A 46525-nucleotide genomic window follows, 5' to 3' on the forward strand; every position below is an offset into this window, starting at 1 on the left:
GGCCTCGGCCAGCACCTCGGCGCTGAGCTGGGTGCGCGAACGGATGCCGACGATATGCGCCTCGGCGATGCGCGCCTTCAGTTCGTCCTCGGGCAGCGCCTTGGTGTGCGCCTCGATCTGGCTGTAGCCGGCGGCGCTGAATACCTCCACGGCGGTCTGGCTGACCCCCTCCAGCAACAGCACGCGGATATCCTGCTTCGGGAACGAGGTCTTCTTCGGCGACATGGGGCAACACGGCCAGTGGGACAGGGGCTGACCACTATGCCAGATCGGACCGCCCATGGTGCAGTGCGCAATTGGTTGCATCCGTAGCTATCTGTGCGGCACTGCGGGGCTGGACGCTGGCGCGTGCCACTGGCACGCTTGCCCGTTCGTCACGCACCGCGCTGGACCGACATGACCGATTCCCGCATTGCCTCGCTGCTGCAGGCCTGTCCCGGCCTGAAGCTGAAGACCGACCCATCCGACCTGGAGCATTACGGTCGCGACTGGACCCGGCGCTGGACGCCGGCGCCGCTGGCGATCGCGCTGCCGGCCACGGTCGAGGAGGTGCAGGCGGTGATGCGCTGGAGCGCGGCCGAAGCGGTTGCGGTCGTGCCCTCCGGCGGCCGTACCGGGCTGTCCGGCGGCGCGGTAGCCGCCCACGGCGAACTGGTGCTGAGCCTGGAACGGATGAACAAGGCCCTGGCCTACGACGCGGTCGACCGGACCCTGGTGGTACAGGCCGGCATGCCGCTCGAAGCGCTGCACAACGCCGCGCTGGAGCATGGATTGATCTATCCGGTCGACTTCGCCGCGCGCGGATCGTGTTCGATCGGCGGCAACATCGCCACCAATGCCGGCGGCATCCGCGTGATCCGGTACGGCAACACCCGTGAATGGATCGCCGGATTGAAGGTGGTCACTGCCAGCGGCGAACTGCTGGAATTGAACAAGGGCCTGATCAAGAACTCCAGCGGCTACGACTTCCGCCAGCTGCTGATCGGTTCAGAAGGCACGCTGGGCGTGATCGTCGAGGCGACGGTGAAGCTGACCGATCCCCCGCCGGCCAGCAACGTGATGCTGCTGGCGTTGCCCAGCTTCGAGGTGCTGATGCAGGTATTCGCCGCCTTCCGTGCGCGCCTGCAGCTGCAGGCGTTCGAGTTCTTCACCGACCGGGCGCTGGAACACGTGCTGGCACATGGTGCGCAGGCGCCGTTCGACGAAGTGCATCCGTACTATGTCGTGACCGAGTTCGCTGCCAATGATGAGGCACAGGAAGCCGCGGCCATGGCGGCCTTCGAGGACTGCATGGGCAACGGCTGGGTCAGCGACGGTGTGATCAGCGCCAGCGACGCCCAGGCGGCCCAGCTGTGGCGCCTGCGGGAGGGCATCACCGAATCACTGGCGCGCTACAAGCCCTACAAGAATGACGTCTCGGTGCGTATCTCGGCGATGCCGGCATTCCTGGCCGAGACCCAGGCGCTGATCGGCCAAGCTTATCCACACTTCGATGTGGTCTGGTTCGGCCATATCGGCGACGGCAACCTGCACATCAACGTGCTGAAGCCGGACGACACCAGCGACGCCGAGTTCCTTGCCCAGTGCGAGCAGGTGACCAAGCTGCTGGCGCAGGTGCTGGCGCGTTTCGATGGCAGCATTTCGGCCGAACACGGGATCGGCCTGGTCAAGAAGGGTTACCTGGACAGCACGCGCGGGTCGGCGGAAATCGCGTTGATGAAGGCGGTCAAGCGCGCGTTCGATCCCGAAGGGCGGCTGAACCCGGGCAAGCTGTTCGACGCCTGATCTGGGCAAACCCTTCACGCACCCGTTACGCTCCTCCCATTCCTTCAACCGGCCTTCGACCGATGATCCGACCGTTCCTGCTGATTGCCCTGCTGTCCCTGCCGCTGGCCGGCTTCGCTTCCAGCTTCGCCGGCACCTCGGCCGGTTCGGCAACCGGTGCATCGTCCGGCTCGTCGGGCAGCAGCTCGGGTGACGACAAGGTCGTGCGCGCAGCGCGCGATGATGCCGCGGCCTTTGTCGCCAGCGACGGCCAGATCCGTGGCGCGTGCCTGCAGGCCGCGCTGGTCCATCTGCGCGAGCAGGACGCTGCCGCGCAGCAGCAGAGCGATCTGGAACTGGCGCGCGCCCTGCTGGCGCGTTGATCCGGGCCGCATGCCGCCCGCGGTTTCGCTTGCCGTGGCGCCGGCCGATGCACGGCTGAACGTCTTGCGTACGCGGGCAGCAGCAGATGCCGGCCGCGACCCGGCGCTGTCCAAGCGTGCCCTGCATGCAGGATGGGGTATCGCATTGGCGTGGCTGGCGATACCGGTGGCGCATGCGACCGACCGCCTGCAGCTGGACCCCGCAGGCCTGGACCCAACACAACAACGGCTGGCCCGGCAGACCCTGGCCGACGTGCAGTCGCTGCTGCCCGAGGGGCTGCTGCGCGCGTTGCCGCCGCAGGTGCAGGTGCGCTGGAGTGAGGCCCTGCCGGCCGATGTGCACGGTCGGGCCTTTGGCGGACGCGTGTCGCTGCGTCGCGACCTGCTGGATGAGGAGGTGCCCGGCGCCCGCCGCGCGCGACGCAGCGCGCTGGTGCACGAACTGGCCCACGTTGCCGACCGCAACGGTGCAGGCTGGTCGCGCAGCGCGCGCTGGCGCGATCTGTCCGGCTGGCAGCGCAGGCCGTGGCATCTGGGCCGCGGTGACAATGATTTCCGTGACCGCAGCCCGGATCCCTACGAGCTGACGGATGCGGCCGAGTACCTGGCAGTGAATGCCGAGCATTTCGTGCTCGATGGTGCGTTCGCCTGCCGCCGTCCAGCCCTGGCGCAGTGGTACCGGGCGCATTTCGGCACGCCGCCATCGCTGCCACGCCCGCACTGTGAGGCAACCCTCCCATTGCTGCAGGCCGAAGCGGAGGAGGGGGCAGCCTCGTTGCTGCAGCTGGATCCCGCGCGCGTCTATGCGGTGGACTACCTGTTCGCCGAAGGCAGCCGGCAGCCGATGAGCCGCTGGGGCCACAGCATGCTGCGGCTTGTCATCTGCCGGCCGGGCCGGACGCCGGGACCGGCGTGCCGGCTGGATCTCGAACATCACCGCGTGCTGTCCTTCCGCGCGTTCGTGGGCGATGTGCAGATTTCCAACTGGCGTGGCCTGACCGGCGACTATCCTTCGCGCCTGTTCGTGCTGCCGCTGCAACAGGTGGTGGATGAATACACCAAGGTCGAGCTGCGTGGCCTGCAGTCGCTGCCCCTGCGCCTGCAGCGCGAAGAAATCGCCAGCCTGCTGGAACGCACCGCGCAGGTGCATTGGACCTATGACGGACGCTACTACTTCGTCAGCAACAACTGCGCGGTGGAGACTGCGAAACTGCTGCAGGCCGGCGTGCCCCGGCTCGGCCAGGCCGGGCTCGCCCAGCTCACCCCGCGGGGACTGCGGCGTCGGCTGGCACGGCTGCATGTTCTGGACGACCAGGTCCTGGCGGATCGGGCGGGTGCGCAGGCCCAGGGGTATTACTTCGCCTCCGCGCGTGATCATTACCAGCAGCTTTTTTCCGTGGCTGCCACCCAGCTCGCCTTGCCGGCGCGCGACGTGCGCGCATGGCTGAATCTGCCCGCGCGCGAGCGCGGCCCCTGGCTGCTGCAGGGTGATCTGCGCGCAAGTGCTGGCCTGCTGCTGCTGGAACAGGCCGCGCAGCGACGCGCGGAGCTGCGCGCGCGTGACGTGCTGAAGCGTAGTCTGCTGGCGGCGCCGGAGAGCGCTGAGGCACGCAGTCTGCGTGAACTGCTGGACCTGAGCGGGCAGTGGCTGCGTCCTGGGGAGCTGCTGGCGGACGGTGGCTACGGCTTGCCGCTGCCCGAGGAACAGGTACTGCTGGCCGACCGCGTTGCGCTGGCCAGCGCCCAGGCGGTGCCGGCATGGCGGACCCTGCGCATGCAGCTGCGACAGCAGCTGCCGGCGTCGCAGCGGGGGGAACTCGATGACATCGACGCGAACCTGGCGGCGCTGGGTGAGCGTCTGCGACGGCAGGCGACGCCTACTGACGCGGCAGTTCGATGACGAAGCGGCTGCCGCCGCTGCCACCGGGCGCGCAGTAGACCTTTCCGCCATGTGCATCGGCGATGGCCTTGACCACGGCCAGGCCCAGGCCGCTGCCACCACCCTGGCGCGAACGTGAACCGTCGGCGCGCATGAAGGGGCTGAAGATGTCCGCGTGCAGTGCCGGATCGATGCCGGGGCCCTCATCCTCGATGGCAACCTGCACGTGCCCCGGGGTGTCATGCACGGCGATCCGCACCCGGCCCGGGCTGGCGTAGCGGCGTGCGTTCTCCAGCAACGCAAGAAGCGCCTGCCGCAGGCGGGTCGGATCGCAGTGGGCGTTGTGCTCCTCGCGGCTGGTCTCCAGTTCCAGCACGAAGCCGGCCGCGCGGAACTGGGGATCGACCAGGGTCATCACCGAGTGCACCTGGGCCACCACATCGGTGCGGGCGCGGCGCACGTCCAGCCGGGCGTTGTCCGCCAGGCTCAGCACGCGCAGATCCTCGATCAGCCGCGACAGCCCTTCCACCTGCGCCAGCAGGCTGCGGAACTGCGATTCGTCGGGGTGGAACACGCCTTCGGCCAGGCCCTGCAGGCGACCGCGCAGGATGGTGACCGGCGTGCGCAGTTCGTGGGCGATGGCGGCGTGCCACATCATCCGTTCGCTTTCCATGTGCTGCAGGCGGCGCGCCATCGCGTTGAAGTCGTCGACCAGCGCGGCGACCTCGCCGGGAGAGTTGCCGTCGGCGCTGGCGCGTGCGCCCAGGTCGCCGCTGGCCAGCGCGCGCACGCTGTCGACCAGCGAATTCAACGGGGACAGGATACGGTGGGCGAGGCGGAACGATGCGGCGATCGCAAGGGCCAGCCCGGTCAGGATGACACCGACCATCCAGGCCAGTTCGGGACCGGTGGGCAGCCAGCTCTCCGGCTCGACCGTACTGGCCGGCGAAAACTCGACCAGCACCGCATACAGCAGCCAGGACGAGAGGATCATCATCACGATGACGCCGATCACCATCAGCGACATCGAGACGACGATGTGCCGGCTGAGCCCGGACCGGCGCATCAGCGGTCGGCCATCAGGCGGTAACCGACGCCGCGCACGCTGGCCGGGATGTTGACCATGCCCACGTCGTCCAGCTTGCGGCGCAGCTTGCTGACATGGCTGTCGACCGTGCGCTCCAGCGCTTCACTCTCAGGCAGGCATTCATGCATCAGTTCGCTGCGGCTGAAGATGCGGGTCGGTGCCAGGGCCATGCAGTGCAGCAGCTTGAACTCGGTCAGCGTCAGCAGGACTTCATGGCTGTAGCCATCGCCTTCCACATGCACGGCATGGGTTGCCGGATCGATCAGCAGCTGCCCGATGCGCAGTGCCGCCGGTGCATCCACGCGTGAGGATCTGAGCGTCCGCCGCAGCACCGCGCGCACGCGCGCAGCCACCTCGGCCGGGTTGAACGGCTTGACCACGTAGTCGTCGGCGCCCATGCGCAGCGCGGTCAGCTTGTCCAGGTCCTGGTCGAGCGCGGTCAGCATGATCACCGGCGTTTCCCCGCGCTGGCGCAGCTGGCTCAGCACGCTCCATCCGTCCAGCCGCGGCAGTTGTACATCCAGCAGGACCAGGTCCGGACGCATGTTGCGGTGCAGGTCCAGTGCACTGTGGCCGTCGCCGGCGCGCAGGGTGCGCAGGCCCTCACGTTCAAGATAGGCAGTGAGGATGTCGGCGATCTCGGCCTCGTCCTCCACGATCAGGACCAGGGCGGCGAGGGCAGTGGAGGCGTGCATGCGTGGATCAGGCCATAAGGTGCTTGCCTCCATCGTATCTCCACACTTCCTCCATCGAAACCCCATCATCGCCGCGCAGACTGCGCGCTTCATGACCTATCCGCCGCGCCTGCGGCATTGTGCACAGCAATGAGAACCTTCAGGACCCCGGCCGCGTTGATCGCGGTCCTCGCCTTGGCCATGACGGCCTGTTCCTCGCCCGAAGCCAGCCCCGAACCCGCACCGCGCGTGAGTGTGGTCACCGTCGGCCCACAGGTCGTGCAGCGCGACGATGAGCTGCCGGGCCGCGTGACGGCCGTGCGTACCGCACAGATCCGTGCGCAGGTCGGCGGCATCGTGCAGCGTCGCCTGTTCGAGCAGGGGGCCGAAGTCACCGCCGGGCAGGCGTTGTTCCAGATCGATCCGGCGGCCTTCCGTGCGGACGTCGATTCGGCGCTGGCGGCCCTGCAGCGCAGCGAGGCGGCGCTTGCCCGCAGCCGTGTGCAGTCGCAGCGGCTGCACGCCCTGGCGGCGGCGCAGGCCGTCAGCCAGCAGCATCGCGACGACGCCAGCGCCGAGTACGAGCAGGCGCGCGCCGCGGTGAATGAAGCCCGGGCGATTCTTGCCCGCCGCCAGCTGGACCTGCGCTATGCGACGGTCAGCGCGCCGATCAGCGGACGCATCGATCAGGCATGGGTGACCGAGGGAGCGCTTGTCGGCGTGGCCGATGCCGAGCCGATGGCGGTGGTGCAGCAGATCGACCAGGTCTACGTGGATGTTCGCCAGCCTGCGTCCCAGCTGGAGTCGCTGCAGCGCAGCGCCGCGAGCGGTGGACAGTCGTCGGTGGCGATCATCGGCCCGGCGGGCCGGCCGTTGTCGGAACGTGGCGAGCTGCTGTTCTCCGGCATCAGCGTCGATGCGCGTACGGGCGACGTGATGCTGCGCATCCTGGTGAACAACCCGCAGCGCCAGCTGCTGCCCGGAATGTACGTACGGGCAAGAGTGCCGCGCGGTGCTCCGTCCAGTGCGCTGGTTCTGCCGCAGCAGGCCGTACTGCGCAGTGCCGGTGGTCAGGCCTACGCCTGGGTGGTCGGCAGTGACGGCAAGGCGGTGATCCGCACGCTGGAGATCGATGGCAGCGTGGATCGGCAGTGGCTGGTCCGGCATGGCCTGAAGGCGGGCGAGAAGGTGGTCGTCGAAGGCCAGGAGCGCCTGCAGGAGGGCGTGGTGGTCCAGATGCACGACTGGTCACGGCCCGTCGCCATTGCCGGGGCTGCACCGTCAGGTCGTCAGGGCTGAGTCCGCCAGGACCCGGCCGATCCAGGAAAATCCAACATGGCACGTTTCTTCATCGATCGCCCGGTGTTCGCCTGGGTGCTGGCGATCTTCATCATCCTTGCCGGTGTCCTGGCGATTCCGCGGTTGGCCGTGGAGCGTTACCCGGCAGTCGCTCCGCCCAGTGTCAGCATCTATGCGAGCTATCCAGGCGCAAGCCCGCAGACATTGAACGATGCGGTAGTCGCGCTGATCGAGCGCGAACTGTCCAGCGTCAAGCACCTGCTGTACTTCGAATCGTCGGTGGATACCTCCGGGGAGGCGTCGATCACGGCGACCTTCCAGCCGGGAACCAACCCCGAACTGGCCCAGGTCGATGTGCAGAACCGGATCAAGGCGATCGAGCCGCGGTTGCCGCGCAGCGTGCGCCAGAACGGGCTGTACGTGGAGGCGGCCGATTCCGGTTTCCTGATGCTGGTCGGCCTGCGTTCGCCGGATGCCAGCGTCAGCGAGGCCGCGCTGGGTGACTTCATGGCGCGCAACATCATCGAGGAACTGCGCCGCATCGACGGTGTCGGTCGCGTGCAGCTGTTCGGCGCGGAGCAGGCGATGCGCGTCTGGCTCGATCCCACGCGGCTGACCGGGTACGGCCTGACCATCGGTGACGTTGCCAGCGCCATCGAGCAGCAGAACCTGGAGATCGCACCGGGTCGCATCGGCGACTCCCCCGGTCTGCCCGGCCAGCGCCTGACCGTGCCGCTGACCGCCGATGGCCAGCTGTCCACGCCCGCGCAGTTCGCTTCGATCGTGCTGCGTGCGCGGGCGGATGGCTCGCGGGTACTGCTGGGTGACGTCGCCCGGGTCGAACTGGGGGCGCAGAGCTACGCCTGGGGTACCCGAGAGGATGGTCAGCCTGCGACGGCGGCGGGCGTCCAGCTGCGGCCCGGAGCGAACGCCGTACGCACTGCGGCAGCGGTGCGCGAAAGGATGGCCGAGCTGGCGCCGCTGCTGCCGCGTGGTGTCGAGGCGAGCATTCCGTTTGATACCGCACCCTTCGTCAGCATCTCGATCCGCAAAGTAGTGCAGACACTGCTGGAGGCCATGCTGCTGGTGTTCGCGGTGATGTACCTGTTCCTGCAGAACTGGCGCTATACGCTGATACCTGCCGTGGTCGCGCCGATTGCGCTGCTGGGTACGTTCGCGGCGATGCTGGCGCTGGGGTTCTCGATCAACGTCCTCACCATGTTCGGCATGGTGCTGGCGATCGGCATCATCGTCGATGATGCGATCGTGGTGGTCGAAGGCGTGGAACGGATCATGGCCGAGGAGGGGTTGCCACCCCGCGAGGCGACGATCAAGGCAATGCGCGAACTGACCGGCGCGGTAATCGGCATCACCCTGGTACTGACCGCGGTGTTCATTCCGATGGCGTTCGCCAGTGGTTCGGTAGGCGCGATCTACCGTCAGTTCACCGTCGCGATGTCGGTATCGATCCTGTTCTCCGCACTGCTGGCGCTCAGCCTCACGCCTGCACTGTGCGCCACGCTGCTGCGCGGAAGTACACGCGGGCATCATGGTCGCAGTGGCCTGTTCGGCGCCTTCAACCGCGGCTTCGAGCGGATGACCGGCCGCTACCAGCGTGGCGTGGCCGCTGTGCTGCAGCGAAGCGGGCGCATGATGGGGGTGTTCGTCGCACTGGTGGCAGCGCTTCTGCTGGGCCTGAACGGGTTGCCCGGGGCATTCCTGCCGGAGGAGGACCAGGGGTACTTCATGACCTCGATCCAGCTGCCGGCCGAGGCGACCACCGAGCGCACGCTTGCCGTCGTTGAAGCGTACGAACGTCACGTGGCCTCGCGCCCCGGCGTTGCATCCAACCAGTCGATCCTCGGGTACAGCTTCTCCGGCTCGGGGCCGAGTGCTGCACTGGCCTACACGATGCTGAAGGATTGGGGGGAGCGTGCCGGTGCGACGGCTGCCGGCGAGGTGGAGGCGGTACGGAAGGCGATGTCGACGCTGGTCGAGGGCGAAGTCATGAGCGTGATGCCGCCGGCCATCGACAGCCTCGGCCGCTCGTCAGGCTTCTCGCTGGCGCTGCAGGCGCGGACCGGGCAGACCCAGGCCGAGCTGCGCGCTGCCCTCCAGCAGCTGCTGCAGCTGGCCCAGGCCAGCACACTGCTGTCCGATGTGCATGCCGATGGAATGCCCGCAGGTACCAGCGTCCGGCTTGACATCGATCGCGCCAAGGCCGAGGCGATGGGCGTGGCGTTCAGCGAGATCAGCGGAACGCTGTCGGCGGCAATGGGCTCGCAATACGTCAACGACTTTCCGAACAAGGGACGGCTGCAGCAGGTCATCGTCCAGGCCGATGCGCCGTACCGGATGGAGCTGGGCGACGTGCTCAAGCTGTATGTCCGCAACAGCGAAGGGGGCATGGTGGCGCTGTCGGAGCTGGTCGATCCGCAGTGGACGGAAGCGCCCCTGCAGCTGCAGCGCTATCTCGGCTTCCCGGCATTGAATCTGTCCGGCGCGCCCGCGTCGGGCGTTTCCACCGGGCAGGCGATGGACGAGATGGAGCGCCTGGCCCGGCAGCTGCCGGCGGGCTTCGCACTGCAGTGGACCAGTCAGTCGCTGCAGGAGCGCGAGTCCGGCGCGCAGGCCCCGTGGTTGCTGCTGCTGTCGATGCTGGTGGTGTTCCTGGTCCTGGCGGCGCTGTACGAGAGCTGGTCCATACCAATGGCGGTGATGCTGGTGGTGCCGCTGGGCCTGCTGGGAGCCGTAGCGGCGGTGCTGCTGCGGGGCATGCCCAACGACGTTTTCTTCAAGGTCGGCATGATCACGGTGATCGGCCTGTCGGCGAAGAACGCGATCCTGATCGTCGAGTTCGCGCGACAGCTGCAGCAGCAGGGACGCGGGCTGGTGGAAGCGGCCGTGGAGGCAGCGCGCCTGCGCCTGCGGCCCATCGTGATGACGTCGCTGGCGTTCGCGCTCGGCGTGGTGCCTTTGATGGTGGCGCAGGGTGCCTCGAAGGAAACACAGCAGGCAATCGGTACCGGTGTGTTCGGTGGCATGGTCAGCGCGACCGTGCTCGCGGTGTTCTTCGTGCCGGTGTTCTATGTGGTGGTGCAGGGGGTGCGGCAACGGATCGCGCGGCGCCTGCGCAGGCGCCGGCCACTGCCGGAAGGATCTGTGGATGGGAACGGATAACGGTCAAACGCTGCACGACGTACAGCTGAAGGCGCTGGAACGGCGCCTGTGCCAGGCCCTGATCGAGGGTGATCGGCAGGCACTGTCGCTGCTGTTGTCGCCGGCGATGTTCATGATGGATGGCGATGGCGGGCGTCTGTTTGATCTGCCCTGGCTGGATGACTGGTTGGGCGGGCACCTGCAGGTGCGGGCGCTGCATCTGCAGGCGGTGGACACCCTGCTGTGCGGTCGGCTGGCGCTGCTGTCCAGCCCGGTGCAGATGGTGGTCGTCCGGCACGGGCAGGAGCAGGCATTGCGGCTGCGTCTGTTGCGGGTCTGGGCCTGTAGTTCCGGCGGGGAGGGCGCGCAGTTGCTGTCGATGACGGTGCTCGCGGCGTGAACGCGATCACATCGGTTTCAGCGTCGGCTCATCGCCGGATGATAGGGTGGTTTTTTCTGTACGGTCGACAAGGAGTCGAGTCATGCGTGTAGTTTCCAGTCTGTCGACGGCTTCGCTGGCCCTGGTGCTGGCGGCCTGCCAGCCCTCGACGCCGCCTGCCGCAGCAGGGGGCACGGCTGACCCGGCGCCGCCGGAGCCGCAGCCGCTGTCCACGAACTCGACCGCCAGCCAGACGGCCTATCAGTGTGGCGATCTGGCCGTGCGGGCGACGTTCAACGGCGAGGACGCAGCCACCGTGGTGATCGGGGATCGCACGTTCGCCATGACCTCCGAGCGTGCTGCTTCGGGGGCGAAGTACGGCGACGGGCAGGGCAACAGTTTCTGGACGAAGGGCCACGATGACGGGCTGCTCAGCCTGAAGGGTGAAGTGGACCGCGAGTGCCGCGCGGTGGAGGCTACGGAAGGCGACGGCCGTGCCGGTGCTGCCGCGTTCAGGGCGACCGGCAACGAACCGGGGTGGCTGGCGGTGGTCGACGGTGACACGCCGGGCCTGCAGGTGCAGGTCGATTATGGCCAGCGGCACTTCGACGTGGGCGCGCCCAACCAGGGGGCGGACGGGTGGAGTGGCAAGGCTGCGGACGGTACCGACATCAAGCTCACCTTCCAGCGCACGACGTGCACGGACGACATGAGCGGCGAGCCGTTCGAGGCGAAGGCGATGCTGACCGTCGGCACGCGCCAGTACCATGGGTGTGGCAATTTCGGCGCCAGGCAGCCGTAAGTTGGTCGGCAGAGCCGAGCGGGGCTCGGCTCTGCCAGGCGCGTGCGGTCAGCTCAGTCCGCGCGGCCTGCGAACTCGCCGGTGGCAGTGTTCACCAGCACGCGTTCGCCATTGACGATGTACTCCGGGACCATGATCTCGATACCGGTATTGAGCTTGGCCGGCTTGGGACGCTTGGTGGCGGTGCCGCCCTTCAGTTCCGGCGGGGTCTCGATCACTTCCAGCACCACCGAGGCCGGCAACTGGATGGCCACCGGCTGCTCGTCGATCACCTGCACGTAGATGCCGGTCAGGCCATCGGTGATGTAGCCGGCGTCGTCGCCGATGACGTCCGCATCCAGGGTGTAGGGGGTGTAGTCCTCGTCATCGAGGAAGACGAACGCATCGCCATCCTTGTACGAATAGGTGGACTGGCGGCGCAGCAGTTCGACCTCGACCAGATTGTCGTCGGCATCGAAGCTGGCATCGAGCTTGTTGCCGCCCGGCACGCTGTACATGATGAAGCGGAAGCGGACGTTGCCACCCCGGCCCTGCGGGGAGCTGCGCTCGATGTCGCGGATCTGGTAGACGCCGTTGTTGTACTCGACGACGTTGCCCTTCTTGATGTCGTTGGCTTTCATGGTGATCTGGGTCGTTGGGGGTGGACGCCGTCCCGGCGCCCGGGGGAATCACTTCGGAGCGAGGCGGGTAGCGCCGTCCAGGCGGATGGTCTCGCCATTGAGGTAGGTGTTGCCGAGGATGAAGCCGACCAGGCTGGCGAAATCCTCCGGCTTGCCGAGTCGCGACGGGAACGGGATCGAGGCGGCAAGCGACTGCTGTACGGCTTCGGGCATGCCATCGACCATCGGTGTCCAGAACACGCCCGGGGCGATGGTGTTGACGCGGATGCCGAAGCGCGAGAGCTCGCGGGCCATCGGCAGCGTCATCGACACCACACCGCCCTTGCTGGCGGCGTACGCGGCCTGGCCGATCTGACCCTCATAGGCGGCGATGCTGGCGGTGTTGATGATGACACCGCGTTCGCCATCGGCGCCGGCCTCGTTGTGCTGCATGCGGTTGGCGGCGGCCTTGGCCACGTTGAAGCTGCCGATCAGGTTGACCATCACCGTGCCCTGGAAGCCGGCCAGCGGCATCGGGCCTTCCTTGCCGAGCACACGGCCCGCGCCGAGGATGCCGGCGCAGTTCATCGCCACGTTGAGCCCGCCGAGGAAATCGTGGGCCTGGTCGATGGCCGCCGCCACGGCAGCTTCATCACTGACGTTGACGTTGAAATAGCGGGCGTTGTCGGCACCCAGCGCGGCGACGGCGGCGCTGCCTTTGTCGTCGTTGAGGTCGAACAGGGCCACCTTGCCGCCTTGGGCGACGAGGTGCTCGGCCACGGCCAGGCCAAGGCCGGAAACGCCGCCGGTGATCACGGCACGTACGGAAGACAGCTGCATTGCACGGTCCTGCAGGTTCGAGAACCGCCGATTCTAACGGAAGCCACGACCGCTGCCGTTGTGCACCGCGCCGCCCGGAGCCCGGGCGACGCGCCCTGATGGATCAGACGGCCGCGAGCGCCTGGCCGGTGCGGCTGGCGGTCGCACGCCCGAGCAGGCCGGCCAGCCAACGACCGGTTTCCGCCAGCGCCGGCAGGTCCACCCCGCTGTCCAGGCCAAGGCCCTGCAGCAGATAGACCACGTCCTCGCTGGCGACGTTGCCGCTGGCTCCTTTCGCGTAAGGGCAGCCGCCCGCGCCGGAGACGGCGCTGTCGACCACGCGCACGCCTTCTTCCAGGCAGGTAGCGATGTTGGCAATGGCCTGCCCGTAGGTGTCATGGAAGTGCACGGCCAGCGCGCTCATCGGGATCTCCGCGGCGACTGCCTGCAGCATCGCCCGTGCCTTGCGCGGCGTGCCGACGCCGATCGTGTCGCCCAGCGAGATCTCATAGCAGCCCATCTGGTGCAGGGCGCGCGCCACCCGCACCACATCGGCCAGGGGGACCTCGCCCTGGTAGGGACACCCCAGCACGGTGGAGACATAGCCGCGCACCCGTACGCCATCGGCGGCGGCGCGGCGCAGGATCGGCTCGAAGCGGGCCAGCGACTCGTCGATGCCGGCGTTGGTGTTGGTGCGGTTGAACGCCTCGGAGGCGGCCGTGAACACCGCCACTTCCTCCACGCCGACCGCGAGCGCCCGCTCGTAGCCCTGTTCATTCGGTACCAGCACTGGATAGTGGATGCCGGGCCGGCGCTGGATGCCGGCATAGACCTCAGCGGCATCCGCCAGCTGCGGCACCCACTTCGGGCTGACGAAACTGGTCGCTTCGATGCTGCGCAGGCCGGTGGCCGACAGGCGGTTGATCAGCTCGATCTTGTCGGCCGTAGAGACCGGTTGCTTTTCGTTCTGCAGGCCGTCCCGCGGGCCGACCTCGACGATGCGCACGTAGTCGCTCATGCCTCCGTCTCCGCAGCGCGGCGCTGGCAGACCGCCTCGATGTTGTTGCCGTCCGGGTCGAGCACGAAGGCGGCGTAGTAGTTCGGGTGATACCAGGGACGCACGCCGGGAGCGCCATTGTCGCGTCCTCCGGCGGCCAGGGCGGCGGCATGGAACGCGTCCACCTGCGCGCGGCCGGTACAGGCGAAGGCGACGTGCACGCCATGGCTGACGCTGCCGCCATTGCCGATCCAGAAGAACGGCTTGCCATCGCGGCCGAAGCCGACCTGGTCATGGGTGCCGGTCTGCTCCGCGGTGACTTCCATCACCACGCCGATCTGCAGTGGGGCCAGTGCCTGGCTGAAGAACGCCCTGCTGCGCGCCAGGTCGGCGCTGGTCAAACCAAGATGATCGAGCATGTTCAGGCCTCCGTGACCCAATGGGGGGCGCGCTTGTCGAGGAAGGCGCCCAGGCCTTCCTGACCCTCGGCCGAGACCCGCAGGCGCGCGATCAGGGCGGCATTGTCGCGGTCGAGCGCATCGCGGTCATGGCTGTCACGGACCTGCCGGACCAGGCGCTTGGCCGACGCTGAGGCGATCGGGCCGGCCTTGTCGAGCAGGGCCAGCTGGCGCTGCACCGCCTCGTCCAGCCGCTCCGGTTCCACCAGCTGGTGCACCAGGCCGATGCGCAGGGCGGTGTCGGCGTCGAAGTGCTCGCCGGTCGCGAACCAGCGGCGGGCCTGACGCGGCCCGATCGCCTCGATCACGTACGGCGAGATCACGGCCGGCAGCAGGCCAAGGCGGCTTTCGGTCAGGCCGAACCGGGCGCTGGTGCTGGCGATGGCGATGTCGCAGCAGGCGACCAGGCCGACACCCCCGCCGAAGGCGGCACCGTGGACCCGGGCCAGGGTCGGCTTGGGCAGTTCGTCCAGGGTGCGCATCAGGCGCGCCAGGGCCAGCGAATCCTCGCGGTTGTCAGCCTCGCTGGCGGCGGCCATGCCCCGCATCCACTGCAGATCGGCACCGGCCGAGAAGGATGCGCCGTGGCCGGCCACCACCACCGCGCGCACCGCGTCTTCCCGCCCGGCCGCCTCCAGCGCGGCGGTCAGCCGGGCGATCAGGCCGGCATCGAAGGCGTTGTGCAGCTCCGGCCGGTTCAGCCAGAGGGTGAGGACGGCGCCACTGCGCTCGATCTGCAAAGCATCGTTCATGGGATTCCAGGGTCACTCCATACCTGTATGGATCATAGCGGGCCATTGGTCATGGGCCATGACGCGACGCGGGAATGTTAGAATCGAGAACCATTTACATCCAGCAGAGAACAGGCTAGATGACGCTGTCCGAACTGCCCCTGCATACCTCGGCCGTGGTCGACTCCGTGCAGGACCTGCATGCCAACGATGCCATTGCCCGCCGCCTGCGCGAGCTGGGCTTCGTCAAGGGCGAGGAGGTCCGCCTGGTGGCCAAGGGCCCACTGGGGGGAGAGCCGTTGCTGGTGCAGGTCGGGTTCACCCGTTTCGCACTGCGTATCAGTGAAGCCAAGCGCGTCGTGATCGACGCTGCCAGCCAGGAAAGACGTGCATGACCGCATCCGCCACTGCCGCCCCCCTGCGCATCGCGCTGGTCGGTAACCCGAACAGCGGCAAGACCGCCCTGTTCAACCAGCTGACCGGCAGCCGGCAGAAGGTCGCCAATTACACCGGCGTGACCGTCGAGCGCAAGGAAGGACGCCTGCGCGCACCCTCCGGCCGCGAGTTCGCCGTGCTTGACCTGCCGGGTGCGTACAGCCTGCACCCGGCAAGCCTGGACGAGGCGATCACCCGCGACCTGTGCCGCGGCTTCTATCCGGGCGAGGCCGCGCCGGACGTGCTGCTTTGCGTGATCGATGCCACCAACCTGCGCCTGCACCTGCGCTTCGCACTGGAACTGCGCGAGTTGGGCAAACCGATGGTGGTGGCGCTGAACATGGTGGATGCGGCCGAGCGCCGTGGCATCCAGCTGGACGTGGCAGCGCTGGAGCGCGAGCTGGGCGTGCCGGTGGTCGAGACCGTGGCGGTACGCAAGCAGGGCGCGCGTGCGCTGGTCGAGCGCCTGGACCGCATGGTGCCGCACCTGGATGCGCCGGTGCCGCCGGCCGAGGACGGCATCGACTACCACGCCCGGGTACGCGACATCCTGGCGGTGGCCGTGCGCATGCCGGCACGCACCGCGAAGATCGACGACACGCTTGACCGCTGGCTGCTGCACCCGGTGTTCGGACTGGTGACGCTGGTCGTGGTGATGTTCCTGATCTTCCAGGCGGTGTTCGCCTGGGCGACCCCCCTGATGGATGGCATCGAGGCCGGCTTCGGCTGGCTGGGCGAGGTGGTCGGTGGCGCGCTGCCGGAGGGGCCGCTGACCAGCCTGCTGACCGACGGCATCATCGCCGGCCTGGGAGGCGTGGTGGTGTTCCTGCCGCAGATCCTGATCCTGTTCGCGTTCATCCTCGCGCTGGAAGAGTCCGGCTACCTGCCACGTGCAGCGTTCCTGCTCGATCGGCTGATGGCCGCGGCCGGCCTGTCGGGGCGTTCGTTCATCCCGCTGCTGTCCAGCTTCGCCTGCGCGGTGCCGGGCATCATGGCCACCCGCAGCATCCAGGATCCACGCGACCGGCTGGCGACGATCCTGGTGGCGCCGCTGATGACCTGTTCGGCCCGCCTGCCGGTGTATGCCCTGCTGATCGCCGCCTTCATTCCCGATGGCAAGGTCGGCATCTTCAACCAGCAGGGCCTGGTGCTGTTCGGACTGTACGTGGCCGGCATCCTCAGCGCGCTGGCGATGTCGTGGGTCATGAAGAAGTGGCGCCGCGACAAGAGCGAGCATCCGCTGATGCTGGAGCTGCCCTCGTACCGGATTCCGCATCCGCGTGATCTGGCAGTCGGCCTGTATGAGCGTGGCATGATCTTCCTGCGGCGCGTGGGCGGCATCATCCTGGCGTTGACCGTGCTGCTGTGGTTCCTGCTGTCGTTCCCCGGTGCGCCCGCCGACGCTACGCTGCCGGCCATCGATTACAGCTACGCCGGCCGCATCGGCCATGCGATGACCGCGGTTTTCGCCCCGCTGGGTTTCAACTGGCAGATCTGCATCGCACTGATTCCGGGCCTGGCCGCGCGTGAAGTGGCGGTTTCCTCGCTGGCGACGGTGTACGCGCTGTCCGCGGCCGACGACGATGCGGCGATCTCGGCGCTCACGCCGGTGGTGGCCGATGGCTGGTCGCTGGCCACGGGCCTGTCGCTGCTGGTGTGGTTCATCTATGCGCCGATGTGCATCTCCACACTGGCCACCATCAAGCGTGAGACCAACTCGTGGAAGAAGATGGGTTTCGCGGCGTTCTACCTGTTCGCAGCGGCCTACGTTGCAGCGCTGATCACCTACCAGGTGACCGCGGCGCTGGGAGGCGGCTGATGGACGCAGGACTGCTGCTCCAGTACCTGCTCGTTGCGCTGGCCGTGCTGGTCAGCGCGTGGGTCGTACTGAAAAAGCAGTTCCCCGGCACCGTGCGCAGAATGCGCGGTGCCTTGGCACTGGCGCTGCTCAAGCCCGGCCGCGCCGGCTGGCTGCAGGCGCTGGGCCGCAGGATCGCGCCCCCTGTCAGTGGCGGCGGCGGTGCCTGTGGTGGCTGCGACAGCTGCGGGCCGACGCCGCCGAAGCAGCACTGACGATGGCGGGAGAGAGCGGGGGCTGCTGCGCTCGCCGAAGCCTCAATCCCGCACCAGCCCACCGTCCACCACCAGATTCTGGCCGGTGACCGCGCGCGCCCAGGGGCTGGCGAAGAACAGCGCGGCGTCGGCGAACTCGGCCGGCGTGGTCACGCTGCGCAGTGGCGTGTTGGCGGCGATGTAATCGAACACCGACTGCGGTGTCGCGGCGCTGGCATCGGTGCTGCGCAGCAGGCCGCCGGACAGCATGTTGACGGTGATGCCCTGCGGCCCCAGGTCGCCGGCCAGGGTGCGGGTCAGCGAAAGCAGGGCGGCTTTGGCGGCCGTGTAGTCGTGATAGGGCACCACCGGGTTCTGGAACAGATTGGTGCCGATGTTGATGATGCGGCCGAAACCGCGCGCCTGCATGCCGGGCAGGGCGGCCTGCACGGTGTTGAGCGCGCCGCGCACGCTGCCTTCGAACTGCGCCTGGAACGCCGGCCAGCCAATGTCGGCGGCGCCGTCGCGCGCATCACCATTGAAGGAGAAATCGGCCAATGCGTTGTTGACCACGGTGGTCACGCCCTGGCCGAAATGCGCCAGCGCCTGCTGCAGGAGTGCCTCGATCTGGCCCCGGTCGGTGACGTCGGCGCGGAGCGCGAGTGCCTGCCCGCCCAGCTCCACCGCCAATGCACGTGCGGCCGCCTCGCTGCGGTGGTAGTTGATGATGACCCGGGCACCCTGCGCGGCGAATGCGCGGGCGATATGCTGGCCAAGGCCGCGGCCAGCGCCGGTGACCAGTACCAGCTGTTCGCTGATCTGCATGGGAAATGCGGTCCATTGCATGAAGAGTCCTGCAGCGTAGCAGCGATGATGCTTGCCGGACCGGGCATGCTGCCGCTAGCCTGCGGGGCATGAACCAGACTCCCCTGCGATTGCTCATTCACGGCGCTTCCGGGCGCATGGGCCAGGCCCTGCTGCGGCTGGCCGCCGATCATCCCGAAACCCTGCAGATCGTGGCGGCGGTGACCGGCCGCGCGCCGGCCCAGCGGGTGGTCGACGGAGTGCCGTTCTTTGCCGCCAGCGAGCTGGCAGGGGCGCCGGCATTCGATGTGGCCATCGACTTCAGCCTGCCGGAAGGCTTCGATGCGATGCTGGCCCTGTGCGTTGAACGCGGCGCAGGCCTGGTCTCGGGTACCACCGGCATCTCCAGTGCGCAGCGCCAGGCGCTGGACGCCGCCGCGGCGCGCATTCCGCTGGTGTGGGCTTCGAACTTCAGCCTCGGTGTCGCGGTGCTGGACGAGCTGGTCGAGCGCGCTGCGCAGGCCCTGTCGGGCTGGGACTGCGACATTGTGGAATCGCACCATACGCAGAAGAAGGATGCGCCCTCGGGAACGGCACTGACCCTGGGCGCAGCCGCGCAGCGGGGTGGGGCGGATCCGCAGTACGCCAGCCTGCGGGCCGGCGATATCGTGGGTGAGCATCTGGTGCAGTTCACCGGCCTGGGCGAGCGCATCGAACTGGTCCACCGGGCGACCAACCGCGACATCTTCGCCCGCGGTGCGCTGTTCGCCGCACGCCAGCTGCAGGGGCGGGCGCCCGGGAGCTACCGGGTGCGCGACCTGCTGGACACCCCGGCGGACTGATTCACGGGGTCGGATCCCTTTCCCACGGAAAGGGATCTGACCCCTCGCCGCGGTTGGGGTCAGAGCCCTTTTCCCGCATGAGAAGGGATCCGACCCCGGCCATCGCGCTTTGCACACGCGGGCGTATTGAAATGAATACGCAGTCGCCTGTTCATGAAACGATTCAACCGCTGGCGCGAGCGCTCCGGCAGCGCTACAATTCGCACTCGCCGAATCACCAAAGCCGGACCGGTCCTGAACCGCACGTCCGCGCTTTTTTGCAACCGGATTTCCGTGAAGCACAGGCGTGACTTCGGCACCCCCTCGGTAGCCAAAGTGAGATTTCCGTGACCCAAGCCGCAATCCTCGTCCTCGAAGACGGCACCGTATTCGAGGGCGAATCCGTAGGCGCGCCCGGCCTGTCCGTCGGTGAAGTGGTGTTCAACACCGCCATGACCGGTTACCAGGAAGTGCTGACCGATCCGTCCTACGCCCGGCAGATGGTCACGCTGACCTATCCGCATATTGGCAACACCGGCATGACCGACCAGGACGACGAAGCCTCCAAGGTGTGGTCGGCCGGCCTGATCGTGCGCGATGTGCCGCGCCGCCCCAGCAACTGGCGCAGCCAGGTGTCGCTGCAGGACTGGCTGATCCAGCGTGGCGTGGTGGCCATCGCTGGCATCGATACCCGCAAGCTCACCCGCATCCTGCGCGAGAACGGCGCCCAGAACGGTGCGCTGATGGCAGGTGACATCGATGTTGAGAAGGCGCTGGAAGCCGCCCGCAAGTTCCCGGGTCTGAAGGGCATGGATCTGGCCAAGGTCGTCACTACCGAGAAGACCTATGTCTGGACCGAGGGCCAGCTGGACCTGGATGCCAACGCCTTCGTCAGCGTGCCGGCCCGCTTCAAGGTCGTGGCCTACGATTTCGGCGTGAAGACCAACATCCTGCGCATGCTGGCCGAACGCGGCTGCGAAGTGACCGTGGTGCCGGCGCAGACCCCGGCGGCTGAAGTGCTGGCGCTGAAGCCCGACGGTGTCTTCCTGTCCAATGGCCCGGGTGACCCGGAGCCGTGCGATTACGCGATCGCCGCGATCAAGACCTTCATCGACGTGAAGATTCCGACCTTCGGCATCTGCCTGGGCCACCAGCTGCTGGGCCTGGCCTCGGGCGCGCAGACCGTCAAGATGGGCCATGGCCACCATGGTGCGAACCATCCGGTGCAGGACCTGGACAGTGGCCGGGTGATGATCACCTCGCAGAACCATGGTTTCGCGGTCGATGAAGCCACCCTGCCGGCGACGTTGCGCGTGACCCACCGGTCGCTGTTCGATGGCACCAACCAGGGCATCGCACGCACCGATGTGCCGGCGTTCTCCTTCCAGGGCCATCCGGAAGCGTCGCCGGGCCCGCACGACGTCGGTCCGCTGTTCGACCGTTTCGTGACCCTGATGGAACAGGCCAAGGCGTGATCCGCAGGCCACCGGCGACCGGTGGCACCGCGATGGACCGTAAGCCCCCGCATTGCTGCTGCCTCCCGGCGCGGCGCTGCGGATCGAGATTCCTGATCGACAGCGTGCGATCACTCCCCCTTGTCACGCTGTACTGACTTAGAGAAGAAAATGCCCAAGCGCACTGACCTAAAGACCATCCTCATCATCGGTGCCGGCCCGATCGTCATCGGCCAGGCCTGCGAGTTCGACTACTCCGGCGCCCAGGCCTGCAAGGCCCTGCGCGACGAGGGTTACCGCGTGGTGCTGGTCAACAGCAACCCGGCCACGATCATGACCGACCCGGAGATGGCCGACGCCGTCTACATCGAGCCGATCAACTGGCAGACGGTCGAGAAGATCATCGCCAAGGAGAAGCCCGACGCGCTGCTGCCGACCATGGGGGGACAGACCGCGCTGAACTGCGCGCTGGACCTGGCCGACAACGGCGTGCTGGAGAAGTACAACGTCGAGCTGATCGGTGCCAAGCGCGAAGCGATCCGCATGGCCGAAGACCGCGAGCTGTTCCGCGTGGCGATGGGCGAGATCGGCCTGGAGTGCCCGACCGCCGCCGTCGCCCACACGCTGGACGAAGCGCTGGAGATCCAGACCCGCGTCGGCTACCCGACCATCATCCGTCCGAGCTTCACCCTGGGCGGCAGTGGCGGTGGTATCGCCTACAACCGCGAAGAGCTGGTGGAAATCGTCAGCCGCGGCCTGGAACTGTCGCCGACCACCGAAGTGCTGGTGGAAGAGTCGGTGCTGGGCTGGAAGGAATTCGAGATGGAGGTGGTGCGTGACACCGCCGACAACTGCATCATCGTGTGCTCGATCGAGAATCTCGATCCGATGGGCGTGCACACCGGCGACTCGATCACCGTGGCCCCGGCGCAGACCCTGACCGACAAGGAATACCAGCGCCTGCGCGATGCCTCCATCGCCGTGCTGCGCAAGATCGGCGTCGATACCGGCGGCTCCAACGTGCAGTTCGGCATCAACCCGAAGACCGGCCGCGTGGTCGTCATCGAGATGAATCCGCGCGTGTCGCGCTCCTCGGCGCTGGCCTCCAAGGCCACCGGCTTCCCGATCGCGAAGGTGGCCGCCAAGCTGGCCGTGGGCTACACCCTGGACGAACTGAAGAACGAGATCACCGGTGGCCTGACCCCGGCGTCGTTCGAGCCGTCCATCGACTACGTGGTCACCAAGATCCCGCGCTTCGCCTTCGAGAAGTTCCCGGCCGCCGATGCACGCCTGACCACCCAGATGAAGTCGGTGGGCGAAGTGATGGCGATGGGCCGCACCTTCCAGGAATCGGTACAGAAGGCGCTGCGCGGCCTGGAAACCGGCAAGGTCGGCTTCGACCCGACCGGCCTGGACCTGGCCAACGAGGAAGACCTGCAGACCCTGCGCCGCGAGCTGAAGGCACCGGGTCCGGAGCGCCTGTTCTACGTGGCCGACGCGTTCCGCGCCGGCATGAGCGTGGAAGAGATCCATGCGCTGTCGTTCATCGACCACTGGTTCCTGGACCAGATCGAGGAAATCATCGCTGCCGAAGGTGAAGTCGCTGCCGACGGCATCGACGCGCTCGACGCTGCGCGTCTGCGCAAGCTCAAGCGTGCCGGTTTCTCCGACGCCCGCCTGGCCCAGCTGACCGGCACCAACGAAGCGGCCATCCGCGCACTGCGTCGTGCCCACAAGGTGCGCCCGGTCTACAAGCGCGTGGACTCCTGTGCTGCCGAGTTCGCCACCGGCACCGCCTACCTGTACTCGACCTACGAGGACGAGTGCGAGGCCGCGCCGAGCAACCGCGACAAGATCATGATCCTGGGCGGCGGTCCGAACCGCATCGGCCAGGGCATCGAGTTCGACTACTGCTGCGTGCATGCGGCGCTGGCGCTGCGCGAGGATGGCTATGAAACCATCATGGTCAACTGCAACCCGGAAACCGTTTCGACCGACTACGACACCTCCGACCGCCTGTACTTCGAGCCGCTGACGCTGGAAGACGTGCTGGAGATCGTCGAGCTGGAACAGCCGAAGGGCGTGATCGTGCAGTACGGCGGGCAGACGCCGCTGAAGCTGGCGCGCGCGCTGGAAGCCAATGGCGTGCCGGTGATCGGTACCAGCCCGGACTCCATCGACCTGGCCGAGGACCGCGAGCGTTTCCAGCAGCTGGTGGACAAGCTGGGCCTGAAGCAGCCGCCGAACCGTATCGCCCGCAACGACCAGGAAGCCCTGCTGCTGGCCCGCGAGATCGGCTACCCGCTGGTGGTGCGTCCGAGCTACGTGCTCGGTGGCCGTGCGATGGAGATCGTGTACGGCGAAGCCGATCTGGCTCGCTACGTGCGTGATGCGGTGAAGGTGTCCAACGATTCGCCGGTGCTGCTGGACCGCTTCCTCGACAACGCTGTCGAGTGCGATGTCGACATCATCGCCGACAAGGATGGCAACGTGCTTATCGGTGGCGTGATGGAGCACATCGAAGAAGCCGGCGTGCATTCGGGCGATTCCTCGTGCTCGCTGCCGCCGTACTCGCTGTCGGCCGAGACCCAGGCCGAGCTGCGTCGCCAGGTGGTGGAACTGGCCAAGGCGCTGAACGTGGTCGGCCTGATGAACACCCAGTTCGCGATCCAGACCAGCGACGAGGGCGACGACACCGTCTACCTGCTTGAAGTGAACCCGCGTGCCTCGCGCACGGTGCCGTTCGTGTCCAAGGCCACCGGCATGCCGCTGGCCAAGATCGCCGCACGCTGCATGGCCGGCAGGACCCTGGCCGAGCAGGGCGCGACCGAAGAGATCGTGCCGGACTACTACTCGGTGAAGGAAGCGATCTTCCCGTTCGCCAAGTTCCAGGGCGTCGATCCGATCCTCGGGCCGGAAATGCGGTCCACCGGCGAGGTGATGGGCGTCGGTCGCAGCTTCAACGCCGCCTTCGCACGCGCGCAGGAAGCCGGCGGCATCAAGGCCCCGCCGATCGGCAAGGCCTTCGTGTCGGTGCGCGACCCGGACAAGAAGCGCGTGCTGCCGGTCGCCAAGGCGCTGCTGGCGCGCGGCTACAGCCTGGTGGCCACCCGTGGCACCGCCGCCTGGCTGCAGCAGCATGGCATGCAGTGCGAGATCATCAACAAGGTGGTCGAGGGTCGTCCGCACATCGTCGATTCGATCAAGAACGGCGAGATCGTCTACATCGTCAACACGACCGAAGGTCGCTCGGCGATCAACGACTCGTTCTCGATCCGTCGCGAGGCGCTGCAGCACCGCGTCACCTACTCGACCACCATTGCCGGCGCCAAGGCGCTGGTGGATTCACTGGAATTCCGCGGCACCGGCCCCGTCTGGTCGCTGCAGGAGCTGCACAAGGAGTTGAATGCATGAGAGCCCCCATCACGATGAAGGGCGCGCAGAAGCTGCGCGACGAGCTGGATCACCTGAAGTCGGTCAAGCGGCCGAAGGTGATCGCCGCGATCGCCGAAGCGCGTGAGCATGGCGACCTGAAGGAGAATGCCGAGTACCACGCCGCGCGCGAGGAACAGGGCTTCATCGAAGGCCGCATCAAGCAGCTGGAAGGCGAGCTGTCGCACGCCGAGATCATCGACGTGAGCAAGCTCAATGCCGGCTCCAAGGTGGTGTTCGGCGCCAGCGTGACCCTGGCCGACGTGGAAACCGACGAAGAGAAGAAGTACCAGATCGTGGGTGACCTCGAAGCGGACATCAAGCTGGGGTTGATCGCGATTTCCTCGCCGGTGGCGCGCGCGATGATCGGCAAGCTGGAAGGCGATTCGATCGTGATCGACGCCCCGGCTGGGCAGCGCGAGTACGAGATCGTCAGCGTCAGCTACGTGGACTGAGCACGTGGCGACGGCGACCCTGCTGTTGCCCGCACGCAGCCGCTTTGCCGCGGCTGCGCTGCCGGACGATGTGGCACGTGCGCTCGGCCGTGCCACAGCGGTGCAGGTCGAGCCGGGTGAACGGGCGCAGCTGACGCGCCATTTCACGGTTGCCGCGCCGCACTGGCCGGTGGCCGCGCTGACCCGCCAGCGTGACGTGGGCGATGCGGCCGGTGCCAGCTGGCTGCGCGCCGATCCGGCCTGCATGGTGCCGGACATGCATGGCGCGCGGATGATGGCCTACGGCGAAACCCTGCGACCAACCCTGGCAGACAGCCTCGCCCTGCTGCCGGTGCTGCAGCCGTTGTTCGCCGAGGCCGGCTTCGTGCTCGACGCGCCTGATCCGTCGCGCTGGTATCTGCGGCTGCCGATCGATACCGCACTGCCGGCGTTCGACGGTCCCGACGAGGTGCTCGGCGATGACCTGTTCTCGCACCTGCCGGAAGGCGAGGGCGGCCGCCGCTGGCGGGCGCTGATGACCGAGGCGCAGGTGCTGCTGCACAACCACTCCTGGAACCAGCAGCGCGCCGCGCAGGGCCAGCAGCCGATCAATTCGCTGTGGTTCTGGGGCGGTGGCGTGATGCCGGTGTCGGTCAGCACGGTGCATGCGCAGGTGCGCAGCCGCGATGCGCTGCTGCAGAGCCTGGCGCAGGCCGCTGGCGTGGCGGTGGATGGTGAGCAGGCTGTCGATGCGCTGGTTGACCTGCGCCAGCTGCGTTCGCTGCAGCAGTTGGGCAACGAGGCGATCCGCCCGCTGCTGGCCGCGTTGAAGCGTGGCGAACTGCAGCGGCTGGTGCTCGATTTCGAGGACGGCCTGCAGTTCCAGCTGGATCGCGGACAGCGCTGGCAGTTCTGGAAGAAGCCGCGCCAGCTGCACGACTGACCGGGGACTCGGTCGAGCGGGGGTCGGATCCGTTTTCCATCGGAGAACGGCTCTGACCCCGATGTTTGCCGGGGTTGCCGCCAGCGGCCGGCACTACCGCAGGTGCCGGGCGCAATCCCGCCAGCCTCTCCCACGCGCGGTATCATCCCTCTGTCTTTCGTAACCGGCGATGCCGATGTCCCTTGCCGCCGATCCAGCGCTGCCGTCTTCCGATACGCCGACAATCCGACGCCGTGAGGCAGCTACGCCGGCTGCATGGCCGGAGGGAACGCTGCCACTGCTTGCACGTCTCTATGCCAGCCGTGGCGCGGGGACGCCGGAACTGGCGCTGCCGAAGCTGGGCAATCTGCATGCCCCCGAACTGCTGACCGGCATCGACGCTGCGGTCGACCTGCTGGTCGAGGCCATCGCCAATGACAAGCGAATCCTGGTGGTCGGCGATTTCGACTGTGATGGCGCTACCGCCTGTGCGGTCGGCGTGCGCGGCCTGCGCATGCTCGGCGCACAGCATGTCTTCCATGCGGTGCCCAACCGGATGGTGCACGGCTATGGACTGTCGCCCTCGCTGGTGGAGGAACTGGCCGCGCTGAAGCCGGACCTGCTGGTCACTGTCGACCACGGCATTGCATGCCATGCCGGCGTCGCGGCCGCAAAGGCGCGTGGCTGGCAGGTGCTGGTCACCGACCATCATCTGCCGGGCCCGCAGTTGCCTGCGGCCGACGTGATCGTCGATCCGAACCTGGATGGCGACGCATTTCCCAGCAAGTCGCTGGCCGGTGTCGGCGTGATCTTCTACGTGCTGATGGCGCTGCGCCGGCGGATGCGCGAGGCCGGCGTGTTCGCCGATGGCAAGGGCCCGGACCTGACCACGCTGCTGGACCTGGTGGCGGTCGGCACCGTCGCCGACCTGGTGGCACTGGATCCGAACAACCGCGCACTGGTCAGTGCGGGCCTGCGCAGATTGCGTTCGGGGCAGGGCTGTGTCGGCCTGAAGGCGCTGATCGAAGCCAGTGGGCGCGACGCGGCGCGGCTGACCGCGACCGACATCGGCTTCGCCCTGGGCCCACGCCTGAATGCCGCCGGTCGGCTGGAAGACATGGCGCTGGGCATCGCGCTGCTGCTGACCGAGGACCCGCGGCAGGCGCGGGAGATCGCGCAGACGCTGGAGCAGATCAATGCGGAACGCCGCGCCGTGCAGCAGTCGATGACCGACGATGCCGAGCAGGCGCTGACCCGAGTTGTGCTGGACATGGCCGGGCAGCGGCCGGTGGCGGCGTGCCTGTTCGATGCCGAGTGGCATCCGGGCGTGGTCGGTCTGGTGGCCTCGAAGATGAAGGATCGCCTGCACCGGCCGGTGATCGCCTTCGCGCCGGCCGAGCCCGGTGCCGACACCCTGCGTGGCTCCGCGCGTTCGATTCCGGGCCTGCATATCCGTGACGCGCTGGCATTGGTCGATTCACGACATCCCGGCCTGATCGAGCGCTTCGGCGGCCACGCCATGGCGGCCGGCCTCAGCCTGCGGCTCGATCATGTCGACGCCTTCAAGGCGGCCTTCGTTGCCGTCGTGCTGGAGATGCTCGACCCAGCGGCACTTCAACAGCAGGTGCTCAGCGACGGCGAACTGGCAGCGGACGAGCTCGACCATCGCCATGCCGATGCGCTGCGCCTGGCCGGTCCTTGGGGGCAGGGCTTCCCGGAGCCGCTGTTCGATGGCCATTTCGAGGTGGCCAACTGGCGCGTGCTGAAGGAACGCCACCTCAAGCTGGAACTGCGCCTGCCTGGCGTGCCTGGCACGATCAACGCGATCCATTTTGGCGGCTGGCACGGCAATGCGCCGAGCCGCCATGTGCATCTGGCCTACCGGCTGGCCTGCGACGACTATCGCGGTGGTAGCGCCATCCAGCTGATTGTCGAGCATTGCCTGCCGGCGTGAGGCAGCGTTCGCGCACTCCCGCCGGGGCCAGCGTTGGCGACGGGGTCGCGGGGAAGGAAATGTGAGGAAATTCGCAGTTCCTTGAATTTCCTTAATGAATTCATCTCTTTATCCAGAGGCAAAAGCGTCAAAAAGCTGGCGCATGTCACCTGCCGGTGGCAAAGTCGGGCCACGACCAACATGGGACGACGGAACGCCCGATGTACGCCGAATCACTGCTTCCCGGCGCCGCACTGCAGCGCCTGCACCAGGACCGACGCCTGATCCGCGTCGAAACCGCTCTGGATCCGGACACTTTCCTGGTCAAGCGTTTCGAGGGCAGCGAGGCGGTGTCCAGCCCGTTCGCCTACCGTATCGAACTGCTGTCGGTCCAGCCGCGGCTGGAGCTGAAACAGCTGGTCGGGCAGCCGCTGCGCCTGCAGCTGGGCGATGAATTCGGCAACCGCAGCGTGCACGGCTACGTTCGCGAGTTCGCCAGTACCGGCCAACAGGCCCAGTTCAGTGCCTACCGGGCCGAGCTCGCGCCTTGGTTCGCCTTCCTCGATTACACCTGCAACTGCCGGATCTTCCAGGACCGCAACGTGCTGCAGATCATCGAGGAGGTGTTCCAGGGCTACGCACAGCTGGCGAAGTTCCGCTACGACCTCAATGCCGGCAAGCTGCCGCCGCTGCCGTACTGCGTGCAGTACAACGAGTCCGATTTCGCCTTCGTCAGTCGCCTGCTGGAAGATGCCGGCCTGTACTACAGCTTCGTCCATGACGAAGAGGGCCATACGATGGTGATCAGCGACGATTCAACGCTGAGCACCGCGCACGGCGAACCGCAGCCCATCGCGTTCGTGTCCGACCAGGGCACGCTGGCCAGCACCGGCCTGCACCGCTGGGGTGCACGCCGACGCGTCGGGCCCAGCGTGCAGACCCTGCGCAGTTTCGACTTCAAGCAGCCGGGCCAGACGCTGGATGGCAACCAGGGCAATCAGGTGCCGCTGGGCCTGCTGCCGCCGCTCGAGCAGTACCGCTACGACGGTGCGGCGCGTTTCACCAACAGCCGCGTTGGCCAGGCGCTGGCGGCGGTGCGCAACGAGGAAGTGGCGTGGCCGACCAAGCTGTTCGAGTGCGCGGGCAATGCCGGTGAACTCGATGCCGGCGCCTGCTTCGAACTGGAGCGGCACCCGGATTTCATCGGACGTGACGATACCGACCGCAGCTTCTTCGTGGTGAGTGTGCAGCGGGAAGGCCACAACAATTTCGCTGCCGATTTCGGCAGCGCTGAAGCCCCGAGTGTCGAAGTGCAGGCCGAGGTGCTGCGCCGTCGCATCCCCTACAGGCCGCTGCGGCGGACGCCATGGCCGCGCATGCCGGGTCCGCAGACCGCCACCGTGGTCGGTCCGCCGGGGGAGGAACTGCATGCCGACCGCTACGGCCGGGTGAAAGTGCAGTTCCATTGGGACCGCCAGCTCGATCGCCGCGAGAATGCCTCGTGCTGGATCCGCAGTGCGAGTCCGTGGGCAGGCGCCGACATGGGTGGCGTGTCGCCGCCGCGCGTGGGCCAGGAGGTGATCGTCGATTTCCTCGATGGCGACCCGGACCGCCCCATCATCACCGGTCGTGTCTACAACGAGGACAACATGCCGCCGTTCGGCATGGAGGTGAGCGGCCTCAAGTCGAAGACGGTCAAGGGCGCGGGCTGGAATGAGATCACCATGCATGATGGTGCGGGTGGCGAGCTGCTGAACATGCGGGCGCAGCGTGACATGGTCACCACCGTGCTCAACGACCAGAACGCCAGCGTCAAGAACAACAAGTCCACATCGGTGTCGGTCAACCATCGAATGGACGTCGGCGCCAACCAGGACATCAGCGTCGGCGGCAACCGTGGCATCACGGTCACCGGCACCGACACGCTCGGCGTTACCGGCACCCGCACCACCAATGTGACCGGCGCGGTGACCGAGAAGTACGAAGCAGGGGAAACCAAGACGATCTCTGCGGCCGGCTATACCGAAACCATCACCGGCGACTTCAAGACCACCTTGACCGGCAACTTCACCAGCCAGCGCACCGGCACGTGGACCGAGACCGTCACCTCGACCTCCAGTCGCACGGTTGGCGGACTGGTGACGGAGACGCTGAATGCCGCGCGGGAGGTGACCATTACCGGTCATGACAAGCGCAGCGTGCAGGGCAAGGTCGACGACAGCAATGTCGGCGAGCGGGTGATTGACGTCACCGGCAATTTCAGCCAGGACGTGACCGGTACGCACAGCCAGGGCTCGGATGGCGCGATGAGCCTGGAGTCGGCGGTCAAGCTGTCCACCAAGGTGGGTGGCTCGGTCATCGAGATCACCGACAGCGCCATCAAGATCACCGCCGGTGGCTCGGAAGTGGTCATCGACGCAGGCGGTGTGTCAGTCAACGGCAGCGAGATCAAGCTCAACTGCTGAACAGCACGGGAGATACACCATGCAGGACACCCCCATGCTGCGCGGCCTGAACGCATTGCGCGATGCCTGGCTGGAGGCCAGCGCCGACAGCAGCAGGCGCCTGTTGGTATGGCGTCTGCCGGCTGCCGCCAGCCGCCTGCTGGCCGCGTTCTTCGAGATGCAGCGCAACGACGCAGGGCGTGATACGCAGGACTGCTTCCTGCGCATCGATACCGCCTATGAGCTGGGCTTCCGTTACAGCCGGCAGGTCAAGCAGGATCTGCTCGACCGTTATCTGGCCAGCCAGGACGATCTGCGCGCGCAGCAGGTGCCATTGGGCTGGCGTGGCCCGAGCGAGGCGCATCCGGACAGCGCGCAGGGTGTGGTCGATGTGCTGGAGAGTTTCGTCGACCATCACGGCGAGCATCTGCGCCTGCTGGCTGCCGTGCTGGAACCGGAGCGTTGCGTGCCCGGTGAAGGCTTCGAGCGCTGGCTGGATGCGGCGCTGGCCGCTGCGCCGGGAGAGCGCCTGCGACTGGTGCTGGTGGATACCGAAGAGGACCCGCGCTGGCAGCCGCTGCTGGAGCGTCATGCCAGGACCGCACGGGTGGTCACCGCACCGGTCGACATGTTTGCGATTGCCCGGGATACCGCCGCGCAATCCGGTGGTCGCGGTCCGGAAGTGCTGTACCGGCAGCTGCTGGCGGACCTGATGCTGCTGCTGGAGCGAGGCAGTCCGTCGCAGGTGGTGGCCCGCGCCGGACGCGCGCAGGGCCTGGCGCAGCGGCATGGCTGGCAGGACCAGCAGTCGGTGGTGCAGATGATGGTGGCTGGTGCCTGGCTGAAACATGGCGATCACAGCCAGGCGATCAACAGCTACCGGCAGGCACGCAGCGCCGCCGAAGGTGCACGTGCCAGCGGCAATCCTGCCGCGCCGGAACTGGTGATGCAGAGCTGGTTCGGTGAAGCGGGCTGCTGGTTGGCGGCCAAGCAACCCGAGCGTGCGGCACAGACCTACCTGCAGGCATCCGCTTCCGCAGCCAGCATTCCGCACCCCATGTTCGCACTGGAGGGCCAGCGCATGGCGGGCTGGTGTCATGTGCAGGCGGGCCAGCGAGAGGCTGCGCGCACGCAGCTGCTGGAGGCGATCCGCATCGCCAAGCCGCTGGCGCCGGCCGACCGCAAGGCGACGACGCTGCCCCAGGCACTGTGGGATCTGCTGCAGCTTCAGGACGCACGACGCTGCGAACAACTGCGGCAGGTCGCCACTGACTACCTGCAGGCCAGCACCGGCCTGCTGGAGAAGGCGGACGCGCAGGGGCGCGCACTCGGCCCGCGTCCTCCGTGTCCGGCGCTGGATGCCATCGACGCCGAGCTCGATGCCGCGCTGGAGCGCGGCTTTCATCGTGCGCAGCAGGAACGCGAGCGGCTGATCCAGGGCGGTGACGAATTCTTTCGCAAGATCGTGGCCGTTGGCCGTGATTTCCTCGACCCGGGCTGGAACGGCCTGCCGGCGATCGAACACCCGCTCGACCACGAGATTCCGGTGTGGAGCGAGCCCCCGGCGATGCAGCCGCTGCCCGATCCCAGTGGCCTGCTGCAGCCGCCCGTGGCCGCGCCTGCCGGGCCCGCCGTTACAGGAGTGGCTGTTGCATGAAGTCGAACAAGACCGTGGTGATGCTGGTGGCCATCGTGCTTGGCATCATCGTCGTGACCTGGATCAGCGCCGAGTACCGTGACGAAGTAAAGGCGTTCCTGCGCGCGTTGTTCCGCGCCTTGTAAAGCAACAGGGAGTGTTGCCGTGAGCATCGCCGCCAAGCATTTCGATCCGCAGTTGGGTATCGACATCCACATGTATGCGGTGCCGCCGTGCCCGCTGCCGACGCCGCACATCGGCCTGGTGCTGGATCCGTTCGACTACATCCCGTTCATCGGTTCGACCATCAAGGTCAACGGCGTGCATCGCGGCACCGCCGGTACCGGCGGCCTGGATATCCACATCCCGCTCGGTGTGTGGGGGCCGCCGTTGGCGGCACCGATGGGCCCTCAGTTCGACGGCGAAGAGATCTTCATGGGCAGTCGTACCGTGTCGGCCGATGGCGAGCCGTTCTCGCGGCTGGCGATGCCGGTGCTGGACTGCAATCTGGCCGGCATGATCAACCCGTTCCGGGTGAAGAAGCCGAAGAAGCCACTTCGGGCGATGTCACTGCCGACCGGCCTGAACGTGGCCATTCCCACCAGCGTCAAGGTGGGAGGACCACCGACGGTGTCATGGACGGCGCTCGCGTTCCGCGCGGCGTTCGCAGGCCTGGGCAAGCTGCGCAAGAGTGCGTTCTTCCGCAAGAAGATGGATGCCTTTGCCAATTGGCGGCGGGGCAAGTGGGGAAACCTGCCCTCGGGTTTCCTGAAGTGCAAGGTGCTTCGCGCCGAGCCGGTGGATATCCGTGATGGCAGCGTGGTGGTCAACCACCAGGATTTCGATGTACCGGGCCGCTTGCCGCTCACTTGGCAACGCAGCTACGGCTCGCGCCACGCGGACGCGCCGGGTCTGTGCGGCGCGGGCTGGCAGACGCCGGCAGACATCCGCCTGGAGCTGCTGGCCGATGGCAGCGTCTGGCTGTCCGGCCCCGACCAGGTCGCGTTCTTCCCCGAGCTGCCGCCCGCCGAGGGAGAGGCCGGGGCGATTCTCGATTTCGTCGATGGCGCGCGCCTGCTGAGGCGGCGCGGGCAGTGGCGGGTGCGCTTCAAGAACGGCCTGCAGTACGTGTTCGGTGGCGAGCTGCCTGCAGGTGTCAGCGCGTTGCCGGGCCCGCAGTCCTGGCCGATCGAGCGCATCGAGGATGCGCATGGCAACCACTGGCGCTTCGAGCGTCGCGACGGCCATCTGGTGCGCATCGTCGAGAGCGGTATCGGTGACCTGCAGGGCCGCTTCATCGAAGTGGAGGCGCGCCACGGCCACATTGAGCGCATGGCCCTGCACGACCCCGCCACCGGCCTGGCCCATCCGCTGGTGAGCTACCGGTACAGTGCCGAAGGTGACCTGCTGGCGGCAGTCGACGCACTGGGGGCGCCACGCACCTTTGCCTATGAACGTCACCGCATGGTGCGGCATACCGACCGCGTGGGCCTGTCGTTCCACTATGCGTTCGATGCGCAGGGCAGGGTGGTGCATTCGTGGGGCGATGGTGGTCTCTACGATTATCACTTCGAGTACGACGCGCTGCTGCGCGAGACCCGGGTGACCGACTCGCTGGGTCACCTGAGCGTGGTCAAATTTGACGAGAACCAGCTGCCACTGTGCGAGATCGATCCGCTCGATGGCGTGACGCTGTTCGAGTACGACGATTTCGGGCGGACCGTGGCGGTGACCGATCCGGAAGGACTGCGAACGGCGTTTGCCTATGATGCGCATGGCAACCTGGTCTGCCTGACCCGCGCCGATGGCACGTCGATCCAGATGGAGTACGACCTGGACGACCACATGGTGTCGTTGCGTACGCCGGATGGTGTCGACTGGCAGCAGGCCTACAATGGCCAGGGCCTGCTGGTCAGCCAGACCGATCCATTGGGTGCAACCACCCGCTTCGACTACGACGCACAGGGCCAGTTGCAGGCGCAGACCAACGCACGGCACGCGGTCACGCAACTGCGCTATGACCGTCATGGACTGGTGGCCGCGGTTATCGATGCGCTGGGCCATCAGAGCCGGTTTGAGCATGATCCACTCGGCAACCTGCTGCGCCAGGTCGACCCGCTGGGGCAGGTCAGCCGCTACGAGTACGACGCCAAGGGACGCCTACTGGCCACCGCTGGCCCCGACGGCAACGGTGTGCGTTGCGAGTATGATGCCGAAGATCAGCTGCTGCGCTATACCGACGAAGCGGGCGCGCAGACGCGGCTGCAGTACGTGGGCATCGGACAGATCAGCAAGCGCCTGCAGGCCGATGGGCACAGCGTGGAGTACCGCTACGACACCGAAGAGCAGCTCATCGCGGTCCTCAACCAGCGCGGCGAAACCTATCAGCTGGTGCGCGACGCGCTGGGCCGCATCGTCGAGGAAGTGGACTACTGGGGGCAGTCGCGGCGCTATACCTATGACGCGGCCGGACGACTGACCGCCACCGTGGATCCGCTGGGCCAGCGCATCGCCTTCACCACCGACAAGCTCGGGCGCATCACCCGCAAGACGCTGCCGGATGTACGCCATCCTGGACAGCAGGTACAGGAACACTTTGTCTACGACGTGCAGGGCCAGATTGTCGAGCTGCGCAATCCGGTGCGTACAGTGAAGCGCCGGTATGACCCGCTGGGGCAATTGCTGGAGGAACTGCAGGACGGGTTCCGCGTCGGCTATGCCTATGATGAAGTAGGCAACCGCGTACTGCGCGAGACCGCTGCCGGCAATCGGTTAGCGTTCGGCTACGACTTGCGCGACCAGACCGTATCGGTGGCCATCAATGACGAGCCGCCGATCTCGATGGAGCGCGACGCGCTGGGCCGCACCACGCGCGAGCAGCTGAGCCCGCAATTGCAACGCGAGTTCACCTACGACAGCCGCAACCTGCTGACCTCACAGTCGGTGTTGAAAGATGCCGCCCCGTTGTTCGAGACGCGTTACGACTACGACCGCAGTGGCAACCTGACCAAACGTAGCGACAGCGCACAGGGCGTCGATGAGTACCGCTACGACGCGATCGGGCGCCTGCTGCAGCATATCGACCCGAAGGGAAGGGTCGAGCGCTACTTCAACGATCCGGCTGGCGACCGGCTGCGCACCGAAGTGAAGCAGGTGCAGGCGCGCAAGGTGGTAGGCGGCGACGACGACGACCTGACCACCTGGACGCGCGAAGGCACCTATCAGGGCGTGCACTACGTGTTTGACCGGGCGGGTGATCTGGTGCGCAAGGGCGCACCGCAAGGGGATGCGCCGGATGACCTGACGCTGATCTGGGATGCCAACCATCGGTTGGCGGAGAGCCGCCGCAACGGGCAGTCAACGTACTACGGCTATGACCCGCTGGGGCGGCGGGTGTTCAAGCGCAACCCGACGCAGACGACGTGGTTCTTCTGGGATGGTGATGCGTTGCTGGGCGAAGTGCAGCAGGCCAATGACGCCGAAGAGGCGGCGCCGGTGTGGGTGGGGAATGTGGGCAGCCTGGTCGAGGTACGGCGTCGGCAGCGGCAGCTGGAGAGGCTGCATAAGCGGGTGCGGGAGTATGTGTACTACCCGGGTACGTTTGTGCCGTTGGCGTTGGTTGTAGAGCGCTCCAGCAGGGGCGTAAGCGCAACTAGCAGTGCTCCAACTCCCGCAGCGAGCGGCGCAGATGCTCTGCTACATCGTAATCGTGCTTCAATACCAGTGAGTTCCACAGTTGGGGCCAGTAAACGCGGTATCGGTCTGTTGGGCGGTGGAGCATCATTGGGCTCAAGTGGGTTAATCATTGCCGCCGAGGTGGTCGAGCGCGGTGAAAAGCCACCCGAGCCGCTTCACAGTGAAGCGGCATTTGCCGATCCCGTTTCAAGCCTAGTGGGCGAGCTGGGATCTTCAGGTGCCAAGGTCAAGGAAAACCAGCCGGGCAAGGAGGTATGGGTCTATCAAGTTGATCCTAATGGACGGCCCATCCGGCTGCTTTGTCGCGACGGGAGGTGCGGCTGGTCAGGCTCGTATGATGGTTGGGGCAAGTTGCATGAGGAACGCTTCGATGACGGGGTTCACAACTTCATCAGATTCCAAGGGCAGTACGCGGACCTTGAAACCGGCCTCCACTACAATAGATATCGCTATTACGATCCGCACGCGGGTTCGTATGTCTCAGAGGATCCAATTTCTATTGCTGGTGGAGTAAACATATATGGATATGCAAGGAATCCGTTTCGCTGGTTTGATGCGCTGGGGCTCTATGTAACAAAAACACTTGCTGAGTGGTTGAAGGATTACCCAGATCTATTGCAGGAGGCTAGGGATAAATTCAAGAGCGCGCCTGAGTGGCAGGGCATCGACCCGGATAGTACGCCCGTGTTCTATCGGCCGAAATCGGAAGTGGACGTTATTCGCGCTAAACCTGGAGAATCCGGTGGCCATCATCCTCACGGCTTGGCGCTGGGTGGGCCAGAGGGGCAGGTACTAACGATTACGAATGAAACGAGAAAGATTAAGAATCCGAATCATAGTGCTGCAACTGGATTGCAGAGAAGAATAATAAATGTGATAAAGGCGCAGTGTAGGAGCTGATATGAATATTCTGTATTCGAATTTCCTGGATTTTCTTGTGGGAAAGGGTTGGATTTTGGTTGGTAGGGATGGTGGTGATGGATCGCCACCTGTTATCGATGATTCGATAAATGCAGATGTTCCGGCCTTTTACTTGGAGTTTCTTTCGAATTTCACATCGCTCTCGAACAAGGATGAGTCACGGTGGTTCGTCTCAATCGAGGAGTTTGCGGGTGTCTCGGATGGCGCGTTCTCCTGGGATGAGTTTGAGAAGATGAGTATTGACGCTGCAATGACGGATGCTGATGGCGAGGATGTTCGAAAGTTCTGGGCAGAGTATTTGCCGATTTTTATGGCGGTCGACGGAGACTATCAATTCGTTGGGCTGGGCCGGAGCTCTGGGGCGGTTGTGCACGGCGTTGAGCCCGAGTTTGAAAGTGTTACTAGGCTTGCCGAGACATTCGACGAATTTCTCACTGCGGCGATGAATGGCCAGTACGACGAACTATTCTTTGGGCGCTAGTTGCCGGGTGCGCACCGGCAGCATCCGCTGGCGCGCAGACGCGGCTGCAGCACGTGGGCATCGGCCAGATCGGAAAGCGCGTGCAGAAAGTTGTTCTGATGCATGGCAGACACGAAGCAGCATTCCCGACTCCGGGTGCTGAGCTGGTGTTCTTCAACGCCCCTTTCAACACTGAGAGGCTCGCCCGGATCGAGCAGGTTCACCTCTGGTCACCTCCCGGCGACAAGCTCGAAGCGCTTCCGGAGATCCTCAGGGAAATGCGGGGTCTCAAGACGCTCAGCATCGGGCCGGGATCGATCGCACCGTCGATCATGGATGGACTCGAGGAGGGGCTTCTGCCTGAGAGCATCGAGGCATTGAGCATCCATCTTGGCACGGGGACGTTGGCCTGGCCGGGCGTTGTGCTACCCAATCTGAGGACGCTGTATGTCGACGTGCCGGTGCGCTTCGACACATCAAGCTTCCCCGCGTTGAAAGTACTTTCGCTCTATCCAGACAGGTCATTGAAGAATCTCAGGCAGGCCCTGGCCCTGCCTCTGGAAGAACTGAACATTCTGAATGTCCCCGTGGATGGTGAGATCTTCAACATCCTGTCTGCATCGGCTGGTGGCCTCGAACGCCTGGGACTGTTGGGTGGCACGAAGCTGAAAAGCCTCGATGGCATCGAGACACTTGCCGCGTTGACGTCGGTATGGCTGAAGAATCTGAGTTCGCTGACAGACATCCGTGCACTGGTGGGGCTCGAGCAGCTCAGGAAACTGGATATCCAGTACTGCAAGAAGATTGCCAACATCGAGGTCATCAATGATCTTTCCGCGCTTCGTGAGTTGACGCTCGTGGGTTGCGGAAAGGTGGGTCTGAAGAAAATACAGGCAAAGATCGAATCGCTTCAGAAGCGCACCATCGGGGCGACGACCTAGCCACATTGCATGTGCGGTGCCGTGCCCGCTGGAACTGCATGAGGTTCATGCGTGACTGAAACTGCATTCTCCCGCGTTTATGCCTCGGTTTCGTTGGAGGTGAGTGCCCAGGTCCTTCGGGATTTCGGACTGGAACCGTCGACGAGCGAGCTGATGCTTCGGCTGGGGCTTCCTTCACGGCTGCCGGGCGATGTACCTGTTGTTCAGTTCGAAGTGCCCCACGTGGTCGAGATCGATGGCACCGGACTTCTGGCTATCGCGCGAGAGCCATGGGGCGAGGATGTGCTGCTGTGCCTGTCGGCGAGTGGCGAGGTACTTGCCGTGGGCGATGGCGGACGTCAGATCGTGAATGGACGCCTGTCGAGCTTCCTTGGGTTTCTCGAAGCGTATGAGGCATTCCAGGCCCAGGCAAAGGCGGATGATTCCGGTCCGATGGTCTACTCCCAGGCGGAGATGCAGGCCCGGCTGGAGGCATTCGAGCGGGGTGAGATTCCCAAGCGCTCTGCAAAGCCGCGATTCGATCGCAGTAGGGCGATCAGGACGCTGGTGTCGGAGTGGAGGAGGCTTGATGCCGCTGCACTGACGGAAGGGTCACGGTGGTCAATTGTTCTGGAACAGATCCAGGATGGCCTTGTTTGAGATGTCGGTCCTGTAAGGCGACATTCGGGCAGCAGAATCCGGACGACCACTGGGTGGCGTCCGGCAGCAATATCTTCCAGAGCCATCGCGGACGATCGCCCGATCAACCCCGATCCGGCCTGCCATGCGTTGAACAGTTCGTCCTCGCTCTGGAGACGTACCATGTCGCCCGTCCTTCGTCGTGTACTGTGCCTGCTGGCGCTGCTGCTCTGTGCCTTCACCACGGCCGCCCAGACCCACGGCCGTCCGGCCGTCCGCCCGGTTCGTGCGGTCCCGTTGCTGCAGGTCGCGGGCGCCGAGCAGCCCATCGTGCTGCGTCGGGCCTCGATCGAAGGGGAGGTCCAGGCGGGTATCGCCCAGACCCGCGTCACGTTGGAGTTCCATAACCCCAACCGCCGGGTCATGGAGGGCGAGCTGCAGTTCCCGCTGGCTGATGGCCAGCAGATCACCGGCTTCGCCCTGGATATCGATGGCCAGTTGCGCGAGGCGGTGCCCGTGCCCAAGGACCGGGGGCGTCAGGTGTTCGAGGACATCGCGCGTCGCGGCGTCGATCCGGGCCTGCTGGAGCAGACCGCCGGCAATCAGTTCCGCCTGCGTGTCTACCCGTTGCCCGCCGGCGGCAGCCGCCGTGTGCAGCTGGTGCTGCGCGAACCGCTGGCGTTTGCCGCCCACGGCTGGCAATGGACCTTGCCGTTGCAGTTCGCCGCCGGCGCGGCCTCGGTCGAGCTGACCCTGCAGGCGCCGGATGCGGCGACCACGAGCGCAGGGCCGTTCCGCTTCACTGAGGGGCAACTGCATTGGCAGGGCCGAGGCGCCCTGTTGCCGGCGCAGCTGCAGTGGACGCTCCCGGCATCACGTCAGGCACGGGTACAGGTCGCACCGTGGCAGGACGGTCACTATCTGCTGGCACAGCTGCCGGTGCCGGTCGATAACGCGCCGCGTACGCTGCCGACCGATATCGGCCTGCTGTGGGATGGCTCCGGCTCATCAGGCCGGCGTGACCGTTCGCGGGAGTTTGCACTGCTGGACCGTTACTTTGCTGTGCTGGGAAACGGCACGGTCGCGTTGACGGTCCTGCGTGACCGGGCCGAGCCGGTGCGTCGCTTCCGTATCCGCGGCGGTGACTGGTCGGCATTGCGGCAGGCGTTGCAGGCCGTCCGCCCGGATGGCGCCAGCGCGCTGGCGCAGTGGCAGCCGCAGGCAGCCGTGAAGGAGTATCTGCTGGTCAGCGACGGTCTGTTGACCTACGGCCCGCAGGTGTTGCCGACGCTCGCCGCCGACCAGCGCCTGTTCGCGGTCAGCAGTGCGGGCGCACATACCGATGTCGTTCGGCTGCGCGGTTGGAGCGAATCACATGGCGGTCGCTTCGTCGCCCTGGGAACGGATGTCGATGCCGCTGCACGCGAACTGCTGTCTTCGCCGCTGGACGTGCAGGTCGATGCGGGCCGCGGTGTACAGGACGTGGTGATCGATCGTCGCAGTGAAGCGCAGGGCTGGCTGTGGCTGCACTCGCGGCTGGCGGCGGACGGCGTGCCGATGCGGGTCCGCGTCGGCGGCCAATGGCTGGCGCTGCCCGCGACACAGACGAGCGGCAATGGAGAACTGCTGGCCGGCCTGTGGGCGCAGGCGCGGCTGCAGCAGCTGGCCGCCGACCGTCGCGGCAACCGTGAGGCGATGCAGCGCCTGTCGCAGCAGTTCGGCCTGGTCGGTCCGGATACCTCGTTGATCGTGCTGGAGACGCTGGACGATTACCTGCGCTACGCGATCCGGCCTGCCGGCGCGCTGCGGACCGAGTACGACGCCCGCTTTGCACGCGTGGTCGCTGACCGCAGCGCCGCCGAGCGCCGTCGCCTGGACGACATCGCCGCACAGTGGCAGGAGCGCCGGGAGTGGTGGCGCCGCAGCTGGCCGAAAGACACACCGCCGCAGTTGCAGGGAAAGGCGTTGGACAGGGTTGCCGTCTCTGCTTCGGCCGCTGCGCCGGTAGCGATGCTCGCGGCCGCACCTCCCGCGCCCGCACCGATGCTTGCGGCCGCGGAACGCGACGTCCAGGTGTCGCGTGCACGCGCCCGTCGCTCGGCACCTGCACAGGAAGCCGCACGCGATGCGAGCACAGGGAGCGGCGCTGCCGCAGCGCCAGAGGCGGCAGCGAACAGCGGTGCGCTCGGCATCCAACTGGCCGCATGGCAGCCAGATTCGGCCATTGCCCGGCGCCTGCGCCAGGGGCCGTCCTCGCAGCTGTACGACCGCTACCTGGCCGAGCGCGCCGCGCATGCCGACAGCAGTGCGTTCTTTCTCGACGTGGCCGATCTGTTGCTGGAGCAGGGGCAGCGGGACCTGGCCCTGCGCGTGCTGTCCAACCTGGCCGAGATGGACCTGGACAACCGCCATCTGCTGCGCGTGCTCGGCTACCGCCTGATGCAGGCCGACGCACCGATGCTGGCGGTGCCGGTGTTCGAGCAGGTGTTGGCGATGGGCGAGGAGGAGCCGCAGAGCTTCCGTGATCTCGGCCTGGCCCTGGCGGCGGCGGGCCGGCCACAGCAGGCGCTGGCGCCGCTGTACCAGGTGGTGACGCGGCCCTGGGACAGCCGGTTCAACGGCATTGCACTGATCGCGCTGGACGAGCTGACCCAACTGGTTGCGCGCAGCACGCCAGGGCTTGATACCTCGGCCATCGACCCGCGCCTGCTGCAGCCGATGCCGCTGGACCTGCGGGTAGTGCTGTCGTGGGATGCGGACAACAGCGACATGGACCTGTGGGTGACCGACCCGAACGGCGAGCGCGCGTACTACGGCAATCGTCTGACCTACCAGGGAGGACAGATGTCACAGGACTTCACCGGAGGCTATGGACCCGAGCAGTTCTCACTGCGTGATGCCAAGCCGGGCAGGTACAAGGTGGAGGCCAATTATTTCGGCAGTCGCCAGCAGCTGGTGACCGGTGCCACGACCCTGATGCTGCGCCTGACCACCCATTGGGGCACGCCGAAGCAGAAGGACCAGAGGGTGACGATGCGGTTGAAGGATCGTGCCGAAACAGTGCTGGTGGGCGAGTTCGAGGTCAGATAGCGCCGAGCTCAGTTCGGGCAGGCTTGAGTCGGAGCCGGGCATGACCCGGCTCCACGCGATGGTGTCACGGTGCCGTCGCTGCGCCTGCCACCGAAGGCGATGGCGGATGGACGCGCAGGCCGAACAGGGGACGCAGCCAGCGGACACGACGGATCAGCAGCTCGTGGATCAGCAGGCAGCCGGCGACGGTGCCGGCAACCAGCAGAGCCGGTTCCAGCCAGGGGCCGAGCTGAAGGGGCCGCAGCCAGTAGAGCAGGACGATCAGCACGGTCTGGTGCAGGATGTACCAGCTGAAGACCGCCTCTCGGCAGTAGTCGAGGCCACGCCACGGCTGGTCGAGCAGCACGCGGGCCCAGCCGAACATCGCCAGCAGTGCGCACCAGGTGTACAGGGCCCGGCCGACGCGCTCGGTCTGCGCCCATGGCAGCGACAGCACCCATGGATCGAGCTGGTCAAGGTCGGGCATCCGGCCCAGGGCGCGGATGCCGAGTTCGACCAGCAGCCCGATCAAGGCCAGCGCCAACGTCAGGCGCCGGCCGCGCACGAGCAGGTCCCAGCCGCGTTGCCAGCGTGCGGCCCAGAAACCGGCCAGGAACAGGGGCAGGGACTCGGCATGCACGTAGAGGTCGTTCAGCAGCGCATGGGTGGGCGGCCACGCAGGCATCACCACCAGCAGGGCCCAGGCCAGCCAGAGCACCGGCAGCACCAGGCCGATGATCGCGATCAGGCGGTCATCGGGCCGCCATGACGGCAGCCGCGCCCACAGGGCCTGCATCGGACCGGCCAGCGCGATGGCCAGCAGGGTGTAGGGCACCAGGTGCGCCAGATACCACAGGTGATTCCAGGTGAACCCGTAGGCTGCCCCGTCGAAATGCGCGCCCGGCCACGGCCGGAACTGCCAGTAACGCCACAGGAAGGCGCCGAGTCCTGGCGTCACATCGCCCTTGTCCACCGCTTCGCAGTAAGCCTGCAGCGAGACGACAGCGACGATGCCGAACAACAGCGGCAGCAGCAGGCGTCCGCTGCGTTTCAGTGCGAACCGGTGCCGCCCGTGCCGCGGCAGCGAGAGGCCCAGAGCGATACCCGAGATCACGAACAGCAGTGGCATGCGCCAGCGGTTCAGAGCGATCATCGGCCACTGCAGCCACTCGGCTGTGTAGGCGCTCTTGAGATGGAAGCCCCAGCCATCCACGTAGGCCATGGCCGCGTGGTAAAGGATGAGCAGGGCGAAGGCGAGCACGCGGAGCGTGTCGATGTCATGGCGTCGGGTCATGGCCGCAACCGGCAGGAAGGTGACGCCAGACTGCGTCCGCAAAGGTGGCGGCGTAAGCGGCAGGGGGCCACCGGTGCCGCGGTAGTGACCAATGGCGGGCGTGCCGGGATCAACGGGGAGGCTACGCTCGCTCCCTTGATGCACGCTGAGGGACCGCGACGAGATGGATGCAGCAATGGCTCAGGGCAGACTGCCGCGCTGGCGAACGTCAAGTCGCCTGCTGGTGTGGGCCGCGATCCTGTCGGCGACCGCAGTGACGAACGCGCTGGTGGAAGTGATGGATTCCGGGCGCCACGGCACCGCCCTGGCCCTGTGGGAGCCCCTGGTCTGGGAGTTCAGCAGTGCCGGAGCGGTGCTGCTGACCCTGCCGCTGCTGTGGTGGGGGTGCGAGCGCTGGCCGTTGCATGCCGACACCTGGAAGCGCCTGCTGCCGCTGTACCTGCTGGCCAGCGTGGGGTGGTCGCTGCTGCACGTGGTGGGGATGATGGTGATCCGCCACCTCGCGTACGCCTCACTGGGCCATCACTACCAGGACGATGACGGCTGGTTGCAGCGCTTTGCCTACGAGTACCTGAAGGATGTCCGCACGTTCGCGTTGTTCGTGGCGCTGGAGCACCTTGCCGGCTGGTTCGGCCGCCGCCGCCAGGGTGAGGCATCCCTGCTGGCCGCGCCGGATGTCGGTCCGCCGGTCGAGCCGGTCGAGCGCCCGCAGCACTTCCTGGTGCGCAAGCTGGGCAAGGAATTCCTGGTCGCCACCGAGGACGTCGAGTACGCCCAGGCCGCTGGCAACTACGTGAATCTGAGGGTCCGCGGCCATGACTATCCGCTGCGGATCACCATGGCGGTGCTGGAGCTGCGGCTGGATCCGCTGGTGTTCCTGCGGCCGCATCGCAGCTGGCTGATCAACCGCGGGCAGCTGCGCTCCATCGAGCCGCTGGATGGCGGCGAGGCCCTGCTGCACATGGCCGATGGGGCCAAGATTCCCTGCAGCAGGCGCCAGCTGCCGCTGCTGCGGCAGGCGCTGGCGGGAGGATAGGGGCGGGCGGACCTGCGGAGCGCCCGCCCCCTTCGTGCTTACTTCCTGTCCTTCTTGATCATCGCGTCGATGCGCGCGGCGCGGGCTTCCGAGCCGGGGTGCGACGACATCAGGCCGCCTTCGCTGGACAGCTTGCGGAACATGCTGGCCAGGGCTGCCGGATCATAGTTGTGGCGCTTCATGAACTGGTAGCCGTACTCGTCCGCCGCGCTCTCTTCCTTCTGCGAGAACTGGGCGTTGACGAAACCCTCGGCGAGGTCGCCGAGCTGGCCCTGGCTGAGCTGGGTCAGGTTGCCGTTGCCCGACGCTGCCAGGCCTTCGCGGCCGGCCGATGCGAGCAGCGCGGTGCGCATCTTGGTCTTGCTGTGGCCCAGCTTCACGTGACCGATTTCGTGGCCGATCACGCCACGCACCTCGTCATCACTGGCCATGTCCATCAGGCCGGTGTAGACGCGGACGCAGCCGTTGGCCATCGCCCAGGCGTTGACATCGGCGGTCCGGTAGACCTTGAAGTTCAGGTTCAGGCCGTCCTCGTTGGCGAGCCCCTGGGTGATCTTGGCCAGGCGCTGGGCATAGGGATCGTTGGCGGGTGCCAGCTGGTTCTCCTTGTCCATGTAGGCGCAGGCCTGGTCGGCGGCCGCCGAGACCTCTGCGTCGGACAGGGTCAGCGCCTTGCCGGCCTTCAGGCCGGTGCTGGTCAGGCCCTTCAGGTCGATGGCCGAGGCATTGGCGGCCAGCAGGCAGGCGGCCAGGCACAGGGTGGAACGCATGATCTTCATTGAAATGGTGCTCCTTGGATTGGGATGGGCCGCGCGTCCCCCTGTTGCCGCGGCGGCCGGGAAGTCTACCGGCTTCAGCCCGCCCCGTGTCCAGCCGCCGGCCGGGCCGCTGGGGGTGCCTCGCCGCCTGCCGGGCGCCTGCGTTATCATTGGCAGTCATTTTTTGAACGCACGACCGCCGACATGATCGAACTGAATCCTGTCCGCCAGCGCATCACCGATCTGACCGATCGCGTGCTGTCGCTTCGGGGGTATCTTTGACTACGACGCCAAGAAAGAGCGTCTTGAAGAAGTAACGCGGGAGCTTGAAAACCCCGACGTCTGGAACAACGCCGAGTACGCCCAGAACCTGGGGCGCGAGCGATCCAGCCTGGAAAAGACCGTGGGCGGCATCGCCTCGGTGCTCGATGGCCTGAAGGATGCGACCGAGCTGCTGGAGCTGGCCGAGTCCGAGCAGGACGAGGACACCGCGCTGGCCGTGGTTGCCGATCTGGACAAGCACCAGTCGCACGTCGAGAAGCTGGAGTTCCAGCGCATGTTCTCCGGCGAGATGGACAATGCCGCTGCGTTCGTCGACATCCAGGCCGGTGCCGGTGGTACCGAAGCCCAGGACTGGGCCGAGATCCTGCTGCGCATGTACCTGCGCTGGTGCGAATCGCGTGGCTGGAAGACCGAGCTGATGGAAGTTTCCGGCGGTGATGTGGCGGGCATCAAGTCGGCCACCCTGCGCGTGGAAGGTGACTATGCCTATGGCTGGCTGAAGACCGAGACCGGCGTGCACCGCCTGGTGCGCAAGTCGCCGTTCGACTCGGACAACCGTCGCCACACCAGCTTCACCTCGGTGTTCGTTTCGCCGGAGATCGACGACAACATCGACATCACCATCAACCCGGCCGATCTGCGCACCGACGTCTACCGTTCGTCCGGCGCCGGTGGTCAGCACGTCAACAAGACCGAGTCGGCGGTGCGTATCACCCACATTCCGACCAACATCGTGGTGGCGTGCCAGACCGGCCGCAGCCAGCACCAGAACCGCGACAACGCGATGAAGATGCTGGCCGCAAAGCTCTACGAGCTCGAGATCCAGAAGCGCAACGCGGAGAAGGATGCCGTGGAAGCGACCAAGTCCGACATCGGCTGGGGTAGCCAGATCCGCAATTACGTGCTCGATCAGAGCCGCATCAAGGACCTGCGCACGGGCATCGAGCGTTCCGATACGCAGAAGGTGCTCGATGGTGACCTCGATGAGTTCGTCGAGGCCAGCCTGAAGGCCGGCCTGGCGGTGGGGTCCAAGCGCGTCGATGCCTGATGCGCACGCCTGCGCCGATATCATCGCCTTCCGCGACGGAGGGCGATGATGCGCAGCGAGAGTGAACGCAGGGAGCTCGGCGGTTTCCTCAAGGCCTGCCGCGCCCGTGTCGACCCGGCCACGCTGGGCCTGCCGGCCGGGCGCAGGCGTACCCCCGGCCTGAAGCGCGAGGAAGTGGCGCTGGCGGTAGGGGTCAGTGTCAGCTGGTACACCTGGATCGAGCAGGGACGTGAAGTGCGTGCGTCGCCGGAAGTGCTCGAGCGGCTGGCCCGGGTATTGCGGATGAGCGATGACGAGCGCGCATATGCGTTCGCGCTGTCCGGCTATGGCGTTCCGCTGGAGTCGCCAGATGAAAGCGTGACTGATGGCCTGCGCCAGCTGGTGGACGCGATGCAGCCGATCCCGGCCTACGTACGCAACACCCGTTTCGACATCCTGGCCTGGAATCCGGCCATTGCCGAACTGTTCGTCGACTACAGCCAGCTGGCGCCGCATGAGCGCAACACGCTGCGGCTGATGTTCCTGTATCCGCCTTATCGCACGTTGATCCTCAACTGGGAGGAGATGGCCCGGGGCCTGCTGGCCGGCTTCCGCGCGGCGATGGCGCAGGCGCAGGACAAGGCGCCTTTCCTGGCGCTGGCCGAGGACATCGCTGCCCACAGCGATACGTTCCGGCAGTGGTGGCCGGAGCATGATGTGCGCCGCTTCGACGAGGGGGCGAAGAAGCTGAACCACCCCACGCGCGGGTTGCTGGACCTGCAGTACGTGGCGCTGGTGCCGGAGAGCCGGCACGACCTGTCGTTGGTCACCTACCTGCCGCGAAAGTAGGTGGGTCGGCAGGGCTGCGCCCTGCACCCGCAGAGGCTTCAAGCCACGGCAACGGCAACGGCGTGCATTCCGTGGGATGGCGGGGCGGCGTCGAAGTGCGGGGACGCCGTGAACCCGTCCATGGGGGCTTGGCAGCCGTATCCATGCGGCTGACACCCCGCACTCCGACGCCGCCCC

General features: G+C 66.6%; 38 protein-coding genes (1 of these 38 only partly in view). 27 read left to right on the plus strand and 11 right to left on the minus strand.

Annotation, left to right across the window (positions count from 1 at the left end; translation table 11 throughout):
• Positions 1–225, minus strand: partial view of a phosphoglycerate dehydrogenase gene (gene serA / locus IMX13_RS10670; RefSeq protein ID WP_111186471.1) — the beginning only. 1017 nt of this gene lie to the left of the window's left edge; 225 of the gene's 1242 nt are visible here — the first part of the coding sequence; its start codon is at positions 223–225; its stop codon lies off the left edge, out of view.
• A gap of 171 nt (positions 226–396) precedes the next feature.
• Here serA and IMX13_RS10675 point away from each other — a divergent pair, with 171 nt between their 5' ends.
• From IMX13_RS10675 to IMX13_RS10685, 3 genes are all read left to right on the plus strand, one after another.
• The gene (locus IMX13_RS10675) at positions 397–1785 is read left to right on the plus strand and encodes an FAD-binding oxidoreductase (protein WP_193396330.1); all 1389 of its coding nucleotides are present in this window, start codon (positions 397–399) and stop codon (positions 1783–1785) included.
• A 62-nt stretch (positions 1786–1847) separates the two neighbouring features.
• A complete protein-coding gene (locus IMX13_RS10680; RefSeq protein WP_193396331.1) occupies positions 1848–2147 on the plus strand; it encodes a DUF2388 domain-containing protein in 300 nt (99 codons plus the stop codon).
• A 145-nt stretch (positions 2148–2292) separates the two neighbouring features.
• Positions 2293–4047 carry a DUF4105 domain-containing protein gene (locus IMX13_RS10685; RefSeq protein WP_227255404.1) on the plus strand — a complete coding sequence of 585 codons (1755 nt, stop codon included), beginning with the start codon at positions 2293–2295 and terminating at the stop codon, positions 4045–4047.
• On the opposite strand, the gene IMX13_RS10690 is transcribed toward IMX13_RS10685, so the two are convergent.
• Together IMX13_RS10690 and IMX13_RS10695 are read right to left on the minus strand one after the other, a co-directional pair.
• Positions 4025–5092, minus strand: coding sequence for an ATP-binding protein (locus IMX13_RS10690; RefSeq protein ID WP_193396332.1), 1068 nt, complete (start codon positions 5090–5092; stop codon positions 4025–4027). The genes IMX13_RS10685 and IMX13_RS10690 overlap by 23 nt on opposite strands.
• Positions 5092–5808: a response regulator gene (locus IMX13_RS10695; protein ID WP_180876004.1), complete on the minus strand. Its 717-nt coding sequence runs from the start codon at positions 5806–5808 to the stop codon at positions 5092–5094. The genes IMX13_RS10690 and IMX13_RS10695 overlap by 1 nt, the downstream gene beginning before the upstream one ends.
• 129 nt (positions 5809–5937) lie before the next feature.
• Here IMX13_RS10695 and IMX13_RS10700 point away from each other — a divergent pair, with 129 nt between their 5' ends.
• The 4 genes from IMX13_RS10700 (at position 5938) to IMX13_RS10715 (ending at position 11426) form a co-directional block, all read left to right on the plus strand.
• On the plus strand, positions 5938–7086 hold the full coding sequence (locus tag IMX13_RS10700) for an efflux RND transporter periplasmic adaptor subunit (RefSeq protein ID WP_065175598.1): 1149 nt from the start codon (positions 5938–5940) through the stop codon (positions 7084–7086).
• 36 nt (positions 7087–7122) lie between these two features.
• Positions 7123–10266 carry a multidrug efflux RND transporter permease subunit gene (locus IMX13_RS10705; protein WP_193396333.1) on the plus strand — a complete coding sequence of 1048 codons (3144 nt, stop codon included), beginning with the start codon at positions 7123–7125 and terminating at the stop codon, positions 10264–10266.
• Positions 10253–10645: a nuclear transport factor 2 family protein gene (locus IMX13_RS10710; RefSeq protein WP_193396334.1), complete on the plus strand. Its 393-nt coding sequence runs from the start codon at positions 10253–10255 to the stop codon at positions 10643–10645. Before IMX13_RS10705 ends, IMX13_RS10710 begins: the two co-directional genes overlap by 14 nt.
• 82 nt (positions 10646–10727) lie before the next feature.
• Positions 10728–11426 (plus strand): MliC family protein, encoded by a 699-nt coding sequence (locus tag IMX13_RS10715; RefSeq protein WP_193396335.1) that lies wholly within the window; start codon positions 10728–10730, stop codon positions 11424–11426.
• Positions 11427–11479: 53 nt separating this feature from the next.
• Here the strand turns inward: IMX13_RS10715 and yeiP are convergent, their stop codons facing one another.
• From yeiP to IMX13_RS10740, 5 genes are all read right to left on the minus strand, one after another.
• A complete protein-coding gene (gene yeiP / locus IMX13_RS10720) occupies positions 11480–12046 on the minus strand; it encodes an elongation factor P-like protein YeiP (RefSeq protein ID WP_005409468.1) in 567 nt (188 codons plus the stop codon).
• 48 nt (positions 12047–12094) lie between these two features.
• Complete coding sequence (locus IMX13_RS10725) at positions 12095–12865, minus strand: SDR family oxidoreductase (RefSeq protein WP_193396336.1); 771 nt, start codon at positions 12863–12865, stop codon at positions 12095–12097.
• Positions 12866–12968: 103 nt separating this feature from the next.
• Positions 12969–13862 (minus strand): hydroxymethylglutaryl-CoA lyase, encoded by an 894-nt coding sequence (locus tag IMX13_RS10730; RefSeq protein WP_053519511.1) that lies wholly within the window; start codon positions 13860–13862, stop codon positions 12969–12971.
• Complete coding sequence (locus IMX13_RS10735) at positions 13859–14260, minus strand: VOC family protein (RefSeq protein ID WP_193396337.1); 402 nt, start codon at positions 14258–14260, stop codon at positions 13859–13861. Before IMX13_RS10735 ends, IMX13_RS10730 begins: the two co-directional genes overlap by 4 nt.
• Positions 14261–14262: 2 nt before the next feature.
• Positions 14263–15051, minus strand: a complete 789-nt coding sequence (locus IMX13_RS10740; RefSeq protein WP_053519513.1) for an enoyl-CoA hydratase/isomerase family protein — start codon at positions 15049–15051, stop codon at positions 14263–14265.
• Between the two features lie 119 nt (positions 15052–15170).
• Here IMX13_RS10740 and IMX13_RS10745 point away from each other — a divergent pair, with 119 nt between their 5' ends.
• The 3 genes from IMX13_RS10745 to IMX13_RS10755 are packed head-to-tail and all read left to right on the plus strand — an operon-like array spanning position 15171 to position 17538.
• Positions 15171–15425, plus strand: coding sequence for a FeoA family protein (locus IMX13_RS10745; RefSeq protein ID WP_053519514.1), 255 nt, complete (start codon positions 15171–15173; stop codon positions 15423–15425).
• On the plus strand, positions 15422–17284 hold the full coding sequence (gene feoB / locus IMX13_RS10750; protein WP_193396338.1) for a ferrous iron transport protein B: 1863 nt from the start codon (positions 15422–15424) through the stop codon (positions 17282–17284). Before IMX13_RS10745 ends, feoB begins: the two co-directional genes overlap by 4 nt.
• The gene (locus tag IMX13_RS10755) at positions 17284–17538 is read left to right on the plus strand and encodes a DUF6587 family protein (protein ID WP_065175605.1); all 255 of its coding nucleotides are present in this window, start codon (positions 17284–17286) and stop codon (positions 17536–17538) included. Before feoB ends, IMX13_RS10755 begins: the two co-directional genes overlap by 1 nt.
• 42 nt (positions 17539–17580) lie before the next feature.
• On the opposite strand, the gene IMX13_RS10760 is transcribed toward IMX13_RS10755, so the two are convergent.
• Positions 17581–18342 carry a 3-oxoacyl-ACP reductase gene (locus tag IMX13_RS10760; RefSeq protein ID WP_193396339.1) on the minus strand — a complete coding sequence of 254 codons (762 nt, stop codon included), beginning with the start codon at positions 18340–18342 and terminating at the stop codon, positions 17581–17583.
• A gap of 89 nt (positions 18343–18431) precedes the next feature.
• Here IMX13_RS10760 and dapB point away from each other — a divergent pair, with 89 nt between their 5' ends.
• From dapB to IMX13_RS10825, 14 genes are all read left to right on the plus strand, one after another.
• On the plus strand, positions 18432–19163 hold the full coding sequence (dapB, locus tag IMX13_RS10765) for a 4-hydroxy-tetrahydrodipicolinate reductase (RefSeq protein WP_081284436.1): 732 nt from the start codon (positions 18432–18434) through the stop codon (positions 19161–19163).
• A gap of 326 nt (positions 19164–19489) precedes the next feature.
• Positions 19490–20617, plus strand: a complete 1128-nt coding sequence (carA, locus tag IMX13_RS10770; protein WP_053519346.1) for a glutamine-hydrolyzing carbamoyl-phosphate synthase small subunit — start codon at positions 19490–19492, stop codon at positions 20615–20617.
• Positions 20618–20767: 150 nt separating this feature from the next.
• The gene (gene carB / locus IMX13_RS10775; RefSeq protein ID WP_193396340.1) at positions 20768–24010 is read left to right on the plus strand and encodes a carbamoyl-phosphate synthase large subunit; all 3243 of its coding nucleotides are present in this window, start codon (positions 20768–20770) and stop codon (positions 24008–24010) included.
• An 8-nt stretch (positions 24011–24018) separates the two neighbouring features.
• Entirely contained in the window at positions 24019–24483 is a 465-nt protein-coding gene (greA, locus tag IMX13_RS10780) for a transcription elongation factor GreA (protein ID WP_026347191.1), read from the plus strand.
• A gap of 4 nt (positions 24484–24487) precedes the next feature.
• The gene (locus IMX13_RS10785; protein ID WP_053519342.1) at positions 24488–25405 is read left to right on the plus strand and encodes a phosphoglycerate mutase; all 918 of its coding nucleotides are present in this window, start codon (positions 24488–24490) and stop codon (positions 25403–25405) included.
• Positions 25406–25580: 175 nt separating this feature from the next.
• Positions 25581–27338 carry a single-stranded-DNA-specific exonuclease RecJ gene (gene recJ, locus IMX13_RS10790; RefSeq protein WP_164152632.1) on the plus strand — a complete coding sequence of 586 codons (1758 nt, stop codon included), beginning with the start codon at positions 25581–25583 and terminating at the stop codon, positions 27336–27338.
• Positions 27339–27538: 200 nt separating this feature from the next.
• Positions 27539–29782 carry a type VI secretion system tip protein TssI/VgrG gene (tssI, locus tag IMX13_RS10795; protein WP_193396341.1) on the plus strand — a complete coding sequence of 748 codons (2244 nt, stop codon included), beginning with the start codon at positions 27539–27541 and terminating at the stop codon, positions 29780–29782.
• A gap of 19 nt (positions 29783–29801) precedes the next feature.
• Positions 29802–31418 (plus strand): hypothetical protein, encoded by a 1617-nt coding sequence (locus IMX13_RS10800; protein WP_193396342.1) that lies wholly within the window; start codon positions 29802–29804, stop codon positions 31416–31418.
• Positions 31415–31543 (plus strand): hypothetical protein, encoded by a 129-nt coding sequence (locus tag IMX13_RS18985; protein WP_006441023.1) that lies wholly within the window; start codon positions 31415–31417, stop codon positions 31541–31543. The genes IMX13_RS10800 and IMX13_RS18985 overlap by 4 nt, the downstream gene beginning before the upstream one ends.
• Positions 31544–31562: 19 nt before the next feature.
• Complete coding sequence (locus IMX13_RS10805; protein WP_193396343.1) at positions 31563–35993, plus strand: RHS repeat-associated core domain-containing protein; 4431 nt, start codon at positions 31563–31565, stop codon at positions 35991–35993.
• A gap of 1 nt (position 35994) precedes the next feature.
• The gene (locus IMX13_RS10810; protein ID WP_053519334.1) at positions 35995–36495 is read left to right on the plus strand and encodes an SMI1/KNR4 family protein; all 501 of its coding nucleotides are present in this window, start codon (positions 35995–35997) and stop codon (positions 36493–36495) included.
• Between the two features lie 53 nt (positions 36496–36548).
• Positions 36549–37415 carry a leucine-rich repeat domain-containing protein gene (locus IMX13_RS10815; protein ID WP_146256237.1) on the plus strand — a complete coding sequence of 289 codons (867 nt, stop codon included), beginning with the start codon at positions 36549–36551 and terminating at the stop codon, positions 37413–37415.
• A gap of 51 nt (positions 37416–37466) precedes the next feature.
• Positions 37467–38054, plus strand: a complete 588-nt coding sequence (locus IMX13_RS10820; RefSeq protein WP_193396344.1) for an SUKH-4 family immunity protein — start codon at positions 37467–37469, stop codon at positions 38052–38054.
• Positions 38055–38216: 162 nt separating this feature from the next.
• Positions 38217–41123, plus strand: a complete 2907-nt coding sequence (locus tag IMX13_RS10825) for a VIT domain-containing protein (RefSeq protein WP_193396345.1) — start codon at positions 38217–38219, stop codon at positions 41121–41123.
• Positions 41124–41187: 64 nt separating this feature from the next.
• Here IMX13_RS10825 and IMX13_RS10830 read toward each other — a convergent pair whose 3' ends face one another.
• Complete coding sequence (locus IMX13_RS10830; RefSeq protein ID WP_193396346.1) at positions 41188–42396, minus strand: acyltransferase family protein; 1209 nt, start codon at positions 42394–42396, stop codon at positions 41188–41190.
• 175 nt (positions 42397–42571) lie between these two features.
• On the opposite strand from IMX13_RS10830, the gene IMX13_RS10835 reads away from it, so the two are divergent.
• On the plus strand, positions 42572–43432 hold the full coding sequence (locus IMX13_RS10835; protein WP_193396347.1) for a LytTR family DNA-binding domain-containing protein: 861 nt from the start codon (positions 42572–42574) through the stop codon (positions 43430–43432).
• 38 nt (positions 43433–43470) lie between these two features.
• Here IMX13_RS10835 and IMX13_RS10840 read toward each other — a convergent pair whose 3' ends face one another.
• Positions 43471–44211 (minus strand): M48 family metallopeptidase, encoded by a 741-nt coding sequence (locus tag IMX13_RS10840; RefSeq protein WP_053519322.1) that lies wholly within the window; start codon positions 44209–44211, stop codon positions 43471–43473.
• Positions 44212–44394: 183 nt separating this feature from the next.
• On the opposite strand from IMX13_RS10840, the gene prfB reads away from it, so the two are divergent.
• Positions 44395–45520, plus strand: a protein-coding gene (gene prfB / locus IMX13_RS10845; RefSeq protein ID WP_111186457.1) for a peptide chain release factor 2 whose coding sequence is annotated in 2 segments (ribosomal slippage) — positions 44395–44469 and positions 44471–45520 — 1125 coding nt in all. Because the reading frame shifts where the segments join, the coding sequence is not laid out codon by codon here.
• Positions 45521–45565: 45 nt separating this feature from the next.
• Positions 45566–46348, plus strand: coding sequence for a helix-turn-helix transcriptional regulator (locus tag IMX13_RS10850; protein WP_053519318.1), 783 nt, complete (start codon positions 45566–45568; stop codon positions 46346–46348).
• The last annotated feature ends 177 nt before the right edge of the window (positions 46349–46525 follow it).

The organism is Stenotrophomonas sp. B2 (genome assembly GCF_014947095.1).
Taxonomy (GTDB): Bacteria; Pseudomonadota; Gammaproteobacteria; order Xanthomonadales; family Xanthomonadaceae; genus Stenotrophomonas; species Stenotrophomonas maltophilia_P.

What these genes read in the sequence shown, in the direction of transcription:
- IMX13_RS10735 (WP_193396337.1), bottom strand. Translation starts at nt 14,260, where the DNA reads ATGCTCGATCATCTTGGTTTGACCAGCGCCGACCTGGCGCGCAGCAGG.
- yeiP (WP_005409468.1), bottom strand. Translation starts at nt 12,046, where the DNA reads ATGAAAGCCAACGACATCAAGAAGGGCAACGTCGTCGAGTACAACAAC.
- IMX13_RS10700 (WP_065175598.1), top strand. Translation starts at nt 5,938, where the DNA reads ATGAGAACCTTCAGGACCCCGGCCGCGTTGATCGCGGTCCTCGCCTTG.
- IMX13_RS10850 (WP_053519318.1), top strand. Translation starts at nt 45,566, where the DNA reads ATGATGCGCAGCGAGAGTGAACGCAGGGAGCTCGGCGGTTTCCTCAAG.
- IMX13_RS10705 (WP_193396333.1), top strand. Translation starts at nt 7,123, where the DNA reads ATGGCACGTTTCTTCATCGATCGCCCGGTGTTCGCCTGGGTGCTGGCG.
- tssI (WP_193396341.1), top strand. Translation starts at nt 27,539, where the DNA reads ATGTACGCCGAATCACTGCTTCCCGGCGCCGCACTGCAGCGCCTGCAC.
- IMX13_RS10695 (WP_180876004.1), bottom strand. Translation starts at nt 5,808, where the DNA reads ATGCACGCCTCCACTGCCCTCGCCGCCCTGGTCCTGATCGTGGAGGAC.
- IMX13_RS10825 (WP_193396345.1), top strand. Translation starts at nt 38,217, where the DNA reads ATGTCGCCCGTCCTTCGTCGTGTACTGTGCCTGCTGGCGCTGCTGCTC.
- IMX13_RS10725 (WP_193396336.1), bottom strand. Translation starts at nt 12,865, where the DNA reads ATGCAGCTGTCTTCCGTACGTGCCGTGATCACCGGCGGCGTTTCCGGC.
- IMX13_RS10810 (WP_053519334.1), top strand. Translation starts at nt 35,995, where the DNA reads ATGAATATTCTGTATTCGAATTTCCTGGATTTTCTTGTGGGAAAGGGT.
- IMX13_RS10740 (WP_053519513.1), bottom strand. Translation starts at nt 15,051, where the DNA reads ATGAACGATGCTTTGCAGATCGAGCGCAGTGGCGCCGTCCTCACCCTC.
- dapB (WP_081284436.1), top strand. Translation starts at nt 18,432, where the DNA reads ATGAACCAGACTCCCCTGCGATTGCTCATTCACGGCGCTTCCGGGCGC.
- IMX13_RS10745 (WP_053519514.1), top strand. Translation starts at nt 15,171, where the DNA reads ATGACGCTGTCCGAACTGCCCCTGCATACCTCGGCCGTGGTCGACTCC.
- IMX13_RS10715 (WP_193396335.1), top strand. Translation starts at nt 10,728, where the DNA reads ATGCGTGTAGTTTCCAGTCTGTCGACGGCTTCGCTGGCCCTGGTGCTG.
- IMX13_RS10680 (WP_193396331.1), top strand. Translation starts at nt 1,848, where the DNA reads ATGATCCGACCGTTCCTGCTGATTGCCCTGCTGTCCCTGCCGCTGGCC.
- IMX13_RS10710 (WP_193396334.1), top strand. Translation starts at nt 10,253, where the DNA reads ATGGGAACGGATAACGGTCAAACGCTGCACGACGTACAGCTGAAGGCG.
- feoB (WP_193396338.1), top strand. Translation starts at nt 15,422, where the DNA reads ATGACCGCATCCGCCACTGCCGCCCCCCTGCGCATCGCGCTGGTCGGT.
- IMX13_RS10755 (WP_065175605.1), top strand. Translation starts at nt 17,284, where the DNA reads ATGGACGCAGGACTGCTGCTCCAGTACCTGCTCGTTGCGCTGGCCGTG.
- IMX13_RS10730 (WP_053519511.1), bottom strand. Translation starts at nt 13,862, where the DNA reads ATGAGCGACTACGTGCGCATCGTCGAGGTCGGCCCGCGGGACGGCCTG.
- IMX13_RS10800 (WP_193396342.1), top strand. Translation starts at nt 29,802, where the DNA reads ATGCAGGACACCCCCATGCTGCGCGGCCTGAACGCATTGCGCGATGCC.
- IMX13_RS10675 (WP_193396330.1), top strand. Translation starts at nt 397, where the DNA reads ATGACCGATTCCCGCATTGCCTCGCTGCTGCAGGCCTGTCCCGGCCTG.
- IMX13_RS10690 (WP_193396332.1), bottom strand. Translation starts at nt 5,092, where the DNA reads ATGCGCCGGTCCGGGCTCAGCCGGCACATCGTCGTCTCGATGTCGCTG.
- carB (WP_193396340.1), top strand. Translation starts at nt 20,768, where the DNA reads ATGCCCAAGCGCACTGACCTAAAGACCATCCTCATCATCGGTGCCGGC.
- IMX13_RS10840 (WP_053519322.1), bottom strand. Translation starts at nt 44,211, where the DNA reads ATGAAGATCATGCGTTCCACCCTGTGCCTGGCCGCCTGCCTGCTGGCC.
- IMX13_RS10830 (WP_193396346.1), bottom strand. Translation starts at nt 42,396, where the DNA reads ATGACCCGACGCCATGACATCGACACGCTCCGCGTGCTCGCCTTCGCC.
- IMX13_RS18985 (WP_006441023.1), top strand. Translation starts at nt 31,415, where the DNA reads ATGAAGTCGAACAAGACCGTGGTGATGCTGGTGGCCATCGTGCTTGGC.
- IMX13_RS10835 (WP_193396347.1), top strand. Translation starts at nt 42,572, where the DNA reads ATGGCTCAGGGCAGACTGCCGCGCTGGCGAACGTCAAGTCGCCTGCTG.
- IMX13_RS10760 (WP_193396339.1), bottom strand. Translation starts at nt 18,342, where the DNA reads ATGCAGATCAGCGAACAGCTGGTACTGGTCACCGGCGCTGGCCGCGGC.
- recJ (WP_164152632.1), top strand. Translation starts at nt 25,581, where the DNA reads ATGTCCCTTGCCGCCGATCCAGCGCTGCCGTCTTCCGATACGCCGACA.